This is a genomic window from Microbacterium sp. AC145 (genome assembly GCF_979258505.1).
On the sequence record NZ_OZ409859.1, the window covers coordinates 2777436 to 2831812 of the forward strand.

Below are 54377 nucleotides of genomic sequence, written 5' to 3' on the forward strand. Positions count from 1 at the left end.
TGCCGGTCTTGACCGCGACCGTCTCGCCGTCGAGGTCGTCGAGCGACTCGATGTCGCTCGCGTCGAGCACACCCAGCTGGATGCCGCTGGTGAAGTACGGATCGCTGAAGTCGAAGATCTGCTGACGCTCATCGGTGATCGACATGCCGGCCATGACGGCATCGACCTGATTCGACTGCAGAGCCTGCAGCGCCGCGTCGAAACCGAGCTGACGGATCTCGACCTCGAAGCCCTGGTCCTCTGCGATCGCGCGCAGCAGATCCATGTCGATGCCGACGAGATCACCGTCCGGAGAGGTGAACTCGAACGGCGCGAAAGTCGTGTCGGTGCCGATGACGTAGGTCTCGGAGTCGTCGGCCGCGGTGGCGGCGGACGCTCCACCGAGCAGCGCGCCGGCCGCGATGAACGCCGTGAGCGCCATCGCCCCGGCAGTGCGTCCGAGAGTGCGCAGACGCGCAGACGCAGAAGAGGGATTTCGGATCACGACGGATGCTCCTCGGATCGGATGGGCGACAGGATGCTGCCACCGGGATGGTCGTCGACCATCAACCCTAACCGGCGACGGCGTGTCGCCGTGCGCCGAGGTCGGTTCACGGACTCGGCGTCAGAGCGTGATCCAGTAGCGGCGCAGCATGGCGTGGCCGCGCTCCGACTGATCGCTCACGTCGTGCAGCACGCCTCCGGCGCCTTCGATCGTGCGGAAGGACCCGACGTTGTCGTCGTCGCAGGTCACCATCACGCGCTCGAGTCCGATCTCGCGCGCACGGTCGAGTCCGAGCCGCAGCGCGGCCGCCGCGTAGCCCTGGCGGCGACGTGACTCCCGCACCGAGTAGCCGATGTGCCCGCCCACCAGGCGCAGGTAGTCGTTGAGCTCATGCCGGAACGAGAGGAAGCCGACGACCTCGCCGGCATCCACGACCCAGTACAGGTCGTTGTGCACGAGGCCTTCGGACAGCTGTACCGACGTGTCGGCGAGCAGCCTCGACTTCTCGATCAGCGCGTCGAGCGTCGCGCGGTCCGGCGTGACCGGCGCCTGCAGACCCGACCCGTCGATGTGCCGGTCACCGAACTCGGCGACTGCGGCTGCCCAGGAATCGAACAGATCTGCGGTGGGCCTCATGAGCTCGATCGTCATCGCCAGATGACATCACACCGGGGCCGTCTGTCGCAAAACCGGTCAGTGTCGGCGCAGGAGTCCAGCGGTCGAGACATCCTCATCGAGGCGGGTCCAGTGGATCCCCTCTCCGGAACCGATCAATCGCCAGTCCGCACGATCCGCGACGCTCGCGTTCGCGAGTCGAGGGAACCACGCCAGAGGTGCACTGATGGTCCGGCCGTCTCTGATGCGCACGCGCATCTCATGCTCGTCGATGGACACATCGACGGCGATCGCATCATCCACCGAAATGCTCATGCCACGCCTCCTCGAAACGATCACCATGACGCTCGACGAGGCGTTGCAGGACACGCAGTTCATCGTCGTTGAACCTCGATCTTGCTGCCGATTCTACGGGCGCAAGCGAGAACTTGGCAGTCATTCCGGAATGCTCCACGTGCACATGCGGCGGCTCCGATCCCTCGTTGCTGTAGAAGCAGAATCGGTACCCGACCCGGCTCGTCGTCAGGCGTGAGTCATGCCGCAGGCGCGGGTGCCTCCGCCGGTCCGGCGGCCGCGGCATCCGCCTTGTCGTAGCGCCCGAGGAACAGTGAGGCGATGAGAGCGATGACCATCACGCAGGCCGGCAGCAGGATCGCCTGCGACATGCCGGCAGCGAAGCCCTCGGCGACCTGCGGAGGCAGCGACCCGCCACCGCTGATGCCCGAGGGAGCGTCGGCGAGACCGGGCAGGTTCGCCTCGAGACGTGACTGCATGAACGCGGCGATGGATGCCGAGCCGATCACCGATCCGATGGTGCGGGTCGTGTTGTAGATGCCCGCACCGGCACCGGCCTGGCGCGGAGGCAGCTTGCGGGTCGCGGTGGTCGCGAGCGGACCCCACATGCCCGCGTTGCCGATGCCCATCAGCGCGGACGGCATCAGGAACATCCAGATGGGGGTGTCCATGTTGATCAGCGCCGAGTACCAGACGAGCGCGACGATGACGCACAGCAGACCCGGGATCAGGATGATGCGAGGGTCGATCCGGTCGAGCAGCTTGCCGGCGACGGGGGCGAGCACGCCCGACAGCACGGCCATCGGGATCAGCAGCAGCGCCGCTTCGGTCGGGGTGAGTCCTCGCGCCGTCTGCAGGAAGAACATCATCGGCAACGACATGCTCGTCACCGTGAAACCGACCGCGGCGATCGCGACGTTCGCTCCCGAGAAGTTGCGATCCCGGAAGAGGTCGAGCGGCACGAGAGGCTCGCTGCGGGTGCGCGCCTGCTGCACGATGAAGAGCGTGAGCATGACGAGGCCCGCGATGATGAGGGTCCACACCGAGATCGGCCCCCAGATGACACCCCAGTCGAACTTCTCGCCCTCCTGCAGCCCGAAGACCAGGAGGAAGAGCGCGACCGCGCTCAGCACGACTCCGACGAGGTCGAAGCGATGCGGGCTGGTGGCGAGCTTCGGAACGAGACGCCAGGCCAGCACGAACGCGACGATTCCGACCGGGATGTTGACGAAGAAGATCCACTCCCAGCCGAAGCCGTCGACGAGCAGACCGCCGACGAGGGGGCCGACGAGCGTGGCGACACCGGCGGTCGCGCCCCACAGGCCCATCGCCGCCCCACGACGCTCGGGCGGGAAGGTGCGCGTGATCACGGCCATGGTCTGCGGCGTCATGAATGCGGCGCCGAGTCCCTGCACGGCACGAGCGGCGATGAGCATCTCGAGCGAGTCCGAGAGCCCGCACCAGAGCGACGCGAGCGTGAAGACGGCGAGACCGATCAGATAGATGTTCTTCGGCCCGAATCGGTCGCCGAGTCGTCCGGTGATCAGGATCGGCACGGCGTAGGCGAGCAGGTAGGCGCTGGTGACCCACACCACGTTGTCGAGGTTGTTGGTGGTCGGGTCGAGGGCGGCCTTGATCGCGGGGTTCGCGACCGAGACGATCGTCGTGTCGACGAGGATCATGAAGAAGCCGATGACAAGCGCCCAGAGTGCGGGCCAGGGGCTGGCCGGGCGGTGCCCGGCGGCGAAGGTGCCGGTGTCGGGACCCGACTTCTGGCGGGGTTCGGTCATTGCTGTGCAGCCTTTCGCTGTGCGCGGTAGCGGTCTGAGTAGTCGAAAGCGGAGGGCCCCCAGGGGAACTCCTCGGCCTCGAGTCGGTCGATCAGCGAGTCGATCCAGCGCAGCTCCGCATCGAGCAGCACCTCCTGGCGCTCGAACTCGACGAGCACCTGCTCGGGCGCCCCCTCGGCTCGAGCGCTGATCAGCCCGTCACGGTGCAGCCCGTGACCCTCATCGAGGGCGGCGCGTCTCGCGCGCAGGCAGACGATCGTGTCCGCACGTTCGAGGTTGTGCGCTTCGGCGAGCGCGATCCGGAACTCCGACGGCCGGTCGATCGCCGACAACTCCTGACGCAACCAGATGAGGAGCGCCTCGCGGCCGGCATCCGTGAGCGTGTACGTGGTGCGCTCGGGACGGTTGCCCTCACGATCGATGCCCACTTCATCGAGGAGTCCGGCTCGCTGGAGTCGTCCGACCGTGTGATAGAGCGTGCCGTTCGTGATCACGAGCAGGCGTTCGTCGCGGCGAGCGCGCATGAGCCGCACCATCTCGTACGGGTGCATGTCGCCTTCGCGCAACAACGCGAGGATCATCACGCCCATCGGGGTCAGTCGCTGCATCGGCCCCTCCCCAGATGGCTCCGTTCGAAATAGTCCATGTGGACTATACGCCTGCGCTCCGTCCACGACAAGGCGGTCGCCGGCGCGGGCGTGTCTACCGCAGGGCGGCCGCGAGCTGGGCGGGTGTGAGTTCCCGGTCCGCGTAGACGAGCCTGATCACCGAGGGGTCGGGGTTGCCTGCATCCGGTGCCCGATGCACGAGTTCGAGGCCGAGTTTCTCGGCGACGCGAGCGGAGGCGCGGTTGTGCTCCACGAGGTAGGCGATCACCGGGCGATCCGGCGCGATCGATGTCGCCTCCTCGACTCCGGCCCGAGCCAGCTCTGTCGCCAGACCTCGGCCGTGATGGTCGGCTGCGATCCGGTAGCCGATGTTCCACACCTCTCCCCCGAGAAGGGTGCACCCGCCGTTGCCGATCACCTCATCCGTCTCGCGCAGGCGAGCCACCCAGGACCCGAGGCCCGCCTCCGTCCAACTGCGCTCCCAGCGATGCATCATCTCGACGGTCTGAGCAGGGTCGGTGTGCCTGAGCGTCGGATAGTGCGTCCACACGCGGGGATCGTTCTGGATGGCGAACACGGCGTCGAGATCGGTGGGAACAGCGCGCGACAGTCGCAGCCGGTCGGTGAAGGTGTCAGTCACGTGTCCACGCTAGACAGCCCCACCGACACTCGGGTCTCGGACGATGACGGCACTCAGCTGCTCAGCTTCCTCAACGCCGACCCCTTGTGCGCCGCCTTGTCACCGCTCTTCTCCGACGTCACGATGTACGCGGGCTCATCCTCGGAGGCCGTGAAGCTCTGCCCGGCGAACCGGAAGTCCTTCGTCCTCTTCTCCTCGACCGTCCCCTGCGTGCGCCCCTGGGACGTGTTCCAACTCACCCGGTCACCCGTGGACAGATCCTTCGTCATGCCATCTCCGATCGTCTCGGGTCGAGCCTCGCCGATCGACGGGCATCCGCATCGGGCCTTGACACGCACCGGGATTCACGGCCGGTGATCGCTCGGATCTCGCGCGACCTCGACCAACCGGGATAATGGGCGGGTGAGCAATCCTTCGGACAGCACCGCACAGACCATCCCCGGCTGGCGCCACATCTATTCGGGCAAGGTCCGCGACCTGTATGCCTCGGAAGACGCCGCCGACACCCGCATCCTCGTGGTCGCGTCCGACCGCGTCAGTGCTTTCGATTTCGTGCTGTCTCCCGGCATCCCCCAGAAGGGCGCCCTGCTCACGCGCCTGAGCCGCTGGTGGTTCAGCCAGCTCGCTGACGTCCCCAACCACCTCGCCGAGGGAGAGATCCCCGCGAGCGTCGCCGACCGCGCCATGCTCGCGCAGTCGCTCGAGATGCTGCCGGTCGAATGCGTCGTACGCGGCTACATCACCGGTTCGGGGTGGGCCGAGTACACCGAGAGCGGCACCGTCTGCGGCATCCCGCTGCCCGCCGGCCTGCAGAACGGCGACCGCCTGCCCGAGCCGCTGTTCACCCCCGCCTACAAGGCGCCGATGGGCGAGCACGACGAGAACATCACCTTCGAGCAGACCGTCGAGCTCGTCGGCGCCGAGCGTGCGGCCGAGCTCCGAGACGTGTCGATCGCGCTCTACACGCGCGCGGCGGCGATCGCCGAGGAGAAGGGGCTGATCCTCGCCGACACCAAGTTCGAGTTCGGGACGGATGCCGAGGGCATCCTGCATCTGGCCGACGAGGTGCTCACGAGCGACTCCTCGCGCTTCTGGGACGCTGAGGCCTGGCGCACCGGCACGACCCCGACGGAGCGGATGGCGAGCTTTGACAAGCAGATCGTGCGCGATTGGCTGGCCTCCCACTGGGACAAGCAGGGCGAGCCGCCGGTTCTCCCCGAGGACATCGTCGAGCGCACCGCCGACCGCTACCGCGAGCTGATCGAGCGACTCGGGGCCTGAGGGTCGCTCTCGCTCGGCTGCGCCGTGCTCGCTCAACGACCGGAGGACGACGGTCGTTGAGCGAAGACGACGAAGTCGACTGAGACGAAACGTCGCGAGCCGATCTCGCATCGAAGCCGCGTTTCGGCTCGCTCGGCTCCGCCGGGCTCGCTCAACGACCGGGAGAAGCCGTGAGGCTCCGCCGACCCCGGCATCCAGGGAACACTCAGGGATCGATAGTGTTGCTCCAGCACTCCCACTCCCCCCGAAAAGATCCTGAGGAGCCCGCATGCCCCTGTGGAAGACCCACGGAAACGGCCGCACGGTCGAACCCGGCGCCGTCGTCAAGCCCGATGAGCGCCTGAACTGGCCCGCGACGATCGCGATCGGCGCCCAGCACGTCGTCGCGATGTTCGGCGCCACGTTCCTCGTGCCGACCCTGACCGGCTTCCCGGTCTCGACGACCCTGCTGTTCAGCGGTCTCGGCACCCTCATCTTCCTGCTGATCACGAAGAACCAGCTGCCCAGCTACCTCGGTTCGTCGTTCGCATTCATCGCGCCGATCACCGCTGCGGTCGCCGCGGGTGGCACAGGCTCGGCACTCGCGGGCGTGGTGGCTGTCGGCATCCTGCTCACCGTGGTCGGTCTGGTCGTGCAGTTCGCGGGCCTCCGCTGGGTCGACGCACTCATGCCTCCGGTCGTCGCCGGCGCGATCGTCTCCCTGATCGGCTTCAACCTCGCCCCCACCGCGTGGAACAACTTCCAGCTCGACCCGGTCACTGCGACCATCACGCTCGTCGCGATCATCCTGTTCGCGGTGCTGTTCCGCGGATTCCTCGGCCGCATCTCGATCTTCCTCGGCGTCGCGGTCGGCTTCATCTACGCCGCCTTCACCGGGTCGTTCGACGTGCCCAACGCGCTGCGCGGAGGCAAGACGCCGGCAGAGCTCATCGCGGATGCACCCTGGATCGGCCTTCCCGAGTTCCAGCTCCCCGACTTCGTGGAACCGGGCACGTGGTCGACCATCGCGATGTTCCTGCCCGTCGTCCTGGTGCTCGTCGCCGAGAACGTCGGCCACGTGCGCGGTGTCGCGACCATGACGGAAGACCCCGCGATCAACAAGCACACGGGTCGCGCTCTGATCGCCGACGGCGTGGCCACCACGATCGCCGGTGGCTTCGGCGGCTCGGGCACGACCACGTACGGCGAGAACATCGGCGTCATGGCCGCGACCCGCGTCTACTCGACCGCGGTCTACTGGGTCGCCGGTCTCTTCGCGATCCTGCTGGCGTTCTCGCCCAAGGTCGGTGAGGTGTTCAACTCGATCCCCGCGGGCGTGCTCGGCGGAGCGACCACGGCGCTCTACGGCCTGATCGGCATCATCGGCATCAAGATCTGGGTCGACAGCAAGGTCGACTTCTCGCGCCCGGTCAACCAGTACACCGCGGCCGTCTCGCTGGTGATCGGCATCGCCGGCTTCTCGATGCAGCTCGGCGACTTCACCTTCGGCGGCATCGTGCTCGGCACGGTCGCAGCTCTCCTGATCTACCACGTGGGCAACGCGATCGCCCGCGCGCGCAAGACCGGAGCCGACGACCCTCGCCCGCTCGAGGCCGTGGGCCCGCTGGGTGGCGACCCCGCGTAATCACGATCGACTCATGAACACAGAGATCCCGGATGCTGCCGCTGCGGCATCCGGGATCTCTGCGTTCGGCCGAGGATCGTGTTCAGCGATCGACCCGCTCTCAGGCGATGAGTGCGAGCACCGTGTCGGGCGCGATCGAGGCGGCGAGCTCCGCCCGGTGCGACAGGGTGCCGTCACGGTGAGCGGTGACCGTGGTCTCCATCTTCATCGCGTCGAGCACGGCGACCGGATCGCCCGCCGCGACGCTCGACCCGTCGTCAGCGAGCCAGCGCACGAGCGTTCCGGGTGCCGGAGAACGCAGCTCGGACGGATCGGATGCGGGCGCCGCTGCCCCGGCATCCGCCAGCCCGCCGAGCCCAGCGAGCAGCGCGATCGGGAGTCCGAGCACGACCCTGCGTCCATCGATCTCGACGGGGAAGCGCTGGAGGGCGGCATCCGATACGGGAGCCGGTCGCAGCTGCGGCTCGAGACGCGGCAGCAGTGTGCTCTCTATCCACTGGGTGTGCACCGCGAAGGTCTCGGTGGCGAAGGCCTCGTCGTCGAGCGCGAGCAGATCGAACGGGATGACGGTGGCCGGGCCCTCGACGAAGAGTTCGCGCAGCGCCCGACGCGCGCGCACGAGCGCCGCGTCGCGGTTGTCGGCGTGCACGACGAGCTTCGCGATCATCGAGTCGAAGGCAGGCTGCACGACGTCGCCCGCCTCGATGCCGCTGTCCCAGCGCACCCCGGGTCCGCCGGGGATCCGCAGCGACTCCACCCGACCGGGGCTCGGCAGGAAGCCACGACCCGGGTCTTCGGCGTTGATGCGGAACTCGAAGGCGTGCCCTGACGGCACGGGCGTCTCGGTGAACGAGATGCCTTCGCCGAAGGCGATGCGGAACTGCTCGCGCACGAGATCGGTGCCGGTGACCTCTTCGGTGACCGGGTGCTCCACCTGGAGCCGCGTGTTCACCTCGAGGAAGGAGATCGTGCCGTCGGCCGCGAGGAGGAACTCCACGGTTCCCGCACCGCGGTACTGCACCTCGGCGCAGATCGCCCTGGCCGCGTCGTGGAACCGCGTGCGCTGATCGCTCGTCAGGCCCGGCGCCGGCGCCTCTTCGATGAGCTTCTGATTTCGGCGCTGCATCGAGCAGTCGCGGTCGCCGACGACCACGACGCCCCCGTGTCCGTCACCGAGCACCTGCACCTCGATGTGGCGCGGACTCTCGAGGAACCTCTCGACGAAGCACTCCCCGCGCCCGAACGCGGCGATGGCCTCGCGCGTCGCGGCCTCGAAGGCATCCGCGACCTCCGACAGCTCACGCACGACCTTCAGTCCTCGGCCGCCACCTCCGAAGGCCGCCTTGATCGCGATCGGGAGTCCGTGTTCCTCGGCGAAGGCCACGGCCTCCGCGGGGCCTGCCAGCGGCTGATCGGTGCCGGCAGCGAGGGGCGCTCCGACACGCTGCGCGATCCGGCGCGCGGTCATCTTGTCGCCGAGCGCGTCGATGCTGTCGGGCGACGGCCCGATCCAGATGAGGCCCGCGCCCTCGACAGCCCGCGCGAACTCCGCGCTCTCCGAGAGGAACCCGTAACCGGGGTGCACGGCATCCGCGCCGCTCTTCTGCGCAGCGTCCAGCAGCGCTTCGATCGAGAGGTACGTCGCCGCAGCGGTGTCTCCGCCCAGGCCCAGGGCTTCATCGGCGAGCCGCACGTGCAGCGCATCGGCATCCTGGTCAGCGTAGACCGCGATAGACGTGTAGCCGGCTTCGGCGCAGGCGCGGATGACGCGCACGGCGATCTCTCCGCGATTCGCGATCAGCACCTTGGTCATGAGGTCTCCTTGACGGTGAAACGGACGCGCACGCCGGGCGGCAGCTGCCCGGCGAGATCGAGGCTGCGATCGGTGAGGGCACCGATGATCGGGTACCCGCCGGTGAGCGGATGATCGGGGAGGAACAGCACGGGCTGACCGTCGGGCGGCACCTGGATCGCCCCCGTCACGGCGCCCTCACTGGGCAGCTCGCCCCTGACGGATCGCTCGAGGGGCACGGCGCCCTCGAGTCGGATGCCGACCCGGTCCGACCGCGGGGTCACTGTCCACTCCTGGCCGGTGAGCGTCTCGAGTGCCGCGGCCGTAAACCAGTCGTCGCGGGGGCCGAGAGTGATCTCGAGATCGACGACGTCACCGGATGCCGGAAGCGTTCGCAGTGCGACATCCGGCTCGACGGGGTGCCGTGCGGAGTCGCCGATGCGAATCACATCGCCTGCAGCCAGCGGAGCAGGGCCGAGCCCGGCGAGGGTGTCACTCGCACGACTGTCGAGCGCCGGGTCCACGGCGACACCACCACGGACCGCGATGATGTAGCGCAGCCCGCTGGTCGGATGCCCGAGCGTGAGCTCGTCGCCGTCGACGGTGGCGAAGGGCGCGCCATGTGCGACGCGACGGGCCACGCCATCGGCGTCGATCAGGTCGAGCGACCCGACAGCGCCCGTGACGGCGGCGACCCCGGCACCGCGGAACCGCAGCACCGCACCGCCGACGCTCTCGAGCACGGCGGCGCCGCTCGTATTGCCCACCGCACGGTTCGCCTCGCGCATCGCACGACGATCGGCCGCGCCGGACGCCGAGACGCCGAGCGCCGCAAAGCCGGGGCGGCCGGCATCCTGCACCAGCAGCTGCATCGACGGACGCACGATCTCGACGGAGGCGGCGGCCGGAGAACCCGGATCAAGCGCGTCGGCGGCGGCGTGTCGCTCGGTGACGCGCCGCGCGTCGGCGAGATCGTCTGGCTTTTCCGACATCACGACCTGCTCACGCACCTGCTCGAACCGAACGGTCGTGCCGGGCGACAGCAGTGCAGGCGGGTCGCGGTCGATGTCCCACATCAGGGCATCCGTGCGACCGATGAGCTGCCATCCGCCCGGGCTCTCGCGCGGGTACACCCCGGTGAACTGTCCAGCGAGGGCCACGGATCCGGCCGGCACACGGGTGCGGGGCGACGAGCGGCGGGGCACGTCGAACAGGGGGTCGCTGCTCACCACATAGCCGAAGCCGGGAGCGAAGCCCGAGAAGGCGACCTTCCAGTCGGCGGCGAGGTGGCGGTTCACGAGTTCAGCGGCAGACACCCCGAGCAGGGATGCGGCCTCGTCGAGGTCTTCCCCGTCGTAGCGCACCGGCACGGTGACCTCGCCGGTGGCGGGTAGATGAGCCGTGTCGATCTCGGTCGCTGAGAGCGCATCCGCGAGGTCGGCGGCCGAGACGACGAGAGGATCGAACCGCACGAGCACGGTGCGGGCACCGGGAATGCGCTCGACCACGCCGCGCACCCCATCCCAGGCGAGGTTGAGACGCATCGCCTCATCGAGGTCGGCCGCCTCGACGAGAAGCGCATGGTCGGATGCCGTGAGGATGCGCATCAGACCAGGTACTCCGCGTCCGGCACATCGGTGATGAACATGTAGCCGGGTGCGTGGGTGATCGCGAACGGCGGCTTCGAGGCCATGATGGCGGCCTGCGGGGTGACGCCGCAGGCCCAGAACACCGGCACCTCGCCTTCGCGCACCTCGGGCGCATCGCCGAAATCGGGGCGGGCCAGGTCGACGATGCCGAGCGATGCCGGATCGCCGATGTGCACCGGGGCACCGTGCACGGCAGGGGTCCGGCCGGAGATCTGCACGGCATCGGCCACCTGCCCTGCCGGGATCGGCCGCATCGACACGACCATCTCGCCGCTCAGCCGGCCAGCCGGGGTGCACGGCACCGAGGTGCGGTACATCGGCACGTTGCGACCCAGCTCTTGGTGGCGGATCGGGATGCCCGCCTGCACGAGACCCGCCTCGAACGTGAAGCTGCATCCGATGAGGAACGAGACGAGGTCGGGATGCTCCGCCCACGCCGCGGTCGCGTCGGCGATCTCTTCGACCAGTTCACCGTCACGCCAGATGCGGTACCGGCCGATGTCCGTGCGGATGTCGCTGCCCGGCGCGAGCCGCGACTCCACCTCGCCCTGTTCGATGACCTCGAGCACGGGGCACGGCTTCGGGTTGCGCTGCGCGAAGAGCAGAGTCTCGAAGGCCCAGTCGGCCGGCACCGAGATCAGGTTCGCCTGCGTCAGCCCGACCGCGACACCGCTCGTCGGCTCGGCGTGCCCCGCCCGGATCGCGGCCCGCGCCGCACGCGCGCCGGCGAGCTGTTCTGCGGCGGCGAGAACGACCACGTCAGACTCCCGCGAACGGCGCGATCGTGATGCCGGCATCCTGCAGCATCCGCTTGGTCTCCGCGGCCATGGCGATCGATCCGGGGCTGTCGCCGTGCACGCAGATCGACTGCGCGCTGACGGGGACGTCGGTGCCGTCGATCGCCCGGATCACTCCTTCGCCGGCGAGGCGCACCATGCGCTCGGCGACGGCTGCGGGATCGTGCAGCACGGAGCCCGGTTCGGTGCGCGAGACGAGCTGACCGTCGGGCTGATACGCCCGGTCGGCGAAGGCCTCCGCCGCGATCTGCAGTCCCGCGCGCTCGGCGACGTCGAGCACGACACCTCCGGCGAGGCCCAGCAGCACGAGGCTCGGATCGATCGCGCGGATGGCCGCCACCACATCCTTCGACTGACGCTCATCACGGGCGATCATGTTGTAGAGCGCTCCGTGCGGCTTGACATACGAGACCGTGCCACCGACGGCAGAGGCGAGACCGATCAGTGCTCCGAGCTGGTACTCGACATGCGCCTGCAGGGTCGCAGAGTCGATGTCGACCTTCGTACGACCGAAGTTCTCATAGTCGCGGTAGCCGGGGTGAGCACCGATCACGACGCCACCCGCCACGGCGCTCTCGAGCGTCGACCGGATGCCCTCGGGACTGCCCGCGTGGAATCCGCACGCGACATTCGCGCTCGTGACGAGGCGCAGCATGCTCTCGTCGTCGCTGACCACCCGGTCGGGCACGTTCTCGCCGAGATCGGAGTTCAGGTCGATCGATGTCATGGGGTCACGCTCCGATTCCGAGGAAGGCGAAGATCGGGCCGACCGAGACGATGCCCATGTACCAGGTGAGCAGCGTCACGAGCGTCCCTGCGACGAGCAGCCACATCGGGTACTTCTTCGAGCCGAGCAGGTCGCGGCGGAACCAGCCGATGTACATGAAGACCGTGAGGCCGATGGGAAGGATCAGCCCGTTGAATCCGCCGACGAAGACGAGGATCGCAGCCGGCGCGGTGCCGATCGACAGGTAGACGATCAGCGAGACGACGATGAAGGCGACGGTCGCCAGCTGCAGGGACCACCCGCCCCGGAGCTTCTTCGTGAAGGTCGAGAGGAAGGTCGCAGACGTGTACGCCGCGCCGATGACCGAGCTGATGGCCGCGGCCCAGAAGATCGCGCCGAAGATGCGCAGCCCCGCCTCGCCGAGCACGGCGCCGAAGGCCTGTCCTGCCGGGTTCGCGGCCTGGCTCGACAGATCGAGCGAGACGCCCGAGGCGACCACGCCGAGGATCGCGAGGAAAAGCACGTAGCGCATGACGCCGGTGACGAGGATGCCGTTCGCGGCGGCGCGCATCACCGGACCCGCCTGCTCGGGACCGGTGTGACCCGAGTCGAGGTACCGGTGGGCGCCCGAGTAGGTGATGTATCCGCCGACGGTTCCGCCGACGATCGTGGTGATGGTGGCGAAGTTGAGCTCATCCGGCGCGAACGTCTGCCGCAGCGCCTCGCCGATCGGCGGTTGGGCGATGACGGCGACGACCACGGTCATCACGATCATGCCGATGCCGAGCACGACCAGCACGATGTCCATCACCGGGCCGGCCTTCTTGATGAGGAAGATGATGATGGCGAGAGCCGCGGTGAGCATGCCGCCGAGCTTGGGGTCGATGCCCAGCAGCGCGTTCAGGCCGAGGCCGCCACCGGCGATGTTGCCGATGTTGAAGGCCAGGCCGCCGATCACGACGAGCACGGCGATGACGTGCCCCGAGAACGGGATGGCACGGTTGGCGAGCTCGCCGGCGCGCATGCCTGAGGAGGTGATCATGCGCCAGATGTTCAGCTGCACCGCGATGTCGACGAGGATCGACACGAGGATCGCGAAGGCGAACGCCGCCCCCATGGTCGCGGTGAAGGTGGCCGTCTGGGTGATGAATCCGGGGCCGATCGCGCTGGTGGCCATCAGGAAGATGGCGCCGATCACGGCGCTGCGGCCTGCACGTCTCTTGGCTCCGGCGAGGCGGGCTTCGTCTTCTGCGGACAGCGGGGGTGCGGTGTTCTCTGACATTGCGGGGGATTTCCCATCGTCGTTGGTGGGTGTCGAGTGACACCCAGTGTAGAACGGATCGAGCAATATTGTTCAACAACTTTGTTTCCGCTGTGCTACGACGGAGTTGCATTCGCATGATGCCGTCGTCGCTCCCGCCTACGATGAAGGCATGAACCAGCAGGGCATGCTCGCCGATGCGCTCCGACAGCAGATCATCGACGGTGCCTTCGCGCCCGGTTCACGACTGTCGGAATCGGCCATCGCCGAGCACTTCGGCGTCGCGCGCAACACACTGCGCGAGGCGTTCCGCGCCCTCTCCGAGCAGGGGCTCCTCGAGCACGTGCCGCACCGCGGCGTCTCGGTGGCCTCTCCGTCGATCGCCGACGTGATCGACATCTATCGCGCGCGACGGATCATCGAATGCACCGCGCTGCTGCATTCCGAACCCGAGCACCCCGCGGTCCAGCAGATGCAGGATGCGGTGCTCGCCGCAGAGGCAGCCGCCCAGGACGCGGTCCTCGACGACGCCGAGACCTGGCGCGCGGTGGGCAGCGCCAACATGGCGTTCCATGTCGCCCTGGTCTCGCTCGCCGACAGCCCCCGACTGGCGCGGACCTATCGCGACCTGGCGGCCGAGCTGCGACTCGCGTTCCTCAAGATCGACGACCCCCGATCGCTGCACGAGCCGTTCGTCCGCAAGAACCGCGCGGTGCTCGACACCTTCCTCACGCGCGGGTCAGCGGAAGGCGCCGCAGAGCTCGAGCGCTATCTCGTGCAGTCGGAGCGCGTCGTGCTGGGCGCGTTCGCCCGGATGGAGCTGGGATGACCCGCCGCGACGGGATCAGTGGGCGGGACGCACCGCGCGGATCGCTCGCAGCCTGACGTCGGCATCACGCGGTGCGATTTCCAGCGGCAGCGGTTCTTCGGGCTCGCGCAGGTCATAGACCCGGTACATCCAGCGGCGTGCGTCTTCGAGCGGGAACGAATCGCCGTACACGGCGTACTTGATCACGATGCCCTCGAGGTTGCTGCGGAGCATGATCTCCTCCAGCGCGGGATCATCGGCGCCACGCTCGCGGAAGATCCCGCGCACGATCTCTTCCGACGCCGTGGCCTGCTGCTCGAACCGCTGCTCCGACTCCGCGAAGAGTCGATGGGTGTCGGGCTGCTGCTGCGCGGCGAGCACCGCACGCTGAAGGGGCAGAGCGAATCCGGTGGCCCTGAGCACCCCGTCGATGATGCCCGCGAGCATGTCGTCGGGCGATCCCTGTCGCTGCGGGATCTCGACCAGCACCTCGAACCATCGATCGATCACGGCGCTGATCAACTGATCCTTGGACCCGAAGTAGTAGTTGGCGAGGCCTTGGGCCACGCCTGCCCGCCTCGTGATCTCGGCGATGCTGGCGCCTGCGACGCCCTTCTCACCGAACACCTCGATCGCCGACAGGAGGATGTTCTCGCGGGCCCGTTCGCGCACCTGCTGGTTGCGCTCTTCTGATGAAGCCACTTCTCGTCCTCTTCCCCAGAAATCGGACGACTTCGAAAATCGAAGCCCAACCTATATATTAGTCGTTGAATGACCGTTCAGGCTAAGCGGGGGCTGAGAACGCCTGACGTCATCCAGCCCGGTTTCGGGTAACCGGGCATCGACGCGGTGCGGGCCTCTCCGAGGGGCGTGGGGTCCGCACCCGCGCTCGACCAAGCCTACGCCGACGCGCGCACCACGAGCTCGGTCGGCAGGATCGTCAGGCGCTCGGGGTCTCGGCCCTCCAGGCGCGAGAGCAGCACGCCCGCCATCGCCTCGCCCTGGGCGTACATGGGCTGTCGCATCGTGGTCAGCTGCGGATCGGTGCTCAGCGCCACGGATGAATCGTCGAACCCGACGATCGCGATGTCTTCGGGCACCCGGATGCCGGCACCGCGCAGAGCGGTGATCGCCCCGCGCGCCATGAGGTCGCTCGCCACGAAGATCGCGTCGGGGCGCCCGACGGCGAGGATGCGCCGCGCGGCATCCGCTCCGCTTCCCTCGCTGTAGTCGCCTGCCTCTTCGGCGAACGGCGTCAGCCCGGCATCCGCCAGCGCACCGCGGAATCCCTGCACCCGATCGACGGACGAGACCATCGTCACCGGCCCACCGATCGTCGCGATGCGCCGACGCCCACGCTCGATCAGATGCGTCGTCGCCGTGCGTGCGCCCGCGACGTTGTCGACGTCGACGACGTAGTCGCCGTCGCGGAATCGGGTGGGGCGGCCGCCCCAGACCACGGGCACCGCATCCGCCACGCGCTCGATGAATGCGTCACTCGTGTGGTGCGACACGATGAGCGCGCCGTCGACACCGCCGTTGCGCACGAAGCTGGTCATCTTGTCGCCGGGGTCGTCGCTCGCGATGAGCAGGTTGAGCAGGTAGTCCGAGCGACGTAGCGCGCCGGTGATGCCCGCGACGATCTCGGCGAAGAAGGGGTCGCCGAAGAATCTGGTGGTGTCTTCGGGAACGATCAGAGCGATCGCGTGGGTCTGCCTGGACGCGAGCGAGCGTGCCGCACGGTTGGGCACGTAGCTGAGTTCCTCGATGGCGCGTTGCACTGCGACGAGGGCTTCCGGGCTCACGGCGGTGGAGCCGTTCACCACACGCGACACGGTCGATCGTGAGACCCCGGCGGCCGACGCCACCTCTTCGATGGTCGCTCGTGACGACACAGCACTCCCTTCGGTCCTGACACGCCTCGCGTCTCGAATCGCTCATCTGCCCCTTCCCCGGGGAGATATCGGGTCGGATGAGCGATTCGACAGCGCCCGGCTCAGAGCGAGCGAGCGGCGATGATGCGAGCGTACTCCCGGCCGGAGTCCTTGAGAGACCGCTCCTGGGTGTCGTAGTCGACCCGCACGATCCCGAAGCGCTTGTCGTATCCCCAGGCCCACTCGAAGTTGTCGAACAGGGACCAGTAGAAGTAGCCGCGCACGTCGACCCCGGCATCCGCCGCGTCGAGCACCGCGCCGAGGTGCAGACGCAGGAACTCGGTGCGATCGTCGTCGTGCACGCGGGTCTCGCCGTCTTCGACGACCGCGACGTCGTCATAGGCGGCGCCGTTCTCGGTCATGTAGAGCACGGTGCTCGCGGGCTCGGCGTACTCGGTCCAGACCCGCTGCAGCAGGCGGGTCAGCCCCTCGGGCTGCACCTCCCAGTTCTGCGCGGTGCGCGGCAGTCCGCGCTCGACCGCATGGATGCCGTCGCTCGAGGGGTAGGGGCTGCGACCGGGGCGTTCTGTCGCCGGTCCCCCGCTGACCGGGGCGTCGGCCGGCGCCGCACCCGAGACCAGATCGCCGTGGTAGTAGTTCACGCCCTGCGTGTCGATGCGCTGCGAGATCGTATCGAGGTCGCCGTCGTGCACGGCAGCCGTGAAGCGCGCCACGGCATCGGCATCCACGGCCCTGATGTCTCTGATGATGTCGTCCGGGTAGACGCCGCGGTAGATCGGGTCGAGGAACCAGCGGTTGAACTGGCCGTCGACGCGGCGCGCGGCGTCGACGTCGGCCGGGTTCGCGGGATCGGCCGGGTCGGCGACCGTGTGGTTCAGCGTGATGCCGAGGTTGAGGTTCGCGTCACGGCCGCGCAGCTCACGCACCGTCTCGCCGTGGGCGAGCAGCAGGTGATGCGCTGCGAGCAGACCCTCGGCGACGCTGGTGTGCCCCGGCGCGTGCTCGCCGCCGGTGTACGAGAGGAACGACGAGCACCACGGCTCGTTCAGGGTGGTCCACACGTTCACCCGGTCGCCGAGTGCGTCATGCATCGTGCCCGCGTACTCGAGGAACCGCGAGACGGTGTCGCGATTGGTCCAGCCGCCGGTCTCCTGCAGCGCCTGCGGCATGTCCCAGTGATACAGCGTCAGCCACGGCAGGATGTCGGCGGCCAGCAGCTCGTCGACGAGGCGCTCGTAGAAGTCGACACCCTTCGCGTTGACCGCGCCGCCGTCGGGACGGACGCGCGACCACGAGGTCGAGAAGCGGTAGGTCTGCAGTCCCAGCTCTTTCATGAGCGCGACGTCCTGCGGATAGCGGTGGTAGTGGTCGCACGCCACATCGCCGTCGTCGCCGCCGATGACTGCGCCAGGCACCTTGCAGAACGCATCCCAGATCGATGCGGTGCGCCCGTCTTCGAATGCCGCCCCTTCGATCTGATACGCCGCTGTCGCGGCACCGAACAGGAAGTTCTGGGGGAAGGCGCGGGTCATAGGGGTCATCCTTTCACCGCGCCGGCCATGATGCCACTGACCAGCTGCCGGCCCGCCACGACGAACAGGACGAGCAGCGGAAGGGTCGCGAGCACGGCGCCTGCGAGCACGATGGAGTAGTCGATGTAGTAGCCGGACTGCAGCTGGCTGAGCGCCGTCTGCAGGGTCGGGTTCTGCGGGGAGAGCACGATCAGCGGCCAGAGGTAGTCGGTCCACGCGGTCATGAAGGTGAAGAGGCCGAGGATCGCCATCGCAGGACGGGCCGCCGGGATGCCCACAGTGAGGAACGTGCGGAACTGGTTGGCCCCGTCCATGCGCGCGGCCTCGATCAGCTCGTCGGGGATCACGTCGACCAGGTACTGCCGCATGAAGAAGACGCCGAAGGCCGTGACCAGCGTCGGCACGATGACCGCACCGATCGAGCCCGTCCAGCCGAGCTCGCGCATCAGCATGAACAACGGGATGATGCCGAGCTGCGTGGGGATCGCCATGGTCGCGATCACGAAGATCATCAGACCGTCGCGACCCTTGAAGCGCAGCTTGGCGAACGCGTAGCCGGCGAGCGTCGAGAACGTGACGACGGAGATCGTGATGATCGCCGAGATGAGGAACGAGTTGCCGAGAGCCAGCCAGAACGGGATCGCGTCGAACACCTTGGCGGCGTTCGCGAAGAAGTTGCCGCCGGGGATCAGCGGCAGCGTCTCGCCGCGGGTGGCGTTGGTGCCGCTGGCCACGACGACCGACCACCACAGCGGGTAGACGCTGCCGATGATGAACGCGGCGAGCAGGCCGTAGGTGAGGAATCCGGGGCGGCTGCCGATTCCGGCGTTTCCGCCGACGGCGCCTCGACGGCGGCGGATCTTCTCGGGGACGCTCAGCGCCTGAGTGGCGGTCATCGCGCGTTCTCCTCGGTCGTGGTGGCGATCGTCGTGGTGGCAGCGGCCGTGGCGGCCGCGGTGGCGGTGCGTGCACGGCGGCGGGCGGCGCGGTTCTTGGGGGCATCCCCGGTCGAGATGCGTCGCGAGATCAAGAAATTGATGATGCCGATGCCGACGATGAGCAGGAACAGCAGGATCGCGACAGCGGATGCTTCACCGAGGTCTCGACGGAAGAAGGCGAGCTCCCACAGGAACAGCACCGTCGTCTGGAACTGCCGGTCGCTGCCGCCGATGCCGCCGGCGGTCGAGACGTCGAACAGTCGCGGCTCGGCGAAGATCTGCAGGCCGCCGATCGTCGCCGTGATGATCACGAAGATCAGGGTCGGGCGAATCGTGGGGATCGTGATCGAGAAGAAGCGGCGAGCGGCTCCCGCACCGTCGAGGGCGGCGGACTCGTAGAGATCGCGCGGCACCGCCTGCATCGCGGCGAGCAGGATCAGGGCGTTGTAGCCGGTCCAGCGGAAGTTCACCATGACGGCGATCGCGATGTGCGACAGGGCGGTGTCGTGCTTCCACTGCTGGTCGGCGATGCCGATCAGGTTGAGCAGGTTGTTGGCCAGGCCGTCGGCCTCGTTGAAGATGCTCGAGAAGATGATGGCGACGGCCACCGGGGTCACGACGAACGGGATGAGGATGCTCATGCGCCAGAACGTCGGGGCGCGGAGGCCGCGGTCGAGCAGGTACGCGATCACCAGGGCCACCGCGAGCTGCGGGATCGCCGAGAGCAGGAAGATGCTCAGCGTGTTGAAGATCGAGTTCCAGAACATCGCATCGCCGAGGATCTCGACGAAGTTGCCGGCACCGATGAACTCGCCCTGGCCCTTGAGCAGATCCCACTCGTGCACGGCCACCCACACCGTGTAGAGCAGCGGGAAGAGCCCGACCAGCCCGAAGAGCAGAAAGAACGGCGAGATGTAGAAGTACGGCGAGGCGTTCTGGTCGAACCGCGAGAGGCGGTGCCGCCAGGGACGCCGGCCGGCGGCATCCGTCTTCGGCGCATCGGATGCCGTCTCGCGGCGTTCCGCTGTGAGGGTCATGAGGGTTCCTTCGTGTGGGTGGCGCGTTTCGACTCGCTCAAAAACCGGAAGAGAGGCCTCGGTCGTTGAGCGCGTTTCGTCTCGCTCGGCTCCGCCGTGCTCGCTCAACGACCGGAAGAGAGGTCCCGGTCGTTGAGCGAGGAGCGAAGCACCGAGACGAAACGTGGTGAGCGTCTCTCGTCTCGCTCAACGACCGGAAGAGAGGCCCCGGTCGTTGAGCGAGGAGCGAAGCACCGAGACGAAACGTGGTGAGCGTCTCTCGTCTCGCTCAACGACCGGAAGGGTCAGTCGACCAGCTCGTTCAGGAGCGCGATCGCGGCATCCCAGGCACCCTGGGTGTCGGTGTCTCCACGGTCGAGCCCGCTGAGGGCCGGGCCGAAGACGTTCTCCTGGATCACCGAGTCGTCGGCGCCCTTGAACTGGGCGACGACGCCCTTGGCGCGCTCGGCGAGGATCGCGCCGGTGGGCGCATCGTTGAAGAACTCGTTCGGGGTGGCATCCGACGAGAGCGTCTCCTGAGCGCCGATGGTCGACGGGAAGTTGCCCGCAGCCTCGGACTGCTTGACCTGCTGCTCGGGCTGCGTCAGCCAGTCGGCGAGTTCAGCCGCGGCTTCCTTGTGCTGCGAGCTCTCGGGGATCGAGAGGAAGGCACCGCCCCAGTTGGCCGCTCCTCCGGGGAAGACGTCGGCGAAGTCCCAACCGGTCGACGCGTCGCCGCCGCCGGCCTCGACCTGACCCTGCACCACGCCCAGCATCCAGCCGGGGCAGACGAAGGTGGCGAAGCTGCCGTCGACGAACGACTTGCCGCCGTTCCAGTCCCACGCGGTCTCCGCAGCGGACTGGCCGCCCTCGGTCGCGGCACCGAGCAGCTCGAAGCGCGCCTTGAGCTCGGCGTTGTCCTCGACGTTCAGCTCGCCGTCGGTCGTGTAGTAGCCCTCGTCGAGCTGGTTGACCATGGCGTTCCAGACGAAGCCCGAGTGGTCGTACCAGGCCTTGCCGGTCTTGGCGGTGTAGTCGGCGCCGACCGCGAAGTAGTTGTCCCAGTCGCCGTTCAGCAGCTCGGCGACCGACTCGCGGTCGCTCGGCAGACCTGCCGCCTCGAAGGCCGCTCCGTTGTAGCAGATGCCGCTCGGACCGATGTCGGTGCCGTAGCCGATGACGCGTCCCTCGGCATCCGTCGCCTGTCCGTACTTCCAGTCGACCCAGTCGGCCTTGCGGTCTTCGATGCCGTAGTCGCGCAGGTCGACGAACGTGTCGGAGACGTCCATGATGGCGCCGAGCCAGCCCTCTTCGATGGCGACGACGTCGCTGAGGCCCGAGCCGGCAGCGATCTTGGTGAACGCATCGGTGCGGGCGTTGCCGCCGGTGTCGATGTTGGTCGCCTCGATCGTGACGTTCGGGTTCGCCTTCTCGTACTCGTCGTAGAGGTCGTCGTATCCGAAGGTGCCGAACGTGGTGACGGTCAGCGTGACCTTCTCGTCGCCTGCTGCGGCGTCGCCGGAGTCGGCGGAGGCGCAGCCGGCGAGGGCCAGCGCCGAGACGGATGCGACGGCTGCGGTGGTCAGGATCCGCTTGCGGGCACGTGTGTTCACAGTTCACTCCTTTGTGGTGGGTCGTGCGGTGGTGCTTTCGGGGTGGTGCGTGAGAGTCCCATGGAAAATTCTGTGGGAGCGCTCCCACGCACTGTCCAGTGACTCTATGGGAGCGCTCCCACGGTGTCAAGCCCGACCGGTCGGTGACGCTTCGCGGATCCTGTGACGGATCACGGACGATCCGCTCCGAACACTCCGAGAACCGTCCGGCACTCCGTGAATCGTCCGGTCACCGCAACGCGGCGTACCCTTGTCCGGTGCCCGACACCGAACTCTCCCCCGCCCTCGTCCGCGCCGAATCGCTGATCCGCAGCATCCCGGACTACCCCGAGGCCGGGATCATCTTCCGCGACATCACGCCGCTGCTCGCCGACGCCGAGGCGTTGAAGGCCACCACCGAGGCGATCATCGCCCCGTTCGCCGGCCAGTTCGACGTGGTCGCCGGCATCGAGGCCCGAGGGTTCATCCTCGCCGGGGCCGCAGCGATCGCCGCGGATGTGGGTCTCATCCCGATCCGCAAGGCCGGCAAGCTGCCCCGCCCCTCGGCATCCGTCGACTACGCCCTCGAGTACGGCACCGCGACCATCGAGATGCACGACGACTTGCCCGCCGGATCCCGCGTGCTGTTGATCGACGACGTGCTCGCCACCGGTGGCACGCTCGCCGCCGGGCGCGAGCTGGTCGAGCGCCTGGGCAGCGACGTGGTCGGCATCTCGGTGCTGTTCGAGATCGACGGACTCGGCGGACGCGACGCGATCGGCGACCTGCACACCGTCTTCCACGCGTGAGAGCTGTCACCCGCGAGGGCGCGCCCCGCGCGAGCCGGTAGACTGGACGCGCCCGTCCGCCCGCGACTCCCGGAGCCGTTCATGCCCACCATCGTCGTCGACGTCATGCCCAAGCCCGAACTGCTCGACCCGCAGGGGAAGGCCGTCTCCGGCGCATTCTCCCGTCTGGGCGTCGAGGGCTTCTCCGATGTCCGCATCGGCAAGCGCTTCGAGCTCGCCGTCGAGGGCGAGGTCACCGACGAGATCCTCGCCGAGGCCCGTCGCCTCGCCGACGAGGTGCTCTCCAACTCCGTGATCGAAGACGTCGTGGGCATCGAGGTCACCGAGTGACCACGCGCATCGGGGTCATCACGTTCCCCGGCTCGCTCGACGACCGCGACGCGCAGCGCGCCGTTCGCATCGCCGGCGCCGAGCCGGTCGCACTGTGGCACGGCTCGCACGACCTCGAGGGCGTCGACGCCCTGGTCCTCCCCGGCGGATTCAGCTACGGCGACTACCTGCGCGCCGGTGCCATCGCAGCGCTCTCGCCCATCATGAGCGAGGTGAAGGATGCTGCCGCGAAGGGCATGCCGATCCTGGGCATCTGCAACGGCTTCCAGATGCTCGTCGAGGCGCACCTGCTGCCCGGCGGGCTGATCCGCAACGACCACCAGCACTTCGTGCGTCGCGATCAGAAGCTCATCGTCGAGAACTCCGACACGGCGTGGACCAACCGGTTCCGCACCGGCCAGGAGATCACGATCCCGCTGAAGAACGCCGACGGCGGGTATATCGCCGATGAAGAGACGCTCGACCGTCTCGAGGGCGAGAACCTCGTCGCGTTCCGCTATGCGGGCGTGAACCCGAACGGCTCGCTGCGCGACATCGCCGGACTCACCAACGAGGCGGGCAACGTCGTGGGGCTCATGCCGCACCCCGAGCACGCCACCGAGGCGGGCTTCGGCCCCGACACCGCGGCCGCCATGCGGTCGGGCATCGACGGGGTCGACTTCTTCACCAGCGCCATCGCCGCCGTCGCCCGCGTCGCCGCGTAAGCAGCGGTCGCGCGCGCCGACCCGCGGCCGGTTCCTTCGCAGCGCTTCCGATCCCGGTGCACGCGGCATCCGCGCGCTCAGCCGGAATCGGCCCCGAATGATGTCGAGGCAGCGCGGCCGGAGAGGGACGGGCCCGATGGCACCCGCCGGACGCCTCACGATCAGGGGGCGACGGGAAGACGGAACGGATTGTCCCCAGCCGCCGCGAGCAGGTACCAGGCCGTCGCGCCGGTGTGCAGGCTGGCGTAGTACAGATCGCCGAAGCCCGAGTCGAGGCCGTCGGTCGAGGTCGCGACGATGCCCTTGCCGTCGCCGTTCGGCGCATCCCGCTGACCGAGACGGATGCTGCTCAGCAGCGATTCCACCCGATCCGCGTCGCCCGGGGCATCGCGAAGCTCGAGCGCCAGTGCCAAATGGCTCGACCCCTCGAACCACACCTTCGAGACATCGGCGTCGCTGATCGATGCCCCCTGATACGGCCCGTCGGTGGCGATCAGGTTGCCGAGGGTCCAGTCGAGTGCCGTGCCGTAGCGAGAGTCGCGCGTTGCCAGGGAGCTCCACGTCTGCGCGTCGAGCGGAATGGGCCGCGTGTTGACCGTCGATCCGTCCAGCAGTGTGCCGGTGTCGACGTGGCCGTCGGCGCTCTGCATCGCCGCCACGAAAGCCGATGCCACGGCCGCGCGATCGGCCCAGACCGAATCGCCGGTGAGTTGCGCGAGCTGCCCGAAGAACCCGGCGATGTCGCTGTTGTGCTCGGTGGACTTCCATTCGAGCGATGAGCCGTTCTCGAGCTGGCCGCCGGTGTAGCCGAAGGGTGCCCGCGCCATGTCGACGGTGTTCGTCTGGATCCATTCGGCGATCCGCAGAGCACCGTCGAGGTACTTCTGCTCCCCGGTCGCGTGGAACAGCCGCGCGAGCGCCATGCCCGTCCACGCCTGGTTGCCCGTGAAGGTTCCGGGGCCGGTGATCTCGACTCGCCCCTGGCGGATGCCGTGCGGCTCGTACGACGTGCGCACGCGGCCGTCGCCGATGGGATCGTTCGCCTGCACGAAGAGAAGGGTGTCGCCGACCGCCTGCGCCCGGCGGAGGTCATCCGGCAGCCCGCGGGCCGTATAGGCGATGATCACGAGAGCATCGTCGTAGACGAACGAAGGTGTGAAGTCCCATGTCGGCAGGTCGGTGAAGAACCCGCCCTCGTAGCTGCGAGGCAGGCAGTGCCCGTCGCCGTCGCAGAACTCGTCGACGCGTGCGTCGAGGAACTCGTAGGCCAGAGCGACCGACAGCGTGGGATCCGAGGCGACGTCGGCTGTTGAGTCGTCTGAGGGTCCATCACCGGATGCCGCGGTGGTCGCACCCGCGACCAGCGCGGCGGCGATGAGTGCGGCAGCGATCATCCATGGCGCTGACCGACGCGATGACCCCGACATGACGACCCCCTCGGTCCGAACCGCGGTCCGAGATCACGACCGCAGGCGACCCGATGGTCACATCAAAAATGCTGGCATACCAGTGAGTCCTGCCGGAAGGGGCAAAGGTCTAGTCTTTCGCCGCATCCGGCGTGTCGCACCCCGCGAGTAGCATGCGACCCATGCCCATCAGACTGGAGAACGTCGGCATCGCCGTGCGCGACCTCGAGGCCGCCATCGCCTTCTTCACCGACCTCGGCCTCACGGTGCTCGGACGAGACGAGGTGAGCGGCGAGTGGGCCGACACCGCCGTGGGTCTCGACGGCAACCACGCCAAGATCGCCGTGCTGCAGACGCCCGACGGTCAGGGTCAGCTCGAGCTCTTCGAGTACATCCACCCTGAGGCGATCGAGACCGAGCCGACGCTGCCGAACGAGATCGGGATGCATCGTGTGGCGTTCTCGGTCGATGACATCGACGCGTCCCTGGCCATCGCCGCGCGACACGGCTACCACCCGCTCCGTGGAGTCGCGAACTACCAGGATGTGTACAAGCTCACCTACCTGCGGGGCCCGAGCGGCATCCTCGTGATGTTCGCACAGAACCTGACGAAGGGCGCCGCGACGAGCCAACCCGACCCGACGAGCTAGCCCGACGAGCTAGGCGAGTGCGGGCGGCCAGACCCCGATGATGATGGCCATGATCACGATGGTGACGAGCTCGTGCCCGATGTTCATGGTGGTCAGCGAGGTCGGGCGACCCTCGAACGCATCGTGCGTGATGAACCGCGCGGCGGTGAACCCGGCCCACAGCAGAACTCCGGTGACGACCGCAGCCCAGAAGAACGATCCGTCGTAGAAATGCCAGGCGATGGCGGATGCTCCGGCCAGGACCCACGCCGTCGCGAAGCTCACGATCACGGTCGTGATGATCGCCATCGTCGCGCTCGAACCCGGCCGATCCATGTCGACGTTCGCGAGCTTCGACCAGCGAGTGCCGAACACCTTCGGGGAGTACCAGACCGAGCCGACGATCATGCTCGACGCCGTGGCGATGAGGACCGCCCAGTAGTTGATCTCGGGAACCATGACAGCCTCCAGTCATCGGATGCCCGAAGCATACTCCCGGACTGCAAGCCGTGGTCCAGCGGCAGGGAAGATCGCATGTCCGAAACGATTCGATCTCAACGGTGGCAGACCTGTAAGCGTTTGCACTAGCCTGTTGCCATGGCACAGCTTGAGCAGATCGCAGCCCCCGGTTCCGAGTGGTGGCGCAGCGCGGTCATCTACCAGATCTACCCCCGTTCGTTCGCCGACGCCTCGGGTGACGGCATCGGCGACCTGCCCGGCATCACCAGCCGGCTCGACTCCCTGAAGGAGCTCGGCGTCGACGCGATCTGGCTGAGCCCGTTCATGACGAGCCCGCAGCGCGACGCCGGGTACGACGTCGCCGACTACCGCGACGTCGACCCGCTGTTCGGCACGCTCGACGACTTCGACACCATGCTGAACGCGGCGCACACCCGTGGCATCCGCGTCGTCGTCGACCTGGTCCCGAACCACTCGTCGGCCCAGCACGCCTGGTTCCAGGAGGCGCTCAAGGCTGCCCCGGGCAGCCCCGAGCGCGCGCGGTACATCTTCCGCGACGGCAAGGGCAAGAACGGCGAGCTGCCCCCGAACAACTGGGAGTCCGTCTTCGGCGGCGGCATGTGGGAGCGCATCACCGAGGCCGACGGCACCCCCGGCCAGTGGTACCTGCACATCTTCGATGCGACGCAGCCCGACTTCGACTGGACGAACGAGGAGGTGCGCGAGGAGTTCCGCTCGATCCTGCGCTTCTGGCTCGACCGCGGCGTCGACGGCTTCCGCGTCGACGTGGCCCACGGCATGATCAAGGCCGACGGCCTTCCCGACTACACCCCGCCCGCCGATGCCGACTCGATGGGCGGCGGCGAGGCGAACGTGCCGTACTGGGGCCAGGACGGCGTGCACGACATCTACCGCGACTGGCACAAGGTGCTCGCCGAGTACGACGGCGACCGCGCTCTGTGCGGTGAGGCCTGGATGCCGACGCTGAAGCAGACCGCTCTGTGGGTGCGCCCCGACGAGATGCACCAGACCTTCAACTTCCCGTACCTGATGACCGAGTGGGACGCGAAGGCTCTCGGCGATGTCATCCGTGAATCCCTCGACGAGTTCGGCGCGGTGGGCGCTCCCAGCACCTGGGTGCTGTCGAACCACGACGTCGTGCGTCATGCCTCGCGCCTCGCGCTCACGGCGGAGAACCCGCAGGGTGAGGGCATCGGCCCGAACACCCCGCACAAGCCCGACACCGCCATCGGTCTTGCCCGTGCTCGCGCGGCGACGACCGTGATGCTCGCCCTGCCCGGATCCGCGTACCTCTACCAGGGCGAGGAACTGGGCCTTCCCGAGGCGATGGAGATCCCCGACGCGTTCCGTCAGGACCCGACCTGGTTCCGCACGAACGGCGAGCGGTACGGACGCGACGGATGCCGCGTACCGCTGCCCTGGGAGGCGGATGCTCCAGCCTTCGGCTTCAATGAGACCGGCGCCTCGTGGCTGCCGCAGCCGGCCGACTGGGCCGCATACTCGCGCGAGGTCGAGGAGCAGGACGAGACGTCCACCCTCTCGCTGTACAAGCAGCTGCTGGCCGGTCGCCGTGAGCACGGCTTCGGCAGCGGCTCGCTGGTCTGGGAGGACGCCGGAAAGCACGCCGTCGCGTTCCGCCGCGGCAGTGTGCACGTGCTCGCGAACCTCGGCAAGAAGCCCATCGCACTGCCCGCCGGCGCCGGCGTCATCGTCGCCAGCCAGCCGTTCGAGGGCACCGACCTGCCGGTGGACACCGCCGTCTGGTACACGAAGGCCTGACCCGCACACCGCGCACCGCGCATCGCGCATCCTGCCGAGACCCCGCTTTCTGCACGAGACCCCCGCTCCGGCGGTGGGTCTCGCACCGGAAGCGGGGTCTCGCACCCCGCACCCCGCCGAGAGGACTCCCATGGCGAGCATCGATGAGGTCGCCCGGCTCGCCGGCGTCTCGACGGCGACGGTCTCGCGCGCGCTGAGCGGTCGCGGTCACGTCTCGGAGTCCGCGCGCCTGCGAGTGCAGGAGGCCGCCTCCGCGCTCGGTTACGTCGTGTCGTCGCGGGCATCGAGCCTGGCATCCGGCCGCACCCGCAACATCGGCGTGGTCGTGCCATTTCTCGACCGCTGGTTCTTCAGCACCGTGCTCTCGGGAGTCTCGGCGGCGCTGATGCGTGAGGGCTACGACATCACCCTCTACAACATCACCGCCGACAAAGACGTGCGCCGGCACGTGTTCGACACCTTTCTTCGCCGACAGCGCGTGGATGCCGTGATCGCGGTGTCGATCGAGCTCGACGACGACGAGACGCAGTATCTGCTCGACCTCGGCATGCCGGTCATCGCGATCGGCGGCCCGAACCCCAAGCTCGACACCCTCACGGTCGACGATGTCACGGTCGCCCAGCTCGCGACCGAACACCTGATCGGTCTCGGACACCACGACATCGCGCATATCGGCGCGAACCCCGAGTTCGACATCGACTTCCACATCCCGACCAACCGGCGCCTCGGTTTCGAGAAAGCGCTGGCGAAGGCCGGCATCCCGCTGAATCCCGCCTTCCTCGAACCCGCCGACTTCACCGTCGAGGGCGGCTACCGGGCCGCGAAGCAGCTGCTCGGCCGCCCGGGCCCGCGGCCCACCGCCGTGTTCGCGGCCTCCGACGAGATGGCGATCGGCGCGATCCTCGCCGCACGCGACCTCGGTTTCGCCGTTCCCGGCGACCTCTCGATCGTCGGCATCGACGGTCACGAGCTCGGCGAGTTCTTCCGCCTCACCACCGTCGATCAGTTCCCGTTGGGTCAGGGCGAGCGGGCGGCGGATGCCGTGCTCGCCAAGCTCACCGAGGGCGATGCCGCGGGCATTCCGCCGGAGCTGCCGTACGAACTGAATGTCCGCGGCACAACCGCGCGCCTGGTCCCCTAACCCGCAGCGGGCGAGCGCTGCGCCGTTCACGCCCGCCCGGCCGCTACGCTGGCGCGCGTGACGAACATTCGCGACATGGTCCTGATCCCCGGCGGCACCTTTCGGATGGGGTCTGAGGACTTCTACCCGGATGAGCGTCCGGTGCACGAGCGCGAGGTGACATCCTTCGAGATCGACCGCTACGAGGTGACGAATGCCCAGTACGCGGAGTTCGTCGATGCCACGGGCTACGTCACGGTGGCCGAACGTCCGCTCGATCCTGCGGCGTTCCCCGACGCCGACCCGAAGGACCTCATCCCCGGGTCCATGGTGTTCACCCCGACCTCCGGCCCGACGGACCTCCGCAATTGGCGCAACTGGTGGCGCTGGCAGGCGGGCGCATCGTGGCGGCATCCGTTCGGCCCCGACTCGTCGATCGACGACCGGCTGCAGCATCCGGTCGTGCACATCGCGTTCGAGGATGCTGTCGCCTACGCCGACTGGGTCGGGATGCGGCTGCCCACCGAGGCCGAGCACGAGTACGCCGCCCGCGGCGGCGTCGACGGGGCCGCGTTCGCGTGGGGCGACGAGACCTATCCCGGCGGCGAAGCTCAGGCCAACTCATGGCTGGGGCGCTTCCCCTACGACAATCAGGGGGTGGGCGGCACGGCACCTGTCGGCTCCTACGCTCCCAACGGCTACGGCCTCTACGACATGATCGCGAATGTCTGGGAGTGGACGAGCGACTTCTACACCCCGCGGCACCTGAAGCTGTCGGACAAGCCCGTCGATCCCGGCAAGCGGGCGAACCTCCTGGCCGCGGCGAGCGCGCAGGAGGGGTTCCCGAGCATCCCGCGCCGTGTGCTCAAGGGCGGGTCACACCTCTGCTCCCCCGATTACTGCCTGCGTTTCCGGCCGGCCGCCCGCTCGCCGCAGGCCGAGGACACCGGAATGTCGCACATCGGATTCCGCCTCACCCGTTCGGTGTGAGGGGGCCCTGGGCATCCACCGATGCTCCTGATTGGCTGAGCCGCACGGGCACCTGCCCGGCTTCACCGCCGACCGAGGAGCGAACATGTCCGACAAGCCCAACATCCTCATCATCTGGGGCGATGACATCGGCATAGCCAATCTGAGCACCTACACCGACGGCCTGATGGGCTACCGGACTCCGCACATCGACCGCATCGCCGACGAGGGCGTGAAGTTCACCGACTACTACGGCGAGCAGAGCTGCACCGCCGGTCGTGCGGCGTTCATCACCGGCCAGAACCCTTACCGCACGGGCCTGACGAAGGTGGGCATGCCGGGAGCGAAGCTGGGCCTGCAGGCCGAAGACCCGACCATCGCCGACGCCCTCAAGCATCACGGCTACGCCACCGGCCAGTTCGGCAAGAACCATCTCGGCGACCGCGACGAGCACCTGCCGACCGCGCACGGCTTCGACGAGTTCTTCGGCAATCTCTATCACCTCAACGCCGAGGAGGAGCCGGAGCACCCCGACTACCCGACCGACGAGGAGTACCCGGGGTTCAGCGAGAAGTTCCGCCCTCGGGGCGTGATCCACTCGTGGGCGAATGACGACGGCACGCAGCGGATCGAAGACACCGGCGCGCTGACGAAGAAGCGCATGGAGACGGTCGACGAGGAGTTCCGCGACGCGGCGGCGGACTTCATCCGCCAACAGGCCGACGACGACACCCCGTTCTTCGTGTGGTTCAACTCGACGCACATGCACTTCCGCACCCACACGAAAGAAGAGAGCAAGGGGCGGGCCGGACGCTGGCAGTCGGAGTACCACGACACGATGCTCGATCACGACGATGTCGTGGGCAGCCTGCTCGACCTGCTCGACGAGCTGGGTCTCGCCGAGAACACGATCGTCATGTACTCGACCGACAACGGCCCGCACATGAACAGCTGGCCGGATGCCGGCATGACACCGTTCCGCAACGAGAAGAACTCCAACTGGGAGGGCGCCTATCGCGTGCCGGCGATGGTCCGCTGGCCGGGGCACATTCCTGCCGGCACGACCCTCAACGGCATCGTCAGCCACAACGACTGGTTCGTCACTCTGCTCGCGGCGGCCGGCGACACCGACATCGCCGACCGCCTGAAGTCGGGCACCGAGCTGCACGGCACCGAGTTCACGGTGCATCTCGACGGGAACAACCAGCTCGACTACATCACCGGGGCTGTCGAGCACAGCCCGAGGCGGCACTTCTTCTACGTCTCGGACGACGGCGACCTCACAGCGCTGCGCTTCGAGAACTGGAAGTTCGTCTTCCTCGAGCAGCGTGCCGTCGGAACCCTGCAGGTGTGGCAGGAGCCCTACATCGAGCTGCGGTTCCCGAAGCTGTTCAATCTGCGCACCGATCCGTTCGAGCGCGCCGACATCACCTCGAACACCTACTGGGACTGGGTGCTCGACCACATCTTCCTGTTCATCCCCGCGCAGGCCTACGTCGCGACCATGCTGCAGACCCTCATCGAATTCCCCGCTCGGCAGGAGTCGGCGTCGTTCACGATCACCCAGGTGATGGCGAAGCTGCAGTCGACGGTCGGCAGCTCCTGAGGCCTCCCGCCCCGGTCAAGAGAGCAGCTGCGCTCGGCGGGCGAGCGCGTTGCGCCGCGCCAGAACCAGCCCGCCGACGACCGCGGCGACCAGGGAGCCGATGAGCACGCCGATCTTGACGTGCTCATCGGCGACCGAGCTCGCTCCGTAGGCGAGTTCGCCGACGAGCAGCGAGACCGTGAACCCGATGCCGGCGACGAAGGCCATGCCGACGAGATCCGGCCAGCGCAGCGATTCGTCGAGCCGCAACGCCGGCAGGCGGCTGAGCAGGAAGGTCGTCGCGAGGATGCCGATCGGCTTGCCGATGACGAGTCCGACGATGATGCCGATGGTGATCGGGTCGGTGAGCGCCGAGGCTAGTCCTTCCATCCCGCCGATGGTGACCCCCGCGGCGAAGAAGGCGAAGACCGGAACCGCGAACAGCGTCGCCACGACACCCCACCGGTCGGCGAAGTGCGGCGCCATGCCGTCGTACAGTGGCTCGCCGTTCGCATCTTCCCCCGCCCGCACCCGCGCGCGCTCGGACGGCACCACGGGCACCACGAATCCGAGGAGCACACCGGCGACTGTCGCGTGCACGCCTGCGGCGTGGATGCAGACCCAGACGGCGATCGCGAGTGGCAGCAGGATCCACCACGCGCGCACTCCCCGCTGCACGAGGAAAGCGAACCCGGCGAGGGGGAGCAGTGCGAGAGCGAGCCACGGGAAGCTGATCGTGTCGGTGTAGAACGTCGCGATGATCGTGATGGCGATCAGGTCGTCGATGATCGCCAAGGTCAGCAGGAAGACGCGCAGTGCCGGCGGCAGGAACCTTCCGACGACGGCGATCACCGCCACCGCGAAGGCGATGTCGGTCGCGGTCGGGATCGCCCAGCCGCGCAGCACGTCGGCACCACCGCCGAGGTTGATGAGCACGAAGAACAGCGCGGGCACGATGACTCCCCCGACTGCGGCGGCGATGGGAAGAGCCGCCTGACGCGGGTCGCGGAGGCGGCCGGTCACGAACTCCTCCTTCAGCTCGAGGCCGACGACGAAGAAGAAGATCGCGAGCAGACCGTCGGCCGCCCAGGCGCCGACGCTGAGGTCGAGATGCAGCTCGGGGATGCCGAAGGTGAAGTCGCGAACGGACTCGTACCACCCCACGGCCGAGGTGTTGGCGAGGATCAGTGCGGCGACGGTGGCGGCGAGCAGCAGGGAACCGCCGAGCACATCGCTGCGGGCGTTGGAGCGGATGCCGCGCCACAGTTCATGCGGAGCAAAGCGGAGACGGGACGGAGAAGTGGACACGAGAAGACCTCACGCGGAAGAAGGGGGTGGGATGGCGCAGATGACCACACCCCTCTCGAGGCGTGATCTAGTCGCGTGGCGGCGGGCAGCCCGCGATCTCACCGTGTGAGAGGGTGCCCCAGACGCTCGTCCATCCATTCGTGCCCGGGTGCATCACCACACGCATCGACGTCCTCATCGGCGTCGCCGAACGCAGCTCCTGCGGAGCGCGCGCCGAGGCGGCGATGAGGGTTGCGGGCATCTCCCCAGCCTAACCGGGCGCGCCTGAGGAATTCAGATGCCCTTCAGCGCCTCTCCGGCGGCCTCGAGCGCACCATCGGCGAGCGAGAAGTACGCCCACTTGCCGCGCTGCTCCCGGGTGACGAGCCCCGCCTCCGCCAGGAGTCTCATGTGGTGTGAGACGGTGCCTTGTGACAGGCCGACCGGGTCGGTGAGATCGCAGATACAGGCCTCACCGCCTTCCGCTGACGAGATCAGCGAGAGCAGGCGGATGCGCGTCGGGTCACCGAGTGCCTTGAACAGCTGCGCGATGCGTTCCGCTTCGGCGAGCGCGAGAGTGGATGCCGCTCGCGGCGTGCAGCAGGCCGTCTGCTCGATCGTCACCGGAAGGGTCATGGCGTCATCCTCTCACGTATTGACAATCTTCGATACGTGAGCGACGCTTCTCGTATTGAAGTCTTTCGATCTGAGGAGTCGTCGTGTCAGAGCTTCCCGTCGTCGTCATCGGAGCGGGGCCGCAGGGTCTCGCCGCTGCGGCGCATCTCGTCGAACGCGATCAAGACGTCGTCGTCATCGAGCGCGGGCATGGTCCTGCATCCGCCGTCTCCGAATGGGGGCACGTGCGACTCTTTTCGGCGTGGCCCGAGCTCACCGATGCTGCCGCACGGCGCCTGCTCGAGCCCACCGGGTGGAGTGCCCGCACCTCCGGCTACCCGACCGGAGCGGAGTGGGTGAGTGACTACCTCGCCCCTCTCGCTGAAGCTCTGGGCGACCGCATCCGCTACGCCACCACCGTCACCGGGATCGCTCGCCAGGGTCGCGACAAGGTCGTCGATGCCGGACGCAAGAGCCAGCCGTTCGTCGTGCACACCGTCGACGCCGACGGCAATGATGCACGTCTCCTCGCCCGTGCCATCATCGACGCGAGCGGAACCTGGGGTCTTCCCCATCCCGCCGGGGCCGACGGCTTTCCGGCACTCGGCGAGGCGGCAGCATCCGATCTCATCTCGTACCGCATCCCCGCCGACGTCGCGGATCTCGCGGGTTCGCATGTCGTCGTCGTCGGCGCGGGGCACTCCGCCACCCATGCCGTGCTGCGCCTGGGTGAGCTGGCCCGCCGGACGCCGGGAACCCGCGTGACCTGGCTGCTGCGGCGAGGGAGTGCGGCGAACGTCTTCGGCGGCGGAATCGGAGACGAGCTGCCCGAGCGCGCTGCGCTCGGCTCCCGCGCACGAAAGGTGATCGACGACGGGGTCGTGGAGCTGGTGACCGGATTCCGCGTCGCCGAGTTCCGCCGCAGCGACGACGGACTGACGATCGTCGCAGAGGACGGGCGTGAGGTGTCGACTGTCGGGCGCGTCTTCGCACTCACGGGCTTCCGGCCCGACACCGCGATGCTGCGGGAGGTCAGGATCGACCTCGACCCCGCACTCGAGGCCGTCGCCGGCATCGCTTCGGAGATCGATCCCAACATCCACTCCTGCGGCTCCGTCGCGGCGACCGGCGCCCGCCAGCTCGTGCAGCCGGAAGCCGGGTTCTTCATCGTCGGTGTGAAGTCGTACGGGCGCGCCCCGACGTTCCTCGCTCTCACCGGGTACGAGCAGGTGCGCAGTGTCGCAGCCCACTTGGCCGGAGATCACGAGAGCGCCGCCCGCAACGAACTCCGGCTTCCGGACACCGGTGTGTGCGGCGGATCCGGCGAGTTCGACGACAACGCAGGCAGCTGCTGCGCAGCCCCCGCCGTGCTGCAGATCGGCAGCTCGCGGCTGAACGCCTTCGACCCCGCACGCTCGCTTACCCTGGAGACATCATGACCGACACCAGCGCCAAGCCCTCCGTCCTGTTCGTCTGCGTGCACAACGCAGGACGCTCGCAGATGGCCGCCGGATTCCTGCGCGACATCGCCGGAGACCGCATCGAGGTACGCTCTGCCGGCTCCATGCCGGCCGATCGGATCAACCCGATCGCGGTCGAAGCGATGGGCGAGCTCGGCATCGACATCACCGCCGAGCAGCCCAAGGTGCTCACGACCGAGGCCGTGCAGGCATCCGATGTCGTGATCACGATGGGATGCGGCGACGCCTGCCCGTTCTTCCCGGGCAAGCGCTACGAGGACTGGAAGCTCGACGACCCGGCAGGTCAGGGCATCGACTCCGTGCGGCCGATCCGCGACGAGATCCGCCGTCGCATCGAGGAGCTCACGGGCGAGCTGCTCGCCTGACGCCGTCCCCTGCCACAGCCCTTCGGAATCCTCGGCAGAACAGCGTCAGCGCGCGACGATGAGGCCCTGCGTCTTCTGCTGCACAGCCTGGAAGCGGCGCTGCACGTCGGACCAGTTGACCAGCTCCCAGAACGCCTTGACGTAGTCGGCGCGCACGTTGAGATAGTCGAGGTAGTAGGCGTGCTCCCAGACGTCGAGGTGCAGCAGCGGCGTCACGCCGAGCGGCGCGTTGCCCTGCTGGTCGAAGAGCTGGAAGATGACCGGGCGCGCGCCGACACTGTCCCACGCGAGCACGGCCCAGCCTGAGCCCTGCACGCCGAGCGCCGTCGCCGTGAAGTGGGCGCGGAAGGCGTCGATCGACCCGAACGCGTCGGTCAGCGCCGCCTCGAGCTCTCCTTCGGGGTTTCCGCCGCCGTCGGGCGAGAGGTTCTCCCAGAACACCGAGTGGTTGATGTGCCCGCCGAGGTTGAAGGCGAGGTCCTTCTCGAGCTTGTTCACGGCGGCGAAGTCACCCGAGTCGCGGGCCGCGGCCAGCTGCTCGAGGGCGGTGTTCGCACCGGTCACGTAAGCCTGGTGATGCTTGGAGTGGTGCAGCTCCATGATCTTGCCGGAGATGTGCGGCGCGAGAGCCGAGTAGTCGTAGGGCAGTTCGGGGAGGGTGTACACAGCGGACATGCTGTTCCTTTCAGTCGTTCTGATCGGTGGGGAGTGAGTGGAACCGGCGGTCGAGATAGACGAGCGGTCGGCCAGGCCGCCCCAGCAGCACCTCGTCGATCTCGGCGACCACGACGGTCGACGAGCCGACCGCAACCGTCGACATCGTGTGACCGCGCATCGCGGCACGCGCCTCGGCGAGATACGGCTCACCGGTCGGAAGGGTGCTCCACCCCTGGTCGGGGGTGAAACGGTCGGCGCCGCTCACCGCGAAGCTCTGCGCCAGAGCCGAGTGCTCGTCGTCGATGAGGTGCACGACGAACGACTCGGCGTTGAGGATCGAGCCCGCACTGCCGGTGGCCCTGGTGACCGAGAACACGATCGCCGCAGGGTCGACGGCGACGGATGCGACGCTGGAGGCCGTGAGACCGACCGGGCCCGCGGGGGTCATCGCCGTGATGATCGCGACACCGGCCGGATGCGCGCGGAAAGCCGCTTTGAGCCCTTCGCCGACCGCTGAGGGGACGGGGGCCGCGGGATGCTGCTCGGTGCTCATTCGGGTGACTCCTGTGGGGGAAGGGCGGCGATGATCGAATGGTCTCGCTCGATGACGCCGAGCTTGGCGGCACCACCCGGCGATCCCATCTCGTCGAAGAACTCGACGTTGGCCTTGTAGTAGTCCTGCCACTCGTCGGGCAGGTCATCTTCGTAGTAGATCGCCTCGACGGGGCAGACCGGCTCGCACGCGCCGCAGTCGACGCATTCGTCGGGGTGGATGTACAGCGAGCGCTCGCCCTCATAGATGCAGTCCACCGGGCATTCGTCGATGCACGCACGGTCCTTGACATCGACGCAGGGCAGCGCGATCACATAGGTCATCGGTCACTTCCTGTCGCGGTCACGTGTGCAACCGTAAGACCTCAAGTACGCTTGAGGTCAAATCGAGGGAGGTCGGGATGACCGCGGAGACAGATTCCGATCGGGCCGTCCATGGGCCGGACGAACCGCTGACGATCGGCGAGATGAGCCGGCGCACCGGCGTCGCGCCCTCGGCGCTGCACTTCTACGAGAGCCTCGGACTGATCGCATCGACACGCACCGCCGGAAATCAGCGCCGATACGCGCGCCACATGCTGCGACGGGTCTCGCTCATCACTGTCGCGAAGCGCCTCGGCATCCCGCTCGCCGACGTGCAGCACGCGTTCGCCGACGTGCCTCTCACCCAGACCCCGAGCCATGCCGACTGGCAGCGCGCGTCGAGACGATGGAAGCGCGAGCTCGAGAAACGCCGCGAGGGGATCGAGCGTCTCGAGCGCGAACTCACCGGATGCATAGGCTGCGGGTGCCTGTCGATGAAGGCGTGCGGCCTGCTCAACCCCGACGACGCTCTCGGCAGCCAGGGCGCAGGACCCCAGCGTCTGCGTGACGAGGACGACGACGCCTGAGCGCCGAACCGGCGAGAACCTGATCCCCGCGTGAGACCCACGTGCAGAACGCGGGTCTCACGCAGACACCGCGGTTTCGCGGCGCCCAGAGTTCGGAGTGCGGAGTGCGGAGTGCGACCCTCAGGCGACCGTGAACGGCGTCGCCAGCAGCACCTCGTCGCGCGAGCTCGGGCCGACGAGCAGCTCGAACGCACCCGGCTCGACGAGGCGGATGCCGGCGGCATCCACGATCGAACACTCCGCGACGGGCAGCTCGAGGCGCACGCGCGCCGACTCCCCCGGCGCGACGTCGACCTGGCGGTACGTCTTCAGTTCCTTGTCTGCCCAGCTGACACTCGTCACCACGTCGCGCACGTAGACCTGAACCGTCTCACGCGCTGGGCGGGACCCGGTGTTCGTGACCGTCACCTCGGCGACGATGGTGTCGTCGAGGCCCACGACCTCGGTCGCCAGCGACAGATCGGAATACGAGACCGTCGAGTACGACAGCCCCTCGCCGAACGCCCAGGCCGGCGACTGGGTGAGGTCGGCATAGCGGTCGCCGTGCTGTCCGCGGATCTGGTTGTAGTAGGTCGGCTGCTGGCCGACGTGGCGGGCGAACGAGATCGGCAGGCGACCCGACGGCTCGACAGCACCCGAGATGATCTCGGCGAGCGCGCGGCCTCCCTGCATGCCCGGGTTCGCGGCCCAGATGACCGCTGCTGCCTGCGACGCGGATGCCGGCAGCACCAGCGGCTTCGATGCCAGCAGCACGATCACCACGGGCGTGCCCGTGGCGATCAGCGCCTCGAGCAGGGCGTTCTGTCCACCGATCAGCTCGAGAGTCGCGGTCGAGCGCCCTTCGCCGACGAGCTCGATCCGGTCTCCGACCACGGCGACGACGACATCGGATGCCGCAGCGGCCGCCACCGCCTCCGCGATCAGGGCGTCGTCGGCCGATGCCGGCACCACCACAGAGGGCCGAGGCTGCCCGTCGGGGAAGGTCGCCCCGCGCGGGTCGTCTTCGAGCGTGAGGATCTCGGCGCCGCGAGCGTGCGTGACCGACCATCCGTCGACGCCCGCGAGGCCGTCGAGCACGGTCGTGATCATCTCGCGCGGCTGCCCGTCGAGCCATCCGGCCTGACCCGAGCCACCGGCCCAGTCGCCGAGCTGCGTCTGGGCGTCGTCGGCGAGCGGACCCACCACCGCGACCTTCACCGGCGTCGCGGCATCGAGCGGCAGCACTCCGTCGTTCTCGAGCAGCACGATCGAGCGGCGAGCCGTCTCGAGGTTGAGCTGCGCGTGCGCGGCGCTGCCGACCACAGCATCCATGGCGTCCTGCGGAAGCCGCGGGTTCTCGAACAGTCCCAGCTCGAACTTGAGGGTGAGGATGCGCGCGACGGCGTCATCGAAGGCGTCGTCGGCGAGCAGACCGTTCGACACCGCTTCGAGCGCCCCGGCGAAGAAGCCGGGGGTGTTCATGATCATGTCGTTGCCGGCGGTCACCGCAGCGGCCGAGGCGTGCGCATAGTCGGGCTGCACCTGCTGCTCCCACACCATGCGGCCGACGTTGTCCCAGTCGGTGATGAGTGTGCCGGTGTAGCCCCACTCGCCCCGCAGCACATCGCTGAGCAGCCAGTCGTTGACGGTGATCGGCACGCCGTCGGTGGTCTGGTAGCCGAGCATGAACGTGCGGCATCCCTCGCGGGCCACGCGCTCGAACGGCGGCAGGAACCACGACCGCAACTTGCGCCGCGAGATGTCGGCCTCGCTCGCGTCACGGCCGCCCTGCGTCTCGGAATATCCGGCGAAGTGCTTGGCGGTGGCGAGGATGGCGGTCGGGTCGTCGAGTCCCTCGCCCTGATACCCGCGCACCATCGCCGAGGCGAGCTCGCCGATCAGGAACGGATCTTCGCCGAAGGTCTCATCGATGCGACCCCAGCGCAGGTCGCGGGCGATGCACAGCACCGGAGAGAAGGTCCAGTGGATGCCGGTCGCCGCGACCTCGACGGCGGTGGCCCTGGCCACCTTCTCGACGAGCTCGGCATCCCAGGTCGCTGCCATACCGAGCTGGGTCGGGTAGATGGTCGCACCGGGCCAGAACGAGTGGCCGTGGATGCAGTCCTCGCCGACGAGCAGCGGGATGCGCAGCCGGGTCTCGGAGGTCAGCTCGTTCGCGCGGATGATGCGCTCGGGCGAAGTGTGCAGGATCGAGCCGACGTGCTTGCCGAGCACGTGGTCGTCGAGGTCGTCGCGGGCATCGAGCTGCAGCATCTGCCCGATCTTCTCCTCGACCGTCATACGGTCGAGGAGGTCGGCGACGCGTGTCGCGATCGGCAGTTCGGGGTCGAGGTACGGCAGGGATTCGGTCAGGGTCTGAGAGGTCATCACTCGGCGTTCTGTGTCTTCGTATCGGTCTTCGTATGGGTCGTCGTCGCTGTCGCCGCGCTCTGCACGGTACCCGAGCCGGTCGTCGGCACACTGCGCACCGCCGTCACCGGGTCATTCACGTTGAGGCCCTTCTTCTTCATCGCGCGGGCGCGCTCTCCCGCCGACCGCAGCCTCGGGTTGACGTACTCGTCGATGCCGAAGTTGATCAGCGACAGGGCGACGCCGATGATCGCGATGCAGAGCCCTGCGGGCACGTACCACCACCACAGCCGCGGGAACGCGCCGTTCTGCTGCGCCCAGAACAGGATCGTCCCCCAGTTGAGGTTGCTCACCGGGATCACGCCGATGAACGCGAGTGTCGTGAGACCCAGGATCGCCGCGGTGACGGTGCCGACGAAGCTCGACGCGATCAGCGCCATGAGGTTCGGCAGCATCTCGACAGTGATGATGCGGTGCAGCGGTTCACCGTTGGCGCGGGCGGCCTGGATGAAGTCGCGGTTGCGCAACGACATGGTCTGCGCCCGCAGCACGCGCGCCCCCCAGGCCCAGCCCGTCAGCCCCAGCACCGCAGCGATCACGATCAGCGGCGGATTCTCGAACTGCGAGGCGACGATGATGATCAGCGGGATGCCGGGAATCACGAGGAACACGTTCGTGAGCGCCGAGAGCGATTCGCTCTTCCAGCCGCGCACGTAGCCGGCGATGACGCCGATCGTGATGGCGATGATCGTGGCGATGATCGCCGACAGGAACCCGACCACGACGACGCCGCGGGTGCCGAAGATGAGCTGGCTGAGCACGTCTTCGCCCATGTGCGTGGTGCCCAGCCAGTGGTCGAGCGACGGCGGCTGGCGGAGCGCCGTGCGGTCCTTCTGAGTGGGGCCGTAGGGCGCGAGCACCGGGGCGAAGATCGCGATCAGCACGAACACCCCGAGGATGATCAGCCCGGCGATCGACTTCGGGTTGCGGAACATGGCGAACGACTGCGCCATCTGCGACCAGAACGTCTTGCGTGGGGGCGTGACGTCGCCCGCGGTGCGGAACGTCGCGGTCTCGGGCATCCCGGTGGGGATCGTACTGCCGTCGGGGGCCGTGGTCTCGGTCGAGGTGGGAACACTCATGTCAGGCCTCCGTCTGGCGCGTGCGCGGGTCGAGGTATGCGTAGACGATGTCGGCGAGGATGTTGGCGACCAGCACCGACAGCGTGATCACCAGGAACACGCCCTGCATCAGGGCGAAGTCCTTCGCATTGGTGGCGTCGAGCAGCAGCTTGCCGACGCCCGGGTAGCTGAAGACCATCTCCATGACGATCGTGCCGCCGACGATGAAGCCGATCGACAGCGCGAAGCTCTGGATCTGCGGCAGCACCGCGTTGCGCGCTGCGTACGCCCACAGCACCCGCCGGTTCGGCATGCCCTTGGCCTGCGCGACGGTGATGTAGTCCTCGTCGAGCACCGTGAGCATCATGTTGCGCATGCCCAGCATCCATCCGCCGAGCGAGGCGATGATGATCGTGACGGCGGGCAGGGTGCCGTGCATGATGACCTGGCCGATGAAGTCGAGGCTCCACTCGGGCGATTGCCCCTTGTCGTAGGCGTGCGACGACGGGAACCACTTCAGCGTCGACGAGAAGATCGCGATGGCGATGAGACCGAGCCAGAAGTACGGGATCGTGTTGAAGAACGTGGTGATCGGGATGAGCGCGTCGAGTCGGCTGCCGCGCTTCCAGCCGACGATCGCGCCACCGACCGTGCCGAGCACGAACGAGATGATGGTCGCGAGACCGACGAGCCCGAGGGTCCACGGCAGCGCGGATGCCAGCACCTCGCCCACCGGACGCAGGCCGTGCAGGGTCGAGATGCCCAGGTCGCCGCGGAACAGCATCGCCCAGTAGTCGATGTACTGCTGCCACATCGACTTGTCGGAGTCGATGCCGAGCAGGATGCGCAGCGAGTCGGCAGCCTCCGGGCTGATGTTGCGGTTGCGGGCGAGGTACGAGCTGACCGCATCGCCCTTCATGAACCGAGGGAGGAAGAAGTTGATCGTGATGGCTGCCCACAGCGTGAACAGGTAGAAGCCCGCCCGTCCGGCGAAGAATCGCCACGGCACGATCTTCCGCCCCTTCTGCGCGGTGGTCGCGGTGGTGCCGACTTCGAGAGCGTCACGGGTCTCGTCGTCGACGAGCGGAAGCTGAGGGGATGCGGTGGTCACTGGGCACCTCCGTGCGAGCCGGCCGTCGCGAAATGCTTGTCGGGGTCGGGAGACGCCGCTCGCAGCTCGCGCGTGTAGGGGTCCTGCGGGTTGAGGATGACCTCGTCGGCGTCACCGAACTCGACGACCCGACCCTGGTTGAGCACCATGATCCTGTCGCTGAAGTGGCGGGCGGTCGCGAGATCGTGGGTGATGTAGAGCACGCCGAGACCCTCTTCGCGCTGCAGATCGGCGAGCAGGTTGAGCACGCCGACGCGGATCGACACGTCGAGCATCGAGACCGGCTCGTCGGCGACGAGCAGCGCGGGCCGAGACGCGAGCGCGCGGGCGATCGCCACGCGCTGACGCTGACCCCCCGAGAGCTCGTGCGGGCGGCGGTCGATCACGGCATCCGCGTCGAGGCGCACGCGCTCGAGCAGGCGGCGCACTTCGGCCTCGGTCTCTTTCTTCGGCACGACGTCGTCGAGGCGGATCGGCCGCTCGAGGTGGTACCTGATCGAGTGATATGGGTTGAGCGAGGCGAACGGATCCTGGAACACCATCCGCAGCTGCTGCCGGTACTTGCGCAGCCCCTTGCCTCGCCGAGGGATCGGCTTGCCGTCGAGAAGAACCTCACCCGATGTGGGCGTCTCGAGCTGGGTGAGGATCTTGGCGATGGTCGACTTACCGCTGCCCGACTGCCCGACCAGACCGATGGTCTGACCTGAGGTCAGGGTGAAGCTCACGTCATCGAGCGCCTTGAGCTGGCCGGCACCGCGGACGTTGTAGACCTTGGTGACATTCGCGAACTCGAGAGTGGTCATCGGGTCAGCACTCCTCTCGCACCGGTGAGACGGGGGAACGACGACAGGAGCGTCTTCGTGTAGTCGTGCTGCGGGTTCGTCCAGATCTGCTCGGCTGAGGCGAGCTCGACGATCTCGCCCGCGCGCATGATCGCGATGCGGTCGCTGATCTCGAGCAGCAGCGGCAGATCGTGGGTGATGAAGATCACCGAGAAGCCGAACTCATGGCGCAGCTGCGAGATCTGCTTGAGGATCTCGCGCTGCACGAGCACGTCGAGCGCGGTGGTCGGCTCATCCATCACCATCAGCTGCGGGCGGAGGGCCAGCGCCATCGCGATCATGACGCGCTGGCGCATGCCACCCGAGAGCTCGTGCGGGAACGAACGGGTGCGCTGGCGCCCGACCTTGACGATCTCGAGCAGTTCCTCGGCCTCGGCCCTGCGCTGCCGGCGGGTCATGTCGGGCCGGTGGATCTCGAAGACGTCCTCGAGCTGCGAGCCGATCGTGGCCACCGGGTTGAGCGCGTTCATGGCGCCCTGGAACACCATCGAGACCTTGTCCCAGCGGAACTTCTGCATCGCATCGACGTCGAGCGCGTTGATGTCGACGTCGATGCCGGATGCGTCGTGGAACGTCACGCTGCCGCCGGCGATGACGGCCGGCGCCCGAAGCAGGCGCTGCACTCCGTAGGCGAGCGTCGTCTTGCCGCATCCGCTCTCTCCTGCAAGGCCGAGGATCTCGCCTCGTTGCAGTTCGAGCGTCACGTTCTTCACCGCCTCGACGGGCGGATCGACGTCGTACACGACCGAGAAGTCGCGCACGCTGAGCAGGGGTTCTGACATGGGGTGTCCTTCGTCGGGGGGCGCGTTTCGTCTCGCTGCGCTCGCTCAACGACCGGGAGGTGCCGGTCGGAGCGGCGCGTTTCGTCTCGCTGCGCTCGCTCAACGACCGGGACTCACCGGTCGTTGAGCGAGGAGCGAAGCACCGAGACGAAACGCGCCTGCGGGACTGCTTACTCGGCAGGCTGCAGCTTCGTGAGGATCATCACGATGTTCTGCTGCGTCGGGTCGCCCGACGCGTAGGGGTCTTCCTCCGACGGCCATCCGACGTAGTTGCGGGTGTTGTACTGGCCCAGCAGCGGGTGGGCGCCGAGCGGAATGGCCGGCACCTGGTCGACGAAGATCTGCTCGAGCGTCGTGATCGCCGACGTGCGCACGTCGTCGGACGACGCGTTGGCGTAGGCGTTCAGAGCCTCGGTCGCCGCCGGGTCGTCGAAGCGTCCGAAGTTGAATCCTGCGATGCCCTCGGGCGAGATCCAGCGCGGGTCCATGGTGGAGGTGTAGAGGCCGTAGGCCGTACCGCTGTCTTCGAGCCAGTGGATGATGGACGAGAAGGTGCCCTCGTCACGGGGCCCTGCCCAACCGCCCCAGTCGGGCATGTCGATCTTGACCTCGGCGCCGATCGCCTCGGTGACGTCTTCGGCGATGAGCTCCTGCGCGGTGTTCCAGTCGCTCCAGCCCGAGGGCACCGAGAGGGTGAACGAGACGGGCGTGCCGTCGGGGTCGATCAGGGCGTCGTCCTTCCAGGTGTAGCCGGCGCTCTCGAGCAGGTCGCGCGCCTTCTCGGCGTCGACCGAGTAGTCCTGACCCTGGAACTCGGGCTGGATCTCGTCCTCGAGGATCGACGAGAGTCCGGTCACCGACCAGACCGGCTCGCTCGCACCCTCACGGGCGATGTCGACATAGGCGTCGCGGTCGATGACCCAGGCGAGGGCCTGGCGGAACGCCACGTCGTCGAACGGCTTCTCCTGCAGGTTCATGAACAGCGTCGCAGAACCGGTGGTCGGCGCCACGAAGTACTTGTTGTGCTCGGGGTCGGCGTCGAGGAACTGCTCCTGGATCTGCGGGATGAACGCCTGCGCCCAGTCGGCCTCGCCCTGCGCGAGAGCGGTGGTGAGGGCCGTGTTGTCTCCGTACGACACGTAATGCAGCTCGGGAACTGCGAGGTCGCCGCCCCAGTAGTCGTCGCGGGCCTCGAGCGTGACCGACTCGGTCGACCAGTTCGACAGTGCGTAGGGACCGGTTCCGACCAGATCGTCGCCCTTCACGGGGTCGGTCGCCGGTGAGTCGAGGTTCTCCCAGATGTGCTTCGGCACGATCGGCACGTGCAGCACACGAGCCTGGTTGACGTACTTCGACTCTCCGAAGGTCAGCGTGACGGCGTCGCCCTCGACGGTCGCGCTTTCGAACTTGAGGCCGGCGGTGTCGAGCTCGGGCGTCGAGACGAGCTCATAGGTGAAGACGATGTCCTCGGCGGTGAACGGCTCGCCGTCGCTCCAGGTGACGTCCTTGCGGGGAACGACGGTGACGGCGGTGTAGTCGTCGTTCCACTCGATGCTCTCGGCGAGCCAGGGCGTGACCTCGCGGTCGCCGGTCTGGTTCACGAGGCCGAGGGTCTCGAAGATCACCTTGCCGTAGCCGTACTTCGAGGCCGACGAGTCGCCGACGTAGGGGTTGTTCGACTCGGTGGTGATCGCGCCGTCGGGCTTGGCGATCGTCAGGGCGGCACCGCCTGCTCCGGCGTCGCCGTCACTCGATCCGCCGGCTGCACAGCCGGCGAGGGCCGAGACGCTGAGGGCGGAGATCGCCGCGACGGCGATGAGGGACTTTCTGAGCTTCATTGCTTCTCCTTGGGCACGGGTCTTTGTGCTGTGTGAGCGCCGGCTGACGAGCATCCGACGACGATTTGCTTACTGGCGAGAAAGTAAGCTGATGCGAGGTTACCCGTCAGTAAGTAGAGTTGGCAAGTACGATCCAGACCAGATACCGGTACAGGAGAGGATGGGCAATGGTGAAGGATGCTGATGCTCCCGTGACCGTCCGTCCTGCGACGCGTGAGAAGCGCGAGCAGATCCTCAAAGCCGCCGTCGAGATCTTCGGCAACAAGGGCTCGACCAACGGCACGCTCGCCGATGTCGCCGAGCAGGTCGGCATCACCCATGCCGGCGTGCTGCACCACTTCGGATCGAAGCAGAAGCTGCTGCTCGAGGTGCTCGCCTACCGAGACCAGGCCGACGTCGCCGAGCTCGCCGAGAAGCACATCCCCGGCGGCCCCGAACTCTTCCTGCACCTCGTGCGCACCGCGATCTGGAACGAGCGGCGACCGGGCATCGTGCAGGCCTACACGGTGCTCTCGTCGGAATCGGTGACCGACAACCACCCCGGCCGCGACTACTTCGAAGACCGCTACACGACTCTCCGCCGCGAGGTCACCGACGCGTTCCACCTGCTGTGCGCGCAGGAGGGTGTGACCGAGCCCGAGACGGTCGCGACCGCTGCCGCGGCCATCCTCGCCGTGATGGACGGCCTGCAGCTGCAATGGCTGCTGCACCGCGACGTCATCGACCTGGGCGAGGCGAGCGAGTTCGCGATCCGCGCGATCGTGAACGGCGTGCTGCACCCCGGCCCCACCCTGGAGTCGTACCGCCGCGACTAGGCTCGGGGCCATGACGATCGACCTCGAAGCGCTCTACATCGACCTGCACCAGCACCCCGAGCTCTCGTTCCAGGAGACGCGCACCGCCGGCATCGCCGCCGGCCATCTGCGCGACCTCGGCCTGGAGGTGCACGAGGGCATCGGTGTCACCGGAGTGGTCGGCATCCTGCGCAACGGCGAGGGCCCGGTCGTGTGGGCGCGCGCCGACATGGACGCCCTGCCCGTCGGCGAGGAGACGGGCCTCGCCTACGCGAGCACCGCGACCGGCATCGACCCCTCCGGCAACACCGTGCCCGTGATGCACGCCTGCGGGCACGACATGCACGTCACCGCCATGATCGGCGCGGTCGAGAAGCTCGTCGCTGAGAAGGCCGACTGGACGGGCACTCTCGTCGCACTGATCCAGCCCGCCGAAGAATACGGTGCCGGTTCCCGAGCCATGCTCGACGACGGTCTGCGCGACCTCGTGCCGCACCCCGACATCGTGCTCGGCCAGCACGTCACCCCTCTTCCCGCCGGCACGATCGGCGTGCGCCCCGGCACGCAGATGGCAGCATCCGACGGCCTCACGGTGACCCTGCACGGGCGCGGCGGCCACGGTTCACGCCCGCACTCGACGATCGACCCGGTGGTCATGGCCGCGGCGACCGTCATGCGCCTGCAGACCATCGCCTCTCGCGAGGTCGACCCGCGCGACGTCGCCGTGGTGACGGTCGGCTCGATCCATGCCGGCCTGAAGAACAACATCATCCCGGCTGAGGCGAAGCTCGAACTCAGCCTGCGCTACCCGAACGACGAGATGCGCGACAAGGTGCTCGCGAGCGTCGAGCGCATCGTACGCGCCGAGGCCGCGGCATCCGGAGCCGAACGCGAGCCCGAGATCCGCACGGACCACACCCTTCCTCCCACGATCAACGACGCGGAGGCCACGGCACGCGTCACGTCGGCGCTGCAGCGCGCACTCGGCGAGGCATCGGTCGTCGACCCGGGCATGTTCACCGGCAGCGAGGACGTCTCGTGGTTCGCCCGCGACACCGGGGTTCCGCTCGTGTTCTGGTTCTGGGGCGGGGTGGATGCTGCGACCTTCGCGGCGTCGGCCGCCGCGGGGACGCTCGACAAGGACATCCCCACGAACCACTCGCCGTTCTTCGCACCCGAGATCCATCCGACCATCGAGGTCGGCGTCACCGCACTGTCGTCGGCCGCGCGCGAGTTCCTCGGCTGACTTCAGGGCTCATCAACTCGGTGGCCCCGGAACGCACCCCTGCGGTTCGGAGTTGCCACTGATGGTGAAGTCGCCGCAGGTCAGGAAGTGCTCCTGGTTCGCGCCGAGCGCGAACGAGGCCACACCGACCACGACGACCGCGATCACGACGAGGAATCGCCGACTCCTGCTGATGTCTTCGCCGAACTCGGGCCACATGACGCGGGCGAGCACCCAGATCGTGGCCGGCACGCTCAGCAGCGCCACGAAGACGGCGAGGAGATCGATCACGACCGTCAGCACATCGTCGGAGTCGAGCGGCACGAACGACAGCACCAGCCAGAGCGACGGCACCAGCAGAGCGAGCGCCTTCAGCACCCGCGGCCGTCCCCGGGGTTGGAAGAGAACGACGATCAGCGCGCCGACCGACGCCGCCCACACGGTGAGCAGTTGATCGAAGAAGAACGTCCCCCACGCGCCCAGCGTGAACGCCGGCCACCAGACCGCGATGCTCATGGCGATGATGACGACGCCCGTTGCACGCGCAGATGCGGGCGACCTCACGCCGACCGGCACGGGATCCGGGCGGCCATCGAGAGAGTCGGGTGACGGGCTGCTCACGCGCTCACGGTAACAGCCACTCCGACGTCACGACAGCGTTCCGCGGGAATGACGGGCGTTGACCGCGCTCAGCCGCCGATGGCGTTCATTCCGCGCGCGGGCTGCAGGAACGACGGGTCGTTGATCGCGTGTCCGGGCAGCTTGCCGTGCACGCACGAGCGCAGCATGGCGCCGATCCCCTCGGCACGCCGACCGGGGTCGGATGCCTCGTCGCCGCGCAGCACGCCGATCAGGTCGTACTCGGCGTTCGAGAACAGGCAGTTGCGCAGCTGACCGTCGGCAGTGAGGCGCAGTCGGTCGCAGGCTCCGCAGAAGGGCGCGGTGACCGAGGCGATCACACCCACCTCGTGCGGACCCCCGTCGATGCGCCATTTCTCGGCCGGCGCACCGCCGCGTCCGGGAACAGGCTCGAGGCTCCACCGCGCGCTGAGTTTCTCGAGGATCTCCTCGCGGGTGACCATCGACGCGCGGTCCCACGTGTGTCCGGCGTCGAGCGGCATCTGCTCGATGAAACGCAGCTGCGCACCGACCTCCATCGCGAACGCGACCAGATCGGGAAGCTCGTCGTCGTTCACGCCCCGCATCGCCACCGTGTTGAGCTTGAGCGGGCGGAGTTCGGATGCTGCCGCTGCCGCGATGCCCTCGAACACGTCGTCGATGCGATCGCGCCGTGTGAGGTCCGCGAAGCGCTGGCGATCGACCGTGTCGATGCTGATGTTCAGACGGGTGAGACCGGCGTCGATCAGGTCGGGCAGGTGCTTCGCGAGCGTGATGCCGTTCGTCGTCATGGCGACCTCGACGGGGCCGTCGTCACCCTCGATCGCCGCCACCCGACGCACCACGTCGACGATGTCGGCACGCAGCAGCGGCTCACCGCCCGTGAGCCGGAAGGTGCGGATGCCGAGGGATGCGGCGACCTGCGCCACCTCGACGATCTCGTCGGTCGACAGGATGCTGGTGCGTGCGAGCCATTCGTTGCCCTGCTCGGGCATGCAGTAGGTGCAGCGCAGCGAGCAGCGGTCGGTGAGCGAGATGCGCAGGTCGCGGTGCACTCGACCGTGGGTGTCGACGAGACCCTGCGACGCGGGCGCGGCGGCATCGAGGACTGCGGCGCTCGGCGCTCGCATCCCGATCACGACCGGCACGGCCGTCATCGCCGTCTCCCTCTCCCCGACATGTTCCGAGACTACCCGCGCCTCCGGCACCGTGGCCCGTGCGGGCACGAAGACCGGCATATTGCCAGGTCTCGGCGCCGGTCGGCTCAGACGAGGCCGCTCAGCTGCGGGTGGCCGGCGGAGAGGCCGAATCCGATCAGCCATCCGGGATTCCGTCAGCCATCCGGCGCAGCGGGGCGGACTCAGGTGACGGCGACGAACCGCATCAGCGCAGGATCCACCCGCAGCCGCAGCCTGTCGCCGACCGCCACCCCTCCGGCAGCATCCAGCGACAGGTCGACGGCCCCGGCATCGGTGTGCACGCGCACGCCCCCCAGCGTGGGCTCGATACGCGTCGCCACCGCCGGCCACGACTCCGGTCCTGCACTGGCGAGCCGCGCATCGCTCGGACGGAAGACCGCGGCGAGCGCAGCACCGTCCGTCGCAGCGAGAGCACGCGACGCAGGATCGTCACTGGTCAGCAGCACCTCGCCGCCGCGCCACCCTCCCCCGCTCGCCTCGCCCACCAGGCGGTTCAGGCCGGCGATCGAGGCCACAAACCCGGATGCCGGTGCGCCGAGCACATCGCGCACCGGACCCTCCTGCGTCACCCGACCAGCCTCGACGACGATCAATCGGTCGGCGAGTGCGACGGCATCCGCGGCATCGTGCGTGACCGCGACGGTCGTGGTCGAGACGAGCTGGTCGCGCAGCATCCGCCGGATATCGCCTGCCGTCTCGGGGTCGAGGGCGACGAGCGGCTCGTCGAGCAGCACGACCCGAGGGGATGCGGCGAGCGCACGCGCGACCGCGACGCGCTGCTGCTCGCCCCCGGACAGCTCGTGCGGCATCCGCCCTCCGGCTCCCGGGAGCCCGACGCGCGCGAGCCAGTCATCGGCGCCCGCTCGGGCGGCACGAACCTCGGTGCCCGCGGCTCGCGGCCCGAACGCCACGTTCTCGCGCACCGAGAGATGCGGGAACAGTCGCGGCTTCTGCCCCAGCAGCACGACACCGCGGCGCATCGGCTCGGTCCGCACCCGTGGCTGCGCGACCCGGTCGACGACGCGACCCTCGACCGCGATCTCGCCCCCGCCCAGCGGCTCGAGTCCGGCGAGTGTCTGCAGCAGCGTCGACTTGCCCGCACCGCTCGGCCCCATCACCGCGACCGTCTCGCCGACACCCACCTGCAGCGAGACGTCGACGGTGAAGTGCTCCCGCGGCACGACCACCTGGGCGCGCAGGCCATCCACCGCGCTCATCGAGCTGCCCCCGGTCGCCAGCCGCGCACGAGCAGCAGCACGAGGATCGCGGTGGCGAGCAGCAGCAGCGCCAGAGCGACCGCGGCGCCCTGGGTCACTCCTGCGCCGTTGAACGCGGTGTAGATCGCGAGCGGCATGGTCTGCGTGACCCCGAGGCGGTTGCCGGCGAAGAGCGCCGTGGCACCGAACTCGCCGATCGCTCTAGCGAAGCAGAGCACGACTCCCGCGACGATCCCCGGGGCGGCGAGCGGCAGTGTGATGCGACGCAGGATCGTCCAACGTCCGGCACCGAGCGCGGCGGCGGTGCGTTCGTACTCGACCCCCGAGGTGCGTACGGCACCCTCGACCGCCAGGACGAGGAAGGGTAGCGCCACGAAGACCTGCGCGAGCACGACGGCCGGGGTGCTGAACGAGAGCCCCAGCCCTCCGAACCACCCTGCGCGCCCGAACAGATAGAGCAGTGCGACGCCGCCGACCATCGGCGGCAGCACGAGCGGGATCGTGACGGCGGCACGCAGCACGGCGGCGAGACGAGGGCCAGAGCGGGCGATCGTCAGCGCCAGCGGTACCCCGATCAGGATGCACAGCACGGTGGCGATGAGGCCGGTGCCGAGCGACAGGAGCAGGGCCGATCGGGCGGCATCCGACGTCACGTCGGCGAGGAAGGTCGACCACTCGACCCGGGCGACCAACGCCGCGAGCGGCAGGATGAGGAACGCGAGGCCGATCGCGGCGGGGACGGCCAGCGCGCGCGGCGCGTATCCGCGCGCCCCGGACGCACTCACGGTGCTCCGAAACCGAAGTCGGCCAGGATGCTCTGGCCCTCCTCCGACAGCACGAAGGCGACGAACGCCTCGGCGGCGGCGCGGTGCGACGCCTCCGACAGAGTGGCGATCGGATAGTGGTTCACGACCTCGTCGGCGCCTTCGGGGACGATCACCTCGACGTCGTCGCGGTCGATCACATCGGTCGCGTACACGAGCCCGGCATCGGCCTCGCCCGCTGCGACCTTGGTGAGCACCGCGGTCACGTTCTGCTCGAGGCTGGCAGCGTCGACCGTGACACCGGCGTTCGAGAGCAGCGTCGCCGACGCCGTGCCGCACGGCACCTCGGGGGCGCAGAGCACCGTGGTGACGTCGGCCAGGTCGTCGAGGGTCTCGACGCCGCCGGGGTTGCCTGTCGGTACGGCGATCACGAGAGTGTTGGACGCGAACAGGGAGGGGTCGCCCGCGGCATCCTCGAGTTTCTGCATGTTCGCCTCATCGGCCGAGGCGAACACGTCGGCAGGGGCCCCCTCGAGCAACTGGGTGACCAGCGTCGACGATCCGTCGTACACGCCGCTGACGTCGACGTCGGGGTTCGACTCGGTGAACGCCGCGCCGATCTCGTCGAACGCCGCCGACAGCGAGGCCGCGGCGTAGACGGTGAGCTCGCCGCTCACCGAGCTGCCTGAGGCATCGTCAGTGGCAGCCGGCGTCGGTGCCCCGGCGCCGCCGGCGCATCCGGTCAGAGCGAGTGCTGTGGCGGTCAGGACGACCGTGGCCGTTCGGCGGAGAGCGCGGTTCACGGCTCAGCCCTTCGGCACTTCGACGACGACGGTGGTCGCCTTGACGGATGCGGTGGCGAGAGACCCCACCTCGAGATCCAGTTCGCGAGCGGCCTCGGCGGACATGAGAGAGACGACGCGGTGCGGACCCGACTGCAGATCGACCTGCGCGATGAGTCCGTCGATCTGCACGCGGGTCACGATGCCGACGAAGCGGTTACGAGCGCTCGAGAGCGCGTGATTCGACTCCTGCGCCTCTTCGGCCAGCTCCACCGCGCGTGCCGCCAGCGCATCTCCGGGGATCTCGGCCGGGACGGCGTCGGTCGTCGGCAGCAGGCCCTGGTCGATCCAGCGCCGCACCGTGTCATCGCTCACCCCGAGCAGCTGTGCCGCGCGTGAGATCCGAAAGCTCTGCATGGTCGAACATTACCGCAGAAGCGGATGCTGAGGGAGAAAAAAACCGCATCCGCGGAACCGTTTTGCTCCTGGCATGACCGTCCGCTCCGAACTCCGGCCGAATCCCCCTGCACCCGCCGCAATCGCGCACCCCGGGCATAGCCTGGGGGCATGCAGCCGCTCGTCGCTCCCGCGCCCGCCCTCGACCCGGCCGAACTCGTGCGCACCGCCAGGCACGCGGTGCTCGCAGGCATCGGAGAAGAGGGGCAGCGCCGCCTCGCCGCCGCCCACGTCACCGTCGTCGGCGCCGGCGGCCTCGGCTCCCCGGTTCTCCTCGCCCTCGCCGCGGCAGGAGTCGGCAGCATCGCGGTGATCGACGACGACATCGTCGAGTTGACTAATCTGCAGCGTCAGCTCGCACACCGCGTCGAGGACATCGGCAGACCCAAGACAACCTCGGCGGCGCGCGCGATCACCGCACTGTCGCCTGGGGCAGAGGTCGTGACGGCGGCGGAGCGGCTCGACTCCGACAACGCCGAGCGCTTATTCGCGGGGGCCGACATCGTGGTCGACACGAGCGACTCCTTCGCGACCCGGCGCGATGTCTCCGCCGCGACCGAGGCCCTCGGCATCCCCCTCGTGTGGGGCGCCGTGCAGGAGTGGCACGCGCAGGCGACCGTGTTCTGGTCGGATCCGCCCGAGGGGCACCCGCCCGTCGTCCTGGCCGATCTCTTCCCGCTCGGCACAGAGGGCGAGCCGCCGAGCTGCGCGCAGGTCGGCGTGCTCGGGGCCCTGTGCGTGCAGGTGGGCGGGATGCTGGCGGGCGAGGTCGTGAAGCTCATCACCGGCGCGGGCGAGCCGCTGCTCGGGCGCCTCGCCATCATCGATGCCCTCACCTCGAGACAGCACGAGATCGCGATCCGATCGGCGGTGTCGGCATGAGCGCCGCGGGCGGCAGCCGCCGCACGGTCGAGGAGCAGCTCGCCCTCGTTCTCGACGCCGCACGCGTTCTCCCGACCGAGAGTCGTGCGATCCGCGACGCCGCCCACCGCACCCTTGCGGAGCCCGCGACGGCGGCTCACGACATCCCCCTCTTCGACAACTCGGCGATGGACGGCTTCGCGGTGCGCGCGGCCGACGTGGCCGCGGCATCCGCCGACGACCCGGTGGTGCTGCGCGTGGTCGCCGACCTGCCCGCCGGGGTGTCCGACGACCCGCCTCTGGATGCCGGCGAGGCCGCGCGGATCATGACGGGCTCACCCACGCCGACCGCCGCTGATGCGATCGTGCCTTTCGAGGACACCGCCGGAGGACTCGCCGACTCGCTGGGCGAAGTGCGGGTACTGCGGGCACCCGCCGCACCGGGAGCATTCGTCCGCCGTCGCGGCGCCGACCTGCACGCGGGCGATGCCGTCGTGCTCGCCGGCGAGCGCCTCGGCGCGTTCCAGCTCGCGGCGGCCGTCGCCGCCGGGGTCGAGACCGTGTCGGTGACCCGGGCGCCGCGCGTGGCCGTGGTCTCGACGGGCAGCGAGCTGCTGTCGCCGGGTGAGCCGGCTGCCCGTGGTCGCATCCCCGACTCGAACGGCCCCTTGCTCGAGCTCCTCGTCGCCGACGCCGACGCAGAGGTCGTCCTCGTCGCCCGTGTCGCCGACGACGCGAATGCCGTGCGCGCGGTCACCGAGTCGGCGGTCGAACGCGGCGCCGATGTGATCGTCTTCACGGGCGGCGTGAGCGCCGGCGCCTACGAGCCGGTACGCGGAGCGTTCGACGGCCGCGGGGCCGTCGAGTTCGCGAGCGTCGCGATGCAGCCGGGCAAACCGCAGGCGTTCGGCGCTCTCGACTCCGGCACGCTCGTGTTCGGCCTGCCGGGCAACCCGGTGAGCGTCGCGGTCTCGTTCGAGGTCTTCGTGCGGCCGGCGCTGCTCGCCCTGCAGGGCCGCGCCGAGATCCAGCGCCCTCGCGCATCCTTCACGGCGGATGCCGCCTGGACCACCCCGCCTGGACGCCGCCAGTACCTGCCCGCCGTCGTCGATCTCGCGAACCGCACGGTGCGCCCGGCGACGGCCGGAGGCTCGGGATCGCATCTGGCGGGTGGGCTCGCGCGGGCGCGTGCGTTCGCGATCGTGCCGGCCGAGGTCGAGGCCGTCGCCGTGGGCGATGCGATCGATGTCATGCTGGTCGAATGAGCTTCACGCATCTCGATTCGGCCGGCCACGCGCACATGGTCGACGTGACCGGCAAGCAGCCGACAGTCCGCACAGCCACGGCTCGCGGCTTCGTCCGCTGCAGTCCCGAGGTCATCGCGGCGCTGCGCGACGGGACCGCCCCGAAGGGCGAC

At 68.5% G+C, this 54377-nt stretch carries 58 protein-coding genes (2 of these 58 cut by a window edge); 19 read left to right on the plus strand and 39 right to left on the minus strand.

The features are described 5' to 3' along the window. The 8 genes from ACZZZN_RS13300 to ACZZZN_RS13335 form a co-directional block, all read right to left on the minus strand. Window positions 1-484 carry the 5' portion of an amino acid ABC transporter substrate-binding protein/permease gene (locus tag ACZZZN_RS13300; protein ID WP_463505611.1) on the minus strand. 995 nt of this gene lie to the left of the window's left edge, so only the first 484 of its 1479 coding nucleotides appear in the window; it begins with the start codon at window positions 482-484; the stop codon falls past the left edge of the window. Window positions 485-604: 120 nt separating this feature from the next. Continuing rightward, complete coding sequence (locus tag ACZZZN_RS13305) at window positions 605-1135, minus strand: GNAT family N-acetyltransferase (RefSeq protein ID WP_463505612.1); 531 nt, start codon at window positions 1133-1135, stop codon at window positions 605-607. Window positions 1136-1177: 42 nt separating this feature from the next. Beyond that, window positions 1178-1414: a DUF2442 domain-containing protein gene (locus ACZZZN_RS13310; RefSeq protein ID WP_463505613.1), complete on the minus strand. Its 237-nt coding sequence runs from the start codon at window positions 1412-1414 to the stop codon at window positions 1178-1180. Then, window positions 1395-1679, minus strand: coding sequence for a DUF4160 domain-containing protein (locus tag ACZZZN_RS13315; RefSeq protein ID WP_463505614.1), 285 nt, complete (start codon window positions 1677-1679; stop codon window positions 1395-1397). The genes ACZZZN_RS13310 and ACZZZN_RS13315 overlap by 20 nt, the downstream gene beginning before the upstream one ends. Then, window positions 1633-3183: a DHA2 family efflux MFS transporter permease subunit gene (locus tag ACZZZN_RS13320; protein WP_463505615.1), complete on the minus strand. Its 1551-nt coding sequence runs from the start codon at window positions 3181-3183 to the stop codon at window positions 1633-1635. The genes ACZZZN_RS13315 and ACZZZN_RS13320 overlap by 47 nt, the downstream gene beginning before the upstream one ends. Next, window positions 3180-3791, minus strand: a complete 612-nt coding sequence (locus tag ACZZZN_RS13325) for a PadR family transcriptional regulator (RefSeq protein WP_463505616.1) — start codon at window positions 3789-3791, stop codon at window positions 3180-3182. The genes ACZZZN_RS13320 and ACZZZN_RS13325 overlap by 4 nt, the downstream gene beginning before the upstream one ends. Window positions 3792-3885: 94 nt before the next feature. Continuing rightward, window positions 3886-4431, minus strand: a complete 546-nt coding sequence (locus ACZZZN_RS13330; protein WP_463505617.1) for a GNAT family N-acetyltransferase — start codon at window positions 4429-4431, stop codon at window positions 3886-3888. 53 nt (window positions 4432-4484) lie between these two features. Next, complete coding sequence (locus ACZZZN_RS13335; RefSeq protein WP_463505618.1) at window positions 4485-4700, minus strand: hypervirulence associated TUDOR domain-containing protein; 216 nt, start codon at window positions 4698-4700, stop codon at window positions 4485-4487. 133 nt (window positions 4701-4833) lie between these two features. On the opposite strand from ACZZZN_RS13335, the gene ACZZZN_RS13340 reads away from it, so the two are divergent. Continuing rightward, window positions 4834-5712 carry a phosphoribosylaminoimidazolesuccinocarboxamide synthase gene (locus ACZZZN_RS13340; protein ID WP_463505619.1) on the plus strand — a complete coding sequence of 293 codons (879 nt, stop codon included), beginning with the start codon at window positions 4834-4836 and terminating at the stop codon, window positions 5710-5712. Window positions 5713-5980: 268 nt separating this feature from the next. Next, on the plus strand, window positions 5981-7336 hold the full coding sequence (locus ACZZZN_RS13345) for a uracil-xanthine permease family protein (RefSeq protein WP_463505620.1): 1356 nt from the start codon (window positions 5981-5983) through the stop codon (window positions 7334-7336). A gap of 100 nt (window positions 7337-7436) precedes the next feature. Here the strand turns inward: ACZZZN_RS13345 and ACZZZN_RS13350 are convergent, their stop codons facing one another. Genes ACZZZN_RS13350 through ACZZZN_RS13370 form a run of 5 tightly spaced genes read right to left on the minus strand, consistent with a single transcriptional unit; the run spans window position 7437 to window position 13583 of the window. Further along, on the minus strand, window positions 7437-9149 hold the full coding sequence (locus tag ACZZZN_RS13350) for an acetyl/propionyl/methylcrotonyl-CoA carboxylase subunit alpha (RefSeq protein ID WP_463505621.1): 1713 nt from the start codon (window positions 9147-9149) through the stop codon (window positions 7437-7439). After that, entirely contained in the window at window positions 9146-10735 is a 1590-nt protein-coding gene (locus tag ACZZZN_RS13355) for a 5-oxoprolinase subunit B/C family protein (protein ID WP_463505622.1), read from the minus strand. Before ACZZZN_RS13355 ends, ACZZZN_RS13350 begins: the two co-directional genes overlap by 4 nt. Further along, entirely contained in the window at window positions 10735-11535 is an 801-nt protein-coding gene (locus ACZZZN_RS13360; RefSeq protein WP_463505623.1) for a putative hydro-lyase, read from the minus strand. Before ACZZZN_RS13360 ends, ACZZZN_RS13355 begins: the two co-directional genes overlap by 1 nt. A gap of 1 nt (window position 11536) precedes the next feature. After that, complete coding sequence (locus ACZZZN_RS13365; RefSeq protein WP_463505624.1) at window positions 11537-12301, minus strand: LamB/YcsF family protein; 765 nt, start codon at window positions 12299-12301, stop codon at window positions 11537-11539. A 4-nt stretch (window positions 12302-12305) separates the two neighbouring features. Next, window positions 12306-13583, minus strand: coding sequence for an NRAMP family divalent metal transporter (locus ACZZZN_RS13370; protein ID WP_463505625.1), 1278 nt, complete (start codon window positions 13581-13583; stop codon window positions 12306-12308). 151 nt (window positions 13584-13734) lie between these two features. On the opposite strand from ACZZZN_RS13370, the gene ACZZZN_RS13375 reads away from it, so the two are divergent. After that, window positions 13735-14391, plus strand: coding sequence for a GntR family transcriptional regulator (locus tag ACZZZN_RS13375; protein WP_463505626.1), 657 nt, complete (start codon window positions 13735-13737; stop codon window positions 14389-14391). A gap of 15 nt (window positions 14392-14406) precedes the next feature. Here ACZZZN_RS13375 and ACZZZN_RS13380 read toward each other — a convergent pair whose 3' ends face one another. The 6 genes from ACZZZN_RS13380 to ACZZZN_RS13405 all read right to left on the minus strand — a co-directional run bounded on the left by ACZZZN_RS13380 (window position 14407) and on the right by ACZZZN_RS13405 (window position 21364). Further along, the gene (locus ACZZZN_RS13380; RefSeq protein ID WP_463505627.1) at window positions 14407-15072 is read right to left on the minus strand and encodes a TetR/AcrR family transcriptional regulator; all 666 of its coding nucleotides are present in this window, start codon (window positions 15070-15072) and stop codon (window positions 14407-14409) included. Window positions 15073-15269: 197 nt separating this feature from the next. Then, complete coding sequence (locus tag ACZZZN_RS13385; RefSeq protein ID WP_463505628.1) at window positions 15270-16265, minus strand: LacI family DNA-binding transcriptional regulator; 996 nt, start codon at window positions 16263-16265, stop codon at window positions 15270-15272. Window positions 16266-16366: 101 nt separating this feature from the next. Continuing rightward, window positions 16367-17797, minus strand: a complete 1431-nt coding sequence (locus tag ACZZZN_RS13390) for a glycoside hydrolase family 1 protein (RefSeq protein ID WP_463505629.1) — start codon at window positions 17795-17797, stop codon at window positions 16367-16369. A 5-nt stretch (window positions 17798-17802) separates the two neighbouring features. Beyond that, window positions 17803-18693 (minus strand): carbohydrate ABC transporter permease, encoded by an 891-nt coding sequence (locus tag ACZZZN_RS13395; RefSeq protein WP_463505630.1) that lies wholly within the window; start codon window positions 18691-18693, stop codon window positions 17803-17805. Next, on the minus strand, window positions 18690-19772 hold the full coding sequence (locus ACZZZN_RS13400; protein ID WP_463505631.1) for a carbohydrate ABC transporter permease: 1083 nt from the start codon (window positions 19770-19772) through the stop codon (window positions 18690-18692). Before ACZZZN_RS13400 ends, ACZZZN_RS13395 begins: the two co-directional genes overlap by 4 nt. Window positions 19773-20056: 284 nt before the next feature. After that, window positions 20057-21364, minus strand: a complete 1308-nt coding sequence (locus tag ACZZZN_RS13405) for an ABC transporter substrate-binding protein (protein ID WP_463505632.1) — start codon at window positions 21362-21364, stop codon at window positions 20057-20059. A gap of 257 nt (window positions 21365-21621) precedes the next feature. Here ACZZZN_RS13405 and ACZZZN_RS13410 point away from each other — a divergent pair, with 257 nt between their 5' ends. The 3 genes from ACZZZN_RS13410 (at window position 21622) to purQ (ending at window position 23186) form a co-directional block, all read left to right on the plus strand. Next, window positions 21622-22152, plus strand: a complete 531-nt coding sequence (locus tag ACZZZN_RS13410; protein WP_463505633.1) for an adenine phosphoribosyltransferase — start codon at window positions 21622-21624, stop codon at window positions 22150-22152. 81 nt (window positions 22153-22233) lie between these two features. Further along, the gene (purS, locus tag ACZZZN_RS13415; protein WP_463505634.1) at window positions 22234-22482 is read left to right on the plus strand and encodes a phosphoribosylformylglycinamidine synthase subunit PurS; all 249 of its coding nucleotides are present in this window, start codon (window positions 22234-22236) and stop codon (window positions 22480-22482) included. Then, window positions 22479-23186, plus strand: coding sequence for a phosphoribosylformylglycinamidine synthase subunit PurQ (gene purQ / locus ACZZZN_RS13420; protein ID WP_463505635.1), 708 nt, complete (start codon window positions 22479-22481; stop codon window positions 23184-23186). Before purS ends, purQ begins: the two co-directional genes overlap by 4 nt. Window positions 23187-23347: 161 nt before the next feature. On the opposite strand, the gene ACZZZN_RS13425 is transcribed toward purQ, so the two are convergent. Beyond that, window positions 23348-24580 (minus strand): hypothetical protein, encoded by a 1233-nt coding sequence (locus ACZZZN_RS13425; RefSeq protein WP_463505636.1) that lies wholly within the window; start codon window positions 24578-24580, stop codon window positions 23348-23350. Window positions 24581-24774: 194 nt separating this feature from the next. Between ACZZZN_RS13425 and ACZZZN_RS13430 the strand changes: the two genes are divergently transcribed. Next, window positions 24775-25242 (plus strand): VOC family protein, encoded by a 468-nt coding sequence (locus tag ACZZZN_RS13430; protein WP_463505637.1) that lies wholly within the window; start codon window positions 24775-24777, stop codon window positions 25240-25242. Window positions 25243-25251: 9 nt separating this feature from the next. On the opposite strand, the gene ACZZZN_RS13435 is transcribed toward ACZZZN_RS13430, so the two are convergent. Continuing rightward, the gene (locus ACZZZN_RS13435; protein WP_463505638.1) at window positions 25252-25680 is read right to left on the minus strand and encodes a DUF1761 domain-containing protein; all 429 of its coding nucleotides are present in this window, start codon (window positions 25678-25680) and stop codon (window positions 25252-25254) included. A gap of 138 nt (window positions 25681-25818) precedes the next feature. Between ACZZZN_RS13435 and ACZZZN_RS13440 the strand changes: the two genes are divergently transcribed. From ACZZZN_RS13440 to ACZZZN_RS13455, 4 genes are all read left to right on the plus strand, one after another. After that, on the plus strand, window positions 25819-27480 hold the full coding sequence (locus ACZZZN_RS13440; protein ID WP_463505639.1) for a glycoside hydrolase family 13 protein: 1662 nt from the start codon (window positions 25819-25821) through the stop codon (window positions 27478-27480). A 130-nt stretch (window positions 27481-27610) separates the two neighbouring features. Next, window positions 27611-28621, plus strand: coding sequence for a LacI family DNA-binding transcriptional regulator (locus ACZZZN_RS13445; protein ID WP_463505640.1), 1011 nt, complete (start codon window positions 27611-27613; stop codon window positions 28619-28621). A 75-nt stretch (window positions 28622-28696) separates the two neighbouring features. Then, entirely contained in the window at window positions 28697-29590 is an 894-nt protein-coding gene (locus ACZZZN_RS13450; RefSeq protein ID WP_463506598.1) for a formylglycine-generating enzyme family protein, read from the plus strand. An 85-nt stretch (window positions 29591-29675) separates the two neighbouring features. Beyond that, entirely contained in the window at window positions 29676-31175 is a 1500-nt protein-coding gene (locus ACZZZN_RS13455; RefSeq protein WP_463505641.1) for an arylsulfatase, read from the plus strand. Window positions 31176-31190: 15 nt separating this feature from the next. On the opposite strand, the gene nhaA is transcribed toward ACZZZN_RS13455, so the two are convergent. The 3 genes from nhaA to ACZZZN_RS13470 all read right to left on the minus strand — a co-directional run bounded on the left by nhaA (window position 31191) and on the right by ACZZZN_RS13470 (window position 33077). Beyond that, window positions 31191-32462, minus strand: a complete 1272-nt coding sequence (gene nhaA / locus ACZZZN_RS13460) for a Na+/H+ antiporter NhaA (protein ID WP_463505642.1) — start codon at window positions 32460-32462, stop codon at window positions 31191-31193. A 67-nt stretch (window positions 32463-32529) separates the two neighbouring features. After that, window positions 32530-32703 carry a hypothetical protein gene (locus ACZZZN_RS13465; RefSeq protein WP_311244080.1) on the minus strand — a complete coding sequence of 58 codons (174 nt, stop codon included), beginning with the start codon at window positions 32701-32703 and terminating at the stop codon, window positions 32530-32532. A 32-nt stretch (window positions 32704-32735) separates the two neighbouring features. After that, the gene (locus ACZZZN_RS13470) at window positions 32736-33077 is read right to left on the minus strand and encodes an ArsR/SmtB family transcription factor (RefSeq protein ID WP_463505643.1); all 342 of its coding nucleotides are present in this window, start codon (window positions 33075-33077) and stop codon (window positions 32736-32738) included. Window positions 33078-33160: 83 nt separating this feature from the next. Here ACZZZN_RS13470 and ACZZZN_RS13475 point away from each other — a divergent pair, with 83 nt between their 5' ends. Continuing rightward, on the plus strand, window positions 33161-34495 hold the full coding sequence (locus tag ACZZZN_RS13475) for an FAD-dependent oxidoreductase (RefSeq protein ID WP_463505644.1): 1335 nt from the start codon (window positions 33161-33163) through the stop codon (window positions 34493-34495). Beyond that, window positions 34492-34902, plus strand: coding sequence for an arsenate reductase ArsC (locus ACZZZN_RS13480; protein ID WP_463505645.1), 411 nt, complete (start codon window positions 34492-34494; stop codon window positions 34900-34902). Before ACZZZN_RS13475 ends, ACZZZN_RS13480 begins: the two co-directional genes overlap by 4 nt. Window positions 34903-34947: 45 nt before the next feature. On the opposite strand, the gene ACZZZN_RS13485 is transcribed toward ACZZZN_RS13480, so the two are convergent. From ACZZZN_RS13485 to fdxA, 3 genes are read right to left on the minus strand one after another with little or no spacing between them, the layout of a single operon-like run. Next, window positions 34948-35577: a superoxide dismutase gene (locus tag ACZZZN_RS13485; protein ID WP_463505646.1), complete on the minus strand. Its 630-nt coding sequence runs from the start codon at window positions 35575-35577 to the stop codon at window positions 34948-34950. A 10-nt stretch (window positions 35578-35587) separates the two neighbouring features. Continuing rightward, a complete protein-coding gene (locus ACZZZN_RS13490) occupies window positions 35588-36112 on the minus strand; it encodes a flavin reductase family protein (RefSeq protein ID WP_463505647.1) in 525 nt (174 codons plus the stop codon). Continuing rightward, on the minus strand, window positions 36109-36435 hold the full coding sequence (gene fdxA, locus ACZZZN_RS13495; protein ID WP_463505648.1) for a ferredoxin: 327 nt from the start codon (window positions 36433-36435) through the stop codon (window positions 36109-36111). Before fdxA ends, ACZZZN_RS13490 begins: the two co-directional genes overlap by 4 nt. Window positions 36436-36512: 77 nt before the next feature. Between fdxA and soxR the strand changes: the two genes are divergently transcribed. Next, window positions 36513-37001 (plus strand): redox-sensitive transcriptional activator SoxR, encoded by a 489-nt coding sequence (soxR, locus tag ACZZZN_RS13500; RefSeq protein ID WP_463505649.1) that lies wholly within the window; start codon window positions 36513-36515, stop codon window positions 36999-37001. A 120-nt stretch (window positions 37002-37121) separates the two neighbouring features. Here soxR and ACZZZN_RS13505 read toward each other — a convergent pair whose 3' ends face one another. The 6 genes from ACZZZN_RS13505 to ACZZZN_RS13530 all read right to left on the minus strand — a co-directional run bounded on the left by ACZZZN_RS13505 (window position 37122) and on the right by ACZZZN_RS13530 (window position 45044). Then, window positions 37122-39368 (minus strand): exo-beta-d-1,3/1,6-glucosidase, encoded by a 2247-nt coding sequence (locus tag ACZZZN_RS13505; protein ID WP_463505650.1) that lies wholly within the window; start codon window positions 39366-39368, stop codon window positions 37122-37124. Beyond that, window positions 39368-40492 (minus strand): ABC transporter permease, encoded by a 1125-nt coding sequence (locus ACZZZN_RS13510; protein ID WP_463505651.1) that lies wholly within the window; start codon window positions 40490-40492, stop codon window positions 39368-39370. Before ACZZZN_RS13510 ends, ACZZZN_RS13505 begins: the two co-directional genes overlap by 1 nt. A 1-nt stretch (window position 40493) precedes the next feature. Continuing rightward, entirely contained in the window at window positions 40494-41582 is a 1089-nt protein-coding gene (locus tag ACZZZN_RS13515) for an ABC transporter permease (RefSeq protein ID WP_463505652.1), read from the minus strand. Next, window positions 41579-42385, minus strand: a complete 807-nt coding sequence (locus ACZZZN_RS13520) for an ABC transporter ATP-binding protein (RefSeq protein ID WP_463505653.1) — start codon at window positions 42383-42385, stop codon at window positions 41579-41581. The genes ACZZZN_RS13515 and ACZZZN_RS13520 overlap by 4 nt, the downstream gene beginning before the upstream one ends. Continuing rightward, entirely contained in the window at window positions 42382-43206 is an 825-nt protein-coding gene (locus ACZZZN_RS13525) for an ABC transporter ATP-binding protein (protein WP_463505654.1), read from the minus strand. Before ACZZZN_RS13525 ends, ACZZZN_RS13520 begins: the two co-directional genes overlap by 4 nt. A 170-nt stretch (window positions 43207-43376) precedes the next feature. Further along, complete coding sequence (locus ACZZZN_RS13530; RefSeq protein WP_463505655.1) at window positions 43377-45044, minus strand: ABC transporter substrate-binding protein; 1668 nt, start codon at window positions 45042-45044, stop codon at window positions 43377-43379. Window positions 45045-45211: 167 nt separating this feature from the next. On the opposite strand from ACZZZN_RS13530, the gene ACZZZN_RS13535 reads away from it, so the two are divergent. Together ACZZZN_RS13535 and ACZZZN_RS13540 are read left to right on the plus strand one after the other, a co-directional pair. Then, a complete protein-coding gene (locus ACZZZN_RS13535; protein WP_463505656.1) occupies window positions 45212-45859 on the plus strand; it encodes a TetR/AcrR family transcriptional regulator in 648 nt (215 codons plus the stop codon). 10 nt (window positions 45860-45869) lie between these two features. Beyond that, window positions 45870-47084: an amidohydrolase gene (locus tag ACZZZN_RS13540; RefSeq protein WP_463505657.1), complete on the plus strand. Its 1215-nt coding sequence runs from the start codon at window positions 45870-45872 to the stop codon at window positions 47082-47084. Between the two features lie 12 nt (window positions 47085-47096). Here the strand turns inward: ACZZZN_RS13540 and ACZZZN_RS13545 are convergent, their stop codons facing one another. The 6 genes from ACZZZN_RS13545 to ACZZZN_RS13570 form a co-directional block, all read right to left on the minus strand. Further along, window positions 47097-47684, minus strand: a complete 588-nt coding sequence (locus ACZZZN_RS13545) for a hypothetical protein (protein ID WP_463505658.1) — start codon at window positions 47682-47684, stop codon at window positions 47097-47099. Between the two features lie 68 nt (window positions 47685-47752). Continuing rightward, window positions 47753-48838: a GTP 3',8-cyclase MoaA gene (gene moaA, locus ACZZZN_RS13550; protein ID WP_463505659.1), complete on the minus strand. Its 1086-nt coding sequence runs from the start codon at window positions 48836-48838 to the stop codon at window positions 47753-47755. 203 nt (window positions 48839-49041) lie between these two features. Beyond that, a complete protein-coding gene (locus ACZZZN_RS13555; RefSeq protein WP_463505660.1) occupies window positions 49042-50097 on the minus strand; it encodes a sulfate/molybdate ABC transporter ATP-binding protein in 1056 nt (351 codons plus the stop codon). After that, on the minus strand, window positions 50094-50882 hold the full coding sequence (locus tag ACZZZN_RS13560; RefSeq protein ID WP_463505661.1) for an ABC transporter permease: 789 nt from the start codon (window positions 50880-50882) through the stop codon (window positions 50094-50096). The genes ACZZZN_RS13555 and ACZZZN_RS13560 overlap by 4 nt, the downstream gene beginning before the upstream one ends. After that, the gene (modA, locus tag ACZZZN_RS13565; protein WP_463505662.1) at window positions 50879-51664 is read right to left on the minus strand and encodes a molybdate ABC transporter substrate-binding protein; all 786 of its coding nucleotides are present in this window, start codon (window positions 51662-51664) and stop codon (window positions 50879-50881) included. The genes ACZZZN_RS13560 and modA overlap by 4 nt, the downstream gene beginning before the upstream one ends. Window positions 51665-51667: 3 nt before the next feature. Beyond that, window positions 51668-52060, minus strand: coding sequence for a TOBE domain-containing protein (locus tag ACZZZN_RS13570; protein WP_463505663.1), 393 nt, complete (start codon window positions 52058-52060; stop codon window positions 51668-51670). Window positions 52061-52210: 150 nt separating this feature from the next. Here ACZZZN_RS13570 and ACZZZN_RS13575 point away from each other — a divergent pair, with 150 nt between their 5' ends. The 3 genes in view from ACZZZN_RS13575 to moaC are tightly spaced (each overlapping or abutting the next) and all read left to right on the plus strand, a layout consistent with a single transcriptional unit that may run on beyond the window. Then, entirely contained in the window at window positions 52211-52981 is a 771-nt protein-coding gene (locus tag ACZZZN_RS13575) for a HesA/MoeB/ThiF family protein (RefSeq protein WP_463505664.1), read from the plus strand. After that, on the plus strand, window positions 52978-54225 hold the full coding sequence (locus ACZZZN_RS13580) for a molybdopterin molybdotransferase MoeA (RefSeq protein ID WP_463505665.1): 1248 nt from the start codon (window positions 52978-52980) through the stop codon (window positions 54223-54225). The genes ACZZZN_RS13575 and ACZZZN_RS13580 overlap by 4 nt, the downstream gene beginning before the upstream one ends. Further along, window positions 54222-54377 carry the beginning of a cyclic pyranopterin monophosphate synthase MoaC gene (moaC, locus tag ACZZZN_RS13585; protein ID WP_463505666.1) on the plus strand. Its footprint extends 324 nt past the window's final position, so the window shows 156 of its 480 coding nt (coding positions 1-156); its start codon is at window positions 54222-54224; the stop codon falls past the right edge of the window. Before ACZZZN_RS13580 ends, moaC begins: the two co-directional genes overlap by 4 nt.

Coding starts and splice junctions, on each gene's coding strand:
- ACZZZN_RS13530 (WP_463505655.1), bottom strand. CDS start 45,044: ATGAAGCTCAGAAAGTCCCTCATCGCCGTCGCGGCGATCTCCGCCCTC.
- ACZZZN_RS13305 (WP_463505612.1), bottom strand. CDS start 1,135: ATGACGATCGAGCTCATGAGGCCCACCGCAGATCTGTTCGATTCCTGG.
- fdxA (WP_463505648.1), bottom strand. CDS start 36,435: ATGACCTATGTGATCGCGCTGCCCTGCGTCGATGTCAAGGACCGTGCG.
- ACZZZN_RS13400 (WP_463505631.1), bottom strand. CDS start 19,772: ATGACCCTCACAGCGGAACGCCGCGAGACGGCATCCGATGCGCCGAAG.
- ACZZZN_RS13430 (WP_463505637.1), top strand. CDS start 24,775: ATGCCCATCAGACTGGAGAACGTCGGCATCGCCGTGCGCGACCTCGAG.
- ACZZZN_RS13525 (WP_463505654.1), bottom strand. CDS start 43,206: ATGTCAGAACCCCTGCTCAGCGTGCGCGACTTCTCGGTCGTGTACGAC.
- ACZZZN_RS13390 (WP_463505629.1), bottom strand. CDS start 17,797: ATGACCCGCGCCTTCCCCCAGAACTTCCTGTTCGGTGCCGCGACAGCG.
- ACZZZN_RS13555 (WP_463505660.1), bottom strand. CDS start 50,097: ATGAGCGCGGTGGATGGCCTGCGCGCCCAGGTGGTCGTGCCGCGGGAG.
- ACZZZN_RS13370 (WP_463505625.1), bottom strand. CDS start 13,583: ATGTCAGAGAACACCGCACCCCCGCTGTCCGCAGAAGACGAAGCCCGC.
- ACZZZN_RS13320 (WP_463505615.1), bottom strand. CDS start 3,183: ATGACCGAACCCCGCCAGAAGTCGGGTCCCGACACCGGCACCTTCGCC.
- ACZZZN_RS13375 (WP_463505626.1), top strand. CDS start 13,735: ATGAACCAGCAGGGCATGCTCGCCGATGCGCTCCGACAGCAGATCATC.
- ACZZZN_RS13540 (WP_463505657.1), top strand. CDS start 45,870: ATGACGATCGACCTCGAAGCGCTCTACATCGACCTGCACCAGCACCCC.
- ACZZZN_RS13575 (WP_463505664.1), top strand. CDS start 52,211: ATGCAGCCGCTCGTCGCTCCCGCGCCCGCCCTCGACCCGGCCGAACTC.
- ACZZZN_RS13315 (WP_463505614.1), bottom strand. CDS start 1,679: ATGCCGCGGCCGCCGGACCGGCGGAGGCACCCGCGCCTGCGGCATGAC.
- ACZZZN_RS13435 (WP_463505638.1), bottom strand. CDS start 25,680: ATGGTTCCCGAGATCAACTACTGGGCGGTCCTCATCGCCACGGCGTCG.
- ACZZZN_RS13580 (WP_463505665.1), top strand. CDS start 52,978: ATGAGCGCCGCGGGCGGCAGCCGCCGCACGGTCGAGGAGCAGCTCGCC.
- ACZZZN_RS13365 (WP_463505624.1), bottom strand. CDS start 12,301: ATGACATCGATCGACCTGAACTCCGATCTCGGCGAGAACGTGCCCGAC.
- ACZZZN_RS13345 (WP_463505620.1), top strand. CDS start 5,981: ATGCCCCTGTGGAAGACCCACGGAAACGGCCGCACGGTCGAACCCGGC.
- ACZZZN_RS13440 (WP_463505639.1), top strand. CDS start 25,819: ATGGCACAGCTTGAGCAGATCGCAGCCCCCGGTTCCGAGTGGTGGCGC.
- ACZZZN_RS13465 (WP_311244080.1), bottom strand. CDS start 32,703: ATGCCCGCAACCCTCATCGCCGCCTCGGCGCGCGCTCCGCAGGAGCTG.
- ACZZZN_RS13395 (WP_463505630.1), bottom strand. CDS start 18,693: ATGACCGCCACTCAGGCGCTGAGCGTCCCCGAGAAGATCCGCCGCCGT.
- soxR (WP_463505649.1), top strand. CDS start 36,513: ATGACCGCGGAGACAGATTCCGATCGGGCCGTCCATGGGCCGGACGAA.
- ACZZZN_RS13355 (WP_463505622.1), bottom strand. CDS start 10,735: ATGCGCATCCTCACGGCATCCGACCATGCGCTTCTCGTCGAGGCGGCC.
- ACZZZN_RS13505 (WP_463505650.1), bottom strand. CDS start 39,368: ATGACCTCTCAGACCCTGACCGAATCCCTGCCGTACCTCGACCCCGAA.
- ACZZZN_RS13570 (WP_463505663.1), bottom strand. CDS start 52,060: ATGCAGAGCTTTCGGATCTCACGCGCGGCACAGCTGCTCGGGGTGAGC.
- ACZZZN_RS13310 (WP_463505613.1), bottom strand. CDS start 1,414: ATGAGCATTTCGGTGGATGATGCGATCGCCGTCGATGTGTCCATCGAC.
- ACZZZN_RS13445 (WP_463505640.1), top strand. CDS start 27,611: ATGGCGAGCATCGATGAGGTCGCCCGGCTCGCCGGCGTCTCGACGGCG.
- ACZZZN_RS13450 (WP_463506598.1), top strand. CDS start 28,697: ATGGTCCTGATCCCCGGCGGCACCTTTCGGATGGGGTCTGAGGACTTC.
- ACZZZN_RS13480 (WP_463505645.1), top strand. CDS start 34,492: ATGACCGACACCAGCGCCAAGCCCTCCGTCCTGTTCGTCTGCGTGCAC.
- ACZZZN_RS13510 (WP_463505651.1), bottom strand. CDS start 40,492: ATGAGTGTTCCCACCTCGACCGAGACCACGGCCCCCGACGGCAGTACG.
- ACZZZN_RS13485 (WP_463505646.1), bottom strand. CDS start 35,577: ATGTCCGCTGTGTACACCCTCCCCGAACTGCCCTACGACTACTCGGCT.
- moaA (WP_463505659.1), bottom strand. CDS start 48,838: ATGACGGCCGTGCCGGTCGTGATCGGGATGCGAGCGCCGAGCGCCGCA.
- ACZZZN_RS13425 (WP_463505636.1), bottom strand. CDS start 24,580: ATGATCGCTGCCGCACTCATCGCCGCCGCGCTGGTCGCGGGTGCGACC.
- ACZZZN_RS13490 (WP_463505647.1), bottom strand. CDS start 36,112: ATGAGCACCGAGCAGCATCCCGCGGCCCCCGTCCCCTCAGCGGTCGGC.
- ACZZZN_RS13470 (WP_463505643.1), bottom strand. CDS start 33,077: ATGACCCTTCCGGTGACGATCGAGCAGACGGCCTGCTGCACGCCGCGA.
- ACZZZN_RS13520 (WP_463505653.1), bottom strand. CDS start 42,385: ATGACCACTCTCGAGTTCGCGAATGTCACCAAGGTCTACAACGTCCGC.
- ACZZZN_RS13455 (WP_463505641.1), top strand. CDS start 29,676: ATGTCCGACAAGCCCAACATCCTCATCATCTGGGGCGATGACATCGGC.
- ACZZZN_RS13325 (WP_463505616.1), bottom strand. CDS start 3,791: ATGCAGCGACTGACCCCGATGGGCGTGATGATCCTCGCGTTGTTGCGC.
- ACZZZN_RS13335 (WP_463505618.1), bottom strand. CDS start 4,700: ATGACGAAGGATCTGTCCACGGGTGACCGGGTGAGTTGGAACACGTCC.
- ACZZZN_RS13535 (WP_463505656.1), top strand. CDS start 45,212: ATGGTGAAGGATGCTGATGCTCCCGTGACCGTCCGTCCTGCGACGCGT.
- ACZZZN_RS13350 (WP_463505621.1), bottom strand. CDS start 9,149: ATGACCAAGGTGCTGATCGCGAATCGCGGAGAGATCGCCGTGCGCGTC.
- purS (WP_463505634.1), top strand. CDS start 22,234: ATGCCCACCATCGTCGTCGACGTCATGCCCAAGCCCGAACTGCTCGAC.